The organism is Nostoc sp. ChiQUE02 (assembly GCF_034531305.2).
Classification (GTDB): Bacteria; Cyanobacteriota; Cyanobacteriia; order Cyanobacteriales; family Nostocaceae; genus Nostoc.
This window is the reverse complement of record NZ_JAVRBN020000002.1, coordinates 173,015-230,536: the sequence shown is the minus strand read 5'-3', so window position 1 is coordinate 230,536 and position 57,522 is coordinate 173,015. Positions and strand designations below refer to the sequence as shown.

General features: G+C 41.4%; 55 protein-coding genes and 3 pseudogenes (2 of these 58 only partly in view). 25 read left to right on the top strand and 33 right to left on the bottom strand.

Going from position 1 to position 57,522, the window contains the following annotated elements; genetic code table 11:
- Positions 1 to 71: pseudogene (locus RM347_RS03195) on the bottom strand (Rpn family recombination-promoting nuclease/putative transposase); it reaches 751 nt to the left of the window's first position.
- Positions 72 to 192: 121 nt separating this feature from the next.
- A complete protein-coding gene (locus RM347_RS03190) occupies positions 193 to 1,050 on the bottom strand; it encodes an acyl-CoA desaturase (RefSeq protein WP_322718042.1) in 858 nt (285 codons plus the stop codon).
- Positions 1,051 to 1,222: 172 nt separating this feature from the next.
- Between RM347_RS03190 and RM347_RS03185 the strand changes: the two genes are divergently transcribed.
- Positions 1,223 to 2,452 carry a TetR family transcriptional regulator gene (locus tag RM347_RS03185; RefSeq protein WP_322718041.1) on the top strand — a complete coding sequence of 410 codons (1,230 nt, stop codon included), beginning with the start codon at positions 1,223 to 1,225 and terminating at the stop codon, positions 2,450 to 2,452.
- Positions 2,453 to 2,553: 101 nt separating this feature from the next.
- Here the strand turns inward: RM347_RS03185 and RM347_RS03180 are convergent, their stop codons facing one another.
- From RM347_RS03180 to RM347_RS03145, 8 genes are all read right to left on the bottom strand, one after another.
- Positions 2,554 to 2,919: a hypothetical protein gene (locus RM347_RS03180; RefSeq protein ID WP_322718040.1), complete on the bottom strand. Its 366-nt coding sequence runs from the start codon at positions 2,917 to 2,919 to the stop codon at positions 2,554 to 2,556.
- Between the two features lie 1,004 nt (positions 2,920 to 3,923).
- Positions 3,924 to 4,994 (bottom strand): M48 family metallopeptidase, encoded by a 1,071-nt coding sequence (locus RM347_RS03175; RefSeq protein WP_322718039.1) that lies wholly within the window; start codon positions 4,992 to 4,994, stop codon positions 3,924 to 3,926.
- 245 nt (positions 4,995 to 5,239) lie between these two features.
- The gene (locus tag RM347_RS03170) at positions 5,240 to 6,187 is read right to left on the bottom strand and encodes an SEFIR domain-containing protein (RefSeq protein WP_322718038.1); all 948 of its coding nucleotides are present in this window, start codon (positions 6,185 to 6,187) and stop codon (positions 5,240 to 5,242) included.
- A 37-nt stretch (positions 6,188 to 6,224) separates the two neighbouring features.
- Positions 6,225 to 6,386, bottom strand: coding sequence for a plasmid partition protein ParG (locus RM347_RS03165; protein ID WP_322718037.1), 162 nt, complete (start codon positions 6,384 to 6,386; stop codon positions 6,225 to 6,227).
- A gap of 166 nt (positions 6,387 to 6,552) precedes the next feature.
- The gene (locus RM347_RS03160) at positions 6,553 to 7,017 is read right to left on the bottom strand and encodes a hypothetical protein (RefSeq protein WP_322718036.1); all 465 of its coding nucleotides are present in this window, start codon (positions 7,015 to 7,017) and stop codon (positions 6,553 to 6,555) included.
- Positions 7,018 to 7,406: 389 nt separating this feature from the next.
- On the bottom strand, positions 7,407 to 7,757 hold the full coding sequence (locus RM347_RS03155) for a DUF5615 family PIN-like protein (RefSeq protein ID WP_322718035.1): 351 nt from the start codon (positions 7,755 to 7,757) through the stop codon (positions 7,407 to 7,409).
- Between the two features lie 3 nt (positions 7,758 to 7,760).
- On the bottom strand, positions 7,761 to 8,105 hold the full coding sequence (locus tag RM347_RS03150) for a DUF433 domain-containing protein (protein ID WP_118168782.1): 345 nt from the start codon (positions 8,103 to 8,105) through the stop codon (positions 7,761 to 7,763).
- A 156-nt stretch (positions 8,106 to 8,261) separates the two neighbouring features.
- Positions 8,262 to 10,268, bottom strand: coding sequence for a DUF1565 domain-containing protein (locus RM347_RS03145; protein WP_322718034.1), 2,007 nt, complete (start codon positions 10,266 to 10,268; stop codon positions 8,262 to 8,264).
- 206 nt (positions 10,269 to 10,474) lie between these two features.
- Between RM347_RS03145 and RM347_RS03140 the strand changes: the two are divergent.
- From RM347_RS03140 to thiS, 3 genes and pseudogenes are all read left to right on the top strand, one after another.
- Positions 10,475 to 10,624, top strand: a pseudogene (locus RM347_RS03140) (hypothetical protein); the annotation flags it as partial.
- Positions 10,625 to 11,141: 517 nt separating this feature from the next.
- Positions 11,142 to 12,257, top strand: coding sequence for a thiamine phosphate synthase (locus RM347_RS03135; protein WP_322718033.1), 1,116 nt, complete (start codon positions 11,142 to 11,144; stop codon positions 12,255 to 12,257).
- 85 nt (positions 12,258 to 12,342) lie between these two features.
- Complete coding sequence (thiS, locus tag RM347_RS03130; RefSeq protein ID WP_322718032.1) at positions 12,343 to 12,555, top strand: sulfur carrier protein ThiS; 213 nt, start codon at positions 12,343 to 12,345, stop codon at positions 12,553 to 12,555.
- On the opposite strand, the gene blaOXA is transcribed toward thiS, so the two are convergent.
- Positions 12,552 to 13,415 carry a class D beta-lactamase gene (gene blaOXA / locus RM347_RS03125; protein WP_322718149.1) on the bottom strand — a complete coding sequence of 288 codons (864 nt, stop codon included), beginning with the start codon at positions 13,413 to 13,415 and terminating at the stop codon, positions 12,552 to 12,554. The genes thiS and blaOXA overlap by 4 nt on opposite strands.
- Positions 13,416 to 13,567: 152 nt before the next feature.
- A complete protein-coding gene (locus tag RM347_RS03120) occupies positions 13,568 to 14,800 on the bottom strand; it encodes a glycosyltransferase family 4 protein (RefSeq protein ID WP_322718031.1) in 1,233 nt (410 codons plus the stop codon).
- An 873-nt stretch (positions 14,801 to 15,673) separates the two neighbouring features.
- Here RM347_RS03120 and RM347_RS03115 point away from each other — a divergent pair.
- Complete coding sequence (locus RM347_RS03115; protein ID WP_322718030.1) at positions 15,674 to 16,657, top strand: DUF1517 domain-containing protein; 984 nt, start codon at positions 15,674 to 15,676, stop codon at positions 16,655 to 16,657.
- Positions 16,658 to 16,873: 216 nt separating this feature from the next.
- Positions 16,874 to 17,254 (top strand): calcium-binding protein, encoded by a 381-nt coding sequence (locus RM347_RS03110; protein ID WP_322718029.1) that lies wholly within the window; start codon positions 16,874 to 16,876, stop codon positions 17,252 to 17,254.
- A gap of 3 nt (positions 17,255 to 17,257) precedes the next feature.
- Here RM347_RS03110 and RM347_RS03105 read toward each other — a convergent pair whose 3' ends face one another.
- The 3 genes from RM347_RS03105 to folB form a co-directional block, all read right to left on the bottom strand.
- Complete coding sequence (locus RM347_RS03105; RefSeq protein WP_322718028.1) at positions 17,258 to 17,818, bottom strand: sugar O-acetyltransferase; 561 nt, start codon at positions 17,816 to 17,818, stop codon at positions 17,258 to 17,260.
- 156 nt (positions 17,819 to 17,974) lie between these two features.
- The gene (locus RM347_RS03100) at positions 17,975 to 19,258 is read right to left on the bottom strand and encodes a GGDEF domain-containing response regulator (RefSeq protein ID WP_322718027.1); all 1,284 of its coding nucleotides are present in this window, start codon (positions 19,256 to 19,258) and stop codon (positions 17,975 to 17,977) included.
- A gap of 826 nt (positions 19,259 to 20,084) precedes the next feature.
- Positions 20,085 to 20,453 (bottom strand): dihydroneopterin aldolase, encoded by a 369-nt coding sequence (gene folB / locus RM347_RS03095; protein ID WP_322718026.1) that lies wholly within the window; start codon positions 20,451 to 20,453, stop codon positions 20,085 to 20,087.
- A gap of 182 nt (positions 20,454 to 20,635) precedes the next feature.
- Here folB and menD point away from each other — a divergent pair, with 182 nt between their 5' ends.
- Positions 20,636 to 22,396 carry a 2-succinyl-5-enolpyruvyl-6-hydroxy-3-cyclohexene-1-carboxylic-acid synthase gene (gene menD / locus RM347_RS03090; RefSeq protein WP_322718025.1) on the top strand — a complete coding sequence of 587 codons (1,761 nt, stop codon included), beginning with the start codon at positions 20,636 to 20,638 and terminating at the stop codon, positions 22,394 to 22,396.
- Between the two features lie 242 nt (positions 22,397 to 22,638).
- On the opposite strand, the gene RM347_RS03085 is transcribed toward menD, so the two are convergent.
- The 3 genes and pseudogenes from RM347_RS03085 to RM347_RS03075 form a co-directional block, all read right to left on the bottom strand.
- A complete protein-coding gene (locus RM347_RS03085; protein WP_322718024.1) occupies positions 22,639 to 24,324 on the bottom strand; it encodes an RNA-directed DNA polymerase in 1,686 nt (561 codons plus the stop codon).
- Between the two features lie 145 nt (positions 24,325 to 24,469).
- Positions 24,470 to 24,622 carry a DUF4351 domain-containing protein gene (locus tag RM347_RS03080; RefSeq protein WP_322718023.1) on the bottom strand — a complete coding sequence of 51 codons (153 nt, stop codon included), beginning with the start codon at positions 24,620 to 24,622 and terminating at the stop codon, positions 24,470 to 24,472.
- A 69-nt stretch (positions 24,623 to 24,691) separates the two neighbouring features.
- Positions 24,692 to 25,552 (bottom strand): annotated as a pseudogene (locus RM347_RS03075) (Rpn family recombination-promoting nuclease/putative transposase).
- 141 nt (positions 25,553 to 25,693) lie between these two features.
- Between RM347_RS03075 and menB the strand changes: the two are divergent.
- Positions 25,694 to 26,527, top strand: a complete 834-nt coding sequence (gene menB / locus RM347_RS03070) for a 1,4-dihydroxy-2-naphthoyl-CoA synthase (RefSeq protein ID WP_322718022.1) — start codon at positions 25,694 to 25,696, stop codon at positions 26,525 to 26,527.
- A gap of 127 nt (positions 26,528 to 26,654) precedes the next feature.
- On the opposite strand, the gene RM347_RS03065 is transcribed toward menB, so the two are convergent.
- Both RM347_RS03065 and RM347_RS03060 read right to left on the bottom strand, forming a co-directional pair.
- Positions 26,655 to 26,969 carry a hypothetical protein gene (locus tag RM347_RS03065; RefSeq protein WP_322718021.1) on the bottom strand — a complete coding sequence of 105 codons (315 nt, stop codon included), beginning with the start codon at positions 26,967 to 26,969 and terminating at the stop codon, positions 26,655 to 26,657.
- Between the two features lie 467 nt (positions 26,970 to 27,436).
- On the bottom strand, positions 27,437 to 27,976 hold the full coding sequence (locus RM347_RS03060) for a DUF721 domain-containing protein (protein WP_322718020.1): 540 nt from the start codon (positions 27,974 to 27,976) through the stop codon (positions 27,437 to 27,439).
- 257 nt (positions 27,977 to 28,233) lie between these two features.
- On the opposite strand from RM347_RS03060, the gene RM347_RS03055 reads away from it, so the two are divergent.
- From RM347_RS03055 to RM347_RS03025, 7 genes are all read left to right on the top strand, one after another.
- The gene (locus RM347_RS03055) at positions 28,234 to 29,592 is read left to right on the top strand and encodes a hypothetical protein (RefSeq protein ID WP_322718019.1); all 1,359 of its coding nucleotides are present in this window, start codon (positions 28,234 to 28,236) and stop codon (positions 29,590 to 29,592) included.
- Between the two features lie 249 nt (positions 29,593 to 29,841).
- Complete coding sequence (locus tag RM347_RS03050) at positions 29,842 to 30,597, top strand: PspA/IM30 family protein (protein ID WP_322718148.1); 756 nt, start codon at positions 29,842 to 29,844, stop codon at positions 30,595 to 30,597.
- A 163-nt stretch (positions 30,598 to 30,760) separates the two neighbouring features.
- A complete protein-coding gene (locus RM347_RS03045) occupies positions 30,761 to 31,537 on the top strand; it encodes a PspA/IM30 family protein (protein ID WP_322718018.1) in 777 nt (258 codons plus the stop codon).
- Between the two features lie 174 nt (positions 31,538 to 31,711).
- Positions 31,712 to 32,047 carry a thioredoxin family protein gene (locus RM347_RS03040; RefSeq protein WP_069073954.1) on the top strand — a complete coding sequence of 112 codons (336 nt, stop codon included), beginning with the start codon at positions 31,712 to 31,714 and terminating at the stop codon, positions 32,045 to 32,047.
- A gap of 52 nt (positions 32,048 to 32,099) precedes the next feature.
- Positions 32,100 to 33,332: an LL-diaminopimelate aminotransferase gene (locus RM347_RS03035; protein ID WP_322718017.1), complete on the top strand. Its 1,233-nt coding sequence runs from the start codon at positions 32,100 to 32,102 to the stop codon at positions 33,330 to 33,332.
- Between the two features lie 403 nt (positions 33,333 to 33,735).
- Entirely contained in the window at positions 33,736 to 34,617 is an 882-nt protein-coding gene (locus RM347_RS03030; RefSeq protein WP_322718016.1) for an NF038130 family PEP-CTERM protein, read from the top strand.
- A gap of 522 nt (positions 34,618 to 35,139) precedes the next feature.
- The gene (locus tag RM347_RS03025) at positions 35,140 to 35,562 is read left to right on the top strand and encodes a response regulator (protein ID WP_322718015.1); all 423 of its coding nucleotides are present in this window, start codon (positions 35,140 to 35,142) and stop codon (positions 35,560 to 35,562) included.
- A 20-nt stretch (positions 35,563 to 35,582) separates the two neighbouring features.
- On the opposite strand, the gene RM347_RS03020 is transcribed toward RM347_RS03025, so the two are convergent.
- Positions 35,583 to 35,762 (bottom strand): hypothetical protein, encoded by a 180-nt coding sequence (locus RM347_RS03020; protein ID WP_322718014.1) that lies wholly within the window; start codon positions 35,760 to 35,762, stop codon positions 35,583 to 35,585.
- A gap of 798 nt (positions 35,763 to 36,560) precedes the next feature.
- Here RM347_RS03020 and uvrC point away from each other — a divergent pair.
- Positions 36,561 to 38,468 (top strand): excinuclease ABC subunit UvrC, encoded by a 1,908-nt coding sequence (uvrC, locus tag RM347_RS03015; protein WP_322718013.1) that lies wholly within the window; start codon positions 36,561 to 36,563, stop codon positions 38,466 to 38,468.
- 551 nt (positions 38,469 to 39,019) lie between these two features.
- The gene (locus RM347_RS03010) at positions 39,020 to 39,199 is read left to right on the top strand and encodes a replication restart DNA helicase PriA (protein ID WP_179067652.1); all 180 of its coding nucleotides are present in this window, start codon (positions 39,020 to 39,022) and stop codon (positions 39,197 to 39,199) included.
- 77 nt (positions 39,200 to 39,276) lie between these two features.
- On the opposite strand, the gene RM347_RS03005 is transcribed toward RM347_RS03010, so the two are convergent.
- The 6 genes from RM347_RS03005 to lgt form a co-directional block, all read right to left on the bottom strand.
- Positions 39,277 to 39,747, bottom strand: a complete 471-nt coding sequence (locus tag RM347_RS03005) for a hypothetical protein (protein WP_322718012.1) — start codon at positions 39,745 to 39,747, stop codon at positions 39,277 to 39,279.
- A 115-nt stretch (positions 39,748 to 39,862) separates the two neighbouring features.
- Positions 39,863 to 40,954, bottom strand: coding sequence for a 23S rRNA (adenine(2503)-C(2))-methyltransferase RlmN (gene rlmN / locus RM347_RS03000; RefSeq protein WP_322718011.1), 1,092 nt, complete (start codon positions 40,952 to 40,954; stop codon positions 39,863 to 39,865).
- Between the two features lie 80 nt (positions 40,955 to 41,034).
- Entirely contained in the window at positions 41,035 to 41,388 is a 354-nt protein-coding gene (locus RM347_RS02995; protein WP_322718010.1) for a phenylpyruvate tautomerase MIF-related protein, read from the bottom strand.
- An 85-nt stretch (positions 41,389 to 41,473) separates the two neighbouring features.
- The gene (locus RM347_RS02990; protein ID WP_322718009.1) at positions 41,474 to 41,914 is read right to left on the bottom strand and encodes a hypothetical protein; all 441 of its coding nucleotides are present in this window, start codon (positions 41,912 to 41,914) and stop codon (positions 41,474 to 41,476) included.
- 22 nt (positions 41,915 to 41,936) lie between these two features.
- Positions 41,937 to 42,755, bottom strand: coding sequence for a precorrin-4 C(11)-methyltransferase (gene cobM, locus RM347_RS02985; protein WP_322718008.1), 819 nt, complete (start codon positions 42,753 to 42,755; stop codon positions 41,937 to 41,939).
- 181 nt (positions 42,756 to 42,936) lie between these two features.
- The gene (gene lgt, locus RM347_RS02980) at positions 42,937 to 43,812 is read right to left on the bottom strand and encodes a prolipoprotein diacylglyceryl transferase (RefSeq protein WP_322718007.1); all 876 of its coding nucleotides are present in this window, start codon (positions 43,810 to 43,812) and stop codon (positions 42,937 to 42,939) included.
- A 295-nt stretch (positions 43,813 to 44,107) separates the two neighbouring features.
- On the opposite strand from lgt, the gene coaD reads away from it, so the two are divergent.
- From coaD to RM347_RS02965, 3 genes are all read left to right on the top strand, one after another.
- Positions 44,108 to 44,659, top strand: a complete 552-nt coding sequence (gene coaD / locus RM347_RS02975) for a pantetheine-phosphate adenylyltransferase (protein WP_322718006.1) — start codon at positions 44,108 to 44,110, stop codon at positions 44,657 to 44,659.
- On the top strand, positions 44,569 to 45,237 hold the full coding sequence (locus RM347_RS02970; RefSeq protein ID WP_322718005.1) for a DivIVA domain-containing protein: 669 nt from the start codon (positions 44,569 to 44,571) through the stop codon (positions 45,235 to 45,237). Before coaD ends, RM347_RS02970 begins: the two co-directional genes overlap by 91 nt.
- Before the next feature lie 145 nt (positions 45,238 to 45,382).
- Positions 45,383 to 45,709 carry a Ycf66 family protein gene (locus tag RM347_RS02965; RefSeq protein WP_322718004.1) on the top strand — a complete coding sequence of 109 codons (327 nt, stop codon included), beginning with the start codon at positions 45,383 to 45,385 and terminating at the stop codon, positions 45,707 to 45,709.
- A 119-nt stretch (positions 45,710 to 45,828) separates the two neighbouring features.
- Here the strand turns inward: RM347_RS02965 and RM347_RS02960 are convergent, their stop codons facing one another.
- From RM347_RS02960 to cysS, 3 genes are all read right to left on the bottom strand, one after another.
- Positions 45,829 to 47,175, bottom strand: a complete 1,347-nt coding sequence (locus RM347_RS02960; protein WP_322718003.1) for a TldD/PmbA family protein — start codon at positions 47,173 to 47,175, stop codon at positions 45,829 to 45,831.
- A 252-nt stretch (positions 47,176 to 47,427) separates the two neighbouring features.
- Positions 47,428 to 48,867, bottom strand: coding sequence for a TldD/PmbA family protein (locus RM347_RS02955; RefSeq protein ID WP_322718002.1), 1,440 nt, complete (start codon positions 48,865 to 48,867; stop codon positions 47,428 to 47,430).
- Positions 48,868 to 48,941: 74 nt separating this feature from the next.
- On the bottom strand, positions 48,942 to 50,387 hold the full coding sequence (gene cysS, locus RM347_RS02950; RefSeq protein ID WP_322718001.1) for a cysteine--tRNA ligase: 1,446 nt from the start codon (positions 50,385 to 50,387) through the stop codon (positions 48,942 to 48,944).
- 137 nt (positions 50,388 to 50,524) lie between these two features.
- Between cysS and RM347_RS02945 the strand changes: the two genes are divergently transcribed.
- A complete protein-coding gene (locus tag RM347_RS02945; protein WP_322718000.1) occupies positions 50,525 to 51,637 on the top strand; it encodes a CobW family GTP-binding protein in 1,113 nt (370 codons plus the stop codon).
- Between the two features lie 141 nt (positions 51,638 to 51,778).
- On the opposite strand, the gene RM347_RS02940 is transcribed toward RM347_RS02945, so the two are convergent.
- Positions 51,779 to 52,585 (bottom strand): Rpn family recombination-promoting nuclease/putative transposase, encoded by an 807-nt coding sequence (locus RM347_RS02940; protein ID WP_322717999.1) that lies wholly within the window; start codon positions 52,583 to 52,585, stop codon positions 51,779 to 51,781.
- Between the two features lie 106 nt (positions 52,586 to 52,691).
- Between RM347_RS02940 and dtd the strand changes: the two genes are divergently transcribed.
- The 4 genes from dtd (at position 52,692) to RM347_RS02920 (ending at position 56,074) form a co-directional block, all read left to right on the top strand.
- Positions 52,692 to 53,144 carry a D-aminoacyl-tRNA deacylase gene (gene dtd / locus RM347_RS02935; RefSeq protein WP_322717998.1) on the top strand — a complete coding sequence of 151 codons (453 nt, stop codon included), beginning with the start codon at positions 52,692 to 52,694 and terminating at the stop codon, positions 53,142 to 53,144.
- A gap of 104 nt (positions 53,145 to 53,248) precedes the next feature.
- Entirely contained in the window at positions 53,249 to 53,584 is a 336-nt protein-coding gene (gene psb28 / locus RM347_RS02930; RefSeq protein ID WP_322717997.1) for a photosystem II reaction center protein Psb28, read from the top strand.
- A gap of 88 nt (positions 53,585 to 53,672) precedes the next feature.
- The gene (locus tag RM347_RS02925) at positions 53,673 to 54,185 is read left to right on the top strand and encodes a MogA/MoaB family molybdenum cofactor biosynthesis protein (protein WP_322717996.1); all 513 of its coding nucleotides are present in this window, start codon (positions 53,673 to 53,675) and stop codon (positions 54,183 to 54,185) included.
- A 137-nt stretch (positions 54,186 to 54,322) separates the two neighbouring features.
- Positions 54,323 to 56,074 carry a diguanylate cyclase gene (locus RM347_RS02920; protein WP_322717995.1) on the top strand — a complete coding sequence of 584 codons (1,752 nt, stop codon included), beginning with the start codon at positions 54,323 to 54,325 and terminating at the stop codon, positions 56,072 to 56,074.
- Positions 56,075 to 56,277: 203 nt separating this feature from the next.
- Here RM347_RS02920 and mraY read toward each other — a convergent pair whose 3' ends face one another.
- Positions 56,278 to 57,369 carry a phospho-N-acetylmuramoyl-pentapeptide-transferase gene (gene mraY / locus RM347_RS02915; RefSeq protein ID WP_322717994.1) on the bottom strand — a complete coding sequence of 364 codons (1,092 nt, stop codon included), beginning with the start codon at positions 57,367 to 57,369 and terminating at the stop codon, positions 56,278 to 56,280.
- Positions 57,370 to 57,448: 79 nt separating this feature from the next.
- Positions 57,449 to 57,522 carry the final stretch of a DUF3134 domain-containing protein gene (locus RM347_RS02910; RefSeq protein WP_109011289.1) on the bottom strand. The gene runs 163 nt beyond the window's last position, so only the last 74 of its 237 coding nucleotides appear in the window; the start codon falls outside the window, past its right edge; the stop codon is at positions 57,449 to 57,451.

Sequence of the window (57,522 nt, the reverse complement as noted above, 5' to 3'; positions counted from 1 at the left end):
TTACCAATTAATTCAAAAAAGATGTCAGGAAATTCTTGAAAAAGGCGATAAAAAATGCTGTCAGTCTTCACGCTTGATGTATTGCGGTGATTTAAACCGTTAGATTTTACCGTGAAATACTACTGATAAAAATTAATAAGCCGATTGCGGGAAACAATCGGCATAATAAATTCATGATAATTTAGTTGCAATTTAGCCGTGAGTTGCACCTTGAGGGGGACGTGAGACAACCTTTTTGGCTAAACCCAAAGTCTGCAAAACTAGGATACTCCACCAAGTAACATCAATTTCCCACCAAGACAACCCAGATTTTGCCATGTGGGGATAAGTATGATGGTTGTTGTGCCATCCTTCTCCATAAGTGACGAGGGATACCCACCATAGATTACGAGCGCCATCATTGGCATCAAAGGTGCGATAACCCCACAGGTGTGATGCTGAGTTCACAAACCAGGTTGAGTGCCAAAGCAAGACACACCTGAGAAACACTCCATAGAAGACAAAAGACCATCCTCCTAAAGCATATAGGAGCAGTGCGAAGGGGATTTGCAACAGCAAAAAGTAGCGATCTAGCCAGCAATAAAAGGGTTGTCTTGCTAAATCAGGAGCATATTTTTTATAGGTGTCATAGTCAAAAAATTCTGGACGTGGGTAGAAAATCCACAATATATGACTCCACCAAAATCCTCTTTGGGCAGAGTAGGGGTCTAAATTGATATCTTCTGTGTGGGCGTGATGCTGGCGGTGTCCACCTACCCAAAAAATTGGCCCTCCTTGCAAAGCCAGCGCTCCAATGAGGGCGATCGCATACTCTAACCACTTGGGGACCTGGAAACTCCGATGGCTCAGTAGTCGGTGATATCCCAGGCAAATACCAATGCTCCCGAATAACCAGTGGAGAAACACTAGCAAACCTAATGCTGACCATGAGAAAAACCAAGGAGCCATAAGTGCTAAGGCATGAAATGCAGCAAAAAATACTACATTCGTCCAACTGAGTCGAGGTGAGTTGCCTCTCTCAGGGGCGATCGCCCCAAAATTTGCGGTCATAAAAATTCCTGTTGATGGATGATCGAGCGATTTGCCTTTTCTTGGGCATAATCCCACAGGGATTTACCCGCCCTGTATACTAGTCCGTTACAGTAGAGTAAAGCAAGTACCACTTACATTTGTTATGCTAGCAGAACTCTGATATCGGTGCAAGTGCCACTTGCATTTCTCTATGTCGTCTCAACTCATTTCCACTCGTCAACGCCTGATTCAAGCTGCACTTGAGTTGTTTTCTGCTCACGGAGTCAGCGCCACCACAACCCGCCAAATTGCTGAAAAAGCCGAAGTCAACGAAGTGACTCTATTTCGGAATTTTGGCAATAAGCATGGACTGCTTTTGGCTGTGCTGGAAGAGTCCGCAGCTTTTAAGGATTTAGGTGAGTCGCTGGTACGGCGGGCAACACCTCCTGGCAATGTCTACCAAGCTCTTAAAGATTATGCAAGTGACACTTTACATGCATTAGAACGAGTGCCAGAGTTCGTCCGGTCTGTGGTAGGTGAAGCCGACCAATTTCCGGCAGAAAATCGCCGCGCCCTAGGCAGGGGAGTAACAGAAGCAAACCGCTATGTAGCTCAGTATTTAGCTACTGTAATCCAGCAAGGACACCTAAATACCTATTTACCCGCAGAAAAATTAGCCAGTTTGCTGAATGGGATGATCTTGGGATATGCCGTAATTGAGTTCACCAGCGAATTTCATGAACTTTGGGAAGATCGGGATGATTTTCTGGAAAATTTGGTGGAGTTATTTTTACATGGAGCCATGTCATCTTCAGCAGAATCAGCAACAAACTCCTTACAAGGAGGGTTCATCACCACAGAAGTAGCTGATTTACCAGCTAGTTTAGTTCACGAAATTCTGCAACAAGCCAGGAAATTCGGAATCCGAGATTATGCCTTGGCTTATGTGTTATTTGGAGCTGGATTATCCACCACAGAAATAATTAGCTTAGAGCGATCGCACCAAATCTACGATACTCAAGGGCACTTCTTGCAAATCACAATTCCAGGATTTATTCGTCAAGTGCCTGTGAATCAGTGGATTTTGGGTAAACGCTACGGTTCTTTTACCAATAATCCCTTAATCAAATGGCTGAAAAGTCGTAAAGATACTCAAACAGCCATGTTTCTGAATGATATAGGTACACCCATCTCAGAATCAGAGCTTGAGACACGTTGGCAAGTATGGAGTGAGGGATTATTAACTCCCCAAGCACAAGCACCAGCGATCGCCCAGGCACAACAAACCTGGCGCGTAGAAATGTTGATGCGGGGGGTCACCTTAGAAAACCTGAGTATTTTCACAGCTTGCGATCGCGTCCAATTACAACCCTATGTCCGCCGAGCCAAAGAAAAAGCCGCCCTAGAGCAAGCAACCCGTTTGGATCATAAACCGGGATAAGGAGTGGGGAGATTAGCTGTACTCTCATACCATTTCACTAAATTATTGATACAAATTACTTTCCCTGCCTCCCCTACCTGCCATCTGTATCAGCCTTAAAGTTAAACGGTATCAGATAAAGATTGGGTCTTGCTCGAACGGCGTGATAATTTCTTACGTGACTTGCCTCCCGCCTGGGCATATTGCAAACTGTCTTTGCCATAATGCGTTGCCACACTCATTAACATCTTTTCAGAATAGCCGCCCAATTCTTCTTCAATTAGAGAGAGGCGACCCGTCATTTCATCCAGGGTAGAGAGTAAAGTGTTGTAGGTTAATAGCTGGGTTTGCAAGTTTTGGATGTAGTTGTCGTAGTTTGTCAAATTTAATCCGTTGCCAAATTCTAGCGTCGGGCTAATTGATCGCATTCCTGCAATTCGACGGAGAGCCTTTTCTAGAGCCGGTGAACTGCGTTTTAGTCGTGCCATAAAATGCGCTCCTGAAGGAAGTTATAGGATTACTGCATGTACTCTAGCCAATGCAACAATAAACTTCTCTGAGAGATAATTCGGAAAAATTAAAGCAAATTAAGATCGAGCTAATTATTTTTAGTGGATTGTACTGAAATTTTTATTCAGTTTGTCAAAAAAGTCACCTTAGGTAAGCGACAGATACTTCAAAGTCGTGTTGAGGTACTTTAAAGTCATATTGAGGTATTTTAAAGTCGTGTTGAGGTACTTTGAAGTCATGTTGAGGTACTTCAAAGTCGTGTTGAGGTAGTTTAAAGTCATGTTGAGGTACTTCAAAGTCATGTTGAAGTACTTTAAAATCGTGTTGGAGTACTTCCAAGTCGTGTTGAGGTACTTTGAAATCGTGTTGAAGTATTAGATGATGAGTTTTTTTGCCTTAACCCGATTTACGGCGAAGGCGATCGCGCTGAAAAGTATCATAAATATAATTCAACTATAGGAGTCCTATTTGATTGCGTGAAAAAAACTCAGTAGACCTTAATCTTCTAGAATCCTTTTGCAAGAGTGCCTTTTGCCTCTTGCCTGCCTATTGCGCTTGCGCTGCGCTTCGCGCACCACATAAGTAAGTTCAGTAATAAAACCGGATTTTTATTGTATAGTGACTAATTGATGTCGCTTGAGGCATTAAGCCGAGAACTCTGCATCCAACAGAAATTTAGGCTGGAAAAGCATATCTTATATTATAGGTTTCAGCTTTTTACTTCTCTGTTTTAACCAAACACAAGAAGGCTACAAGCAAACACTATTTTAGTACATATTTACTAATTAATCCAGTCAGAACTCAAATACCAACTTATGACCCTAAGTTGGGAAAATACTCAAAGTTAGCAACGCTGCTCACAACCACGAGAAAATAATACTTTTCGCCCCCCACTACACGTTTTGGCTCTTTTGAGTATTTTAAATTATTGACAAAATGCGCTTCATTTTAACCTCTCACCGATGGTTTACGGGTCAAGTAGTTAAGATTTTCCTTTGCCTAAACCAAACCACCCTTGGGTAGAAACTTTCTTTCCACAGTTTGGGCAAAAAGTATGTGAAGCTAAAAGTTCAAAATTACAATGACGACATCTCTCGGGTGTTAGTAGTTGAGCTTCTTCTAATATAGTTTGCGATAGTTGAGCTTCTTCTGATGTAGTCTGTGGTAATTGGACTTTTATTTTACGGTCTAAAACGTCCTGAAATTCTCCAGACTCAACCCACTTTAGAAGTTCATGGGCACGTGCAATTGTAAAAGCTTGATCTCTTTGTACTGTACTAATTACTTTGAGGACTTTATTGTATAGATTATCTCCAATTCCCTCAAACTCTCTTGCTTGATTTTTAAATTCATTAACATTAAAAGAGCTAAAATATTTTGGTGGTAATCCTGCCATTTTTGCCAATGCAGTCATTGCAACCTCAAAGTCTTGGCACGCGAGCAAGCCAGCTCGATCTGCGGTATAGTCCGCCATCCTAAGCCATTGGTTTAATGCGATATGTAATCCGCCGGTAATAGAACCAGTTAACCCACCTAATCCAAAAGCTACTGTTGAAATTGCACTGCCCAGTACTGGAAGTAAGCGGGCAATATCTTCATAAAGAACCTGCTTGCTCTTGACACGACCAACCTCACAGCCAATCAAAAATAATAACTCTGCATCAGAGAAGTTTTCGATAGCCTCAGCGCTAATAGCAATAATTGGCTTGCTTACGCCTACTGTAAGCCCTTGCATATTATTGGTTGGAAAATCTAATATACGGAAATAGTCGCTCCATCGAAAATAAAATTGTGGTTCTATTTTAGGGTCTAAATCTAAATTATCACAAGCATTTTCAAAAATTGGATAAATTTCAGGAAAAGCGCTATCGGTAACTAAAAGATTACTGCCAGTAAACTCAATTCTCAACAAGGTTTCAAACCCCAATTCGTAAAATTTATTCACTAAAAATCCTAAACCTGGTGTTTTCTCTAGTGCCAGTAGAGCTTTACGATCTTCGGGATGCTGGTATTCAAGAGGATCAAGTCCTTCAATTTTCTTAATGCTTACCATAGAATCGAATCTCCATTTACAACCTGATAAATATCAACTGTTAACCATAATAATACAGGGTAAACGCATCTAATTTTGTATTTTGAATACAGGTTTTTTCTAAAATATGCTTACCCTGAAAAAAATAACAAAATAGTCTAATAAGAAAAACCTATTTTTTCAGAGTAATGTAGAGAATATCTGATAACAATTATCAAAATAACTACTTATAGATAGCAAAATTTGCATGAACAATAATTTACATATCATAAACTTAATCCCGATATTTTAGCTATCTCATTATTAGCAGGAAAAAAAATGCGAACTTCACCAGGTAATCCACCTAAATTATCATTACGAGCAATGAAATATATTATTTCTTTACCTTCTTCCTTGTTTCCTCTCAATCCAACTTTTGTTCGCCCAGGTTTACTATAAATGATTTGCGTGGGACGTTTGTAGCGATTGGCTACTGCAAATGATGAACTAAAGTTATTTTTAATAAATCTTTGTTCTATTTCTCCATTTAAAAACAAAGATTTATGAGCAATCATCTTAAATTTCTGAATTTCTAGCTCAATTTTATGACTATATAAAGCATCAAATAATTTATCGATAAGCTTAGAGACAATTTTATCCTTTTCTGTAACTGATCCTTGAGTAATATAATCTTTCTTTTCTTCTGATGCCTCGACGAAATCTTGCTTGCGTTCACGAAGTGGTAAGGTTCGCAGCTTGCCAAGTTCTGTTTTCGGAGTAGCCTGTTGGCTAGTCAGGTAGCGGTAAAGCTTTTCATATCCTTCTTCAAGGTCAAGGACATAGCGAGAGAAAGAAGAAAGTATAACAGGAATATGACCTGAATCTTGGGGGGAAAAAATAACAGGGATAAACTTGGTGTTGTTTACGTATCCGTTATAAAGTTCTTGGGCGATAATTGCTCCTTCCCATGTCACACCTTTACCTTTACCAGCTTCATTCTGACCCCTAAATCGTTGGCAATAGTGTTTAGTGCAAATTACAAGCACAAATGTAGCCCATTCCAGCTGATTTTCCATCCAGCGAGGCCATCCTTCAGATGGAAAATCTTCATACTGGTCAATTTGGCAGTCAACCCCCTCCGAGCGGAGACGATCCGATAGTTGTAAAACTTGGTTTTGGTGTTCAGGTGAGTCCCAGCTATAGCTGATAAAGACCTTTGGATAAATCTGATTCATGTTATTTAGTACCTATAATCAAAATCGTGATAGTTTCTTACCTCTTCCCCTCACTGTTTGGAGAGGCTTCGTTTATTTGCAGCCACTGTTCGATCAATTCAATGACTACCTGACTCATCTTTTTACCATGCAGCACACAAGTAGCATGGAAGCGCTTCTTTAAATCATCTTCAATGCAGATGTGCATCTCTTTGTTCATCTGTTTATATATGATGAGGCATTTAACTTACTACTAACAAGCTACAAAGCCAAAAATGGAGATTCCGCCAAAATCCCAGAACTAACACATTAATAAATCTTATCGGAACTTCTATAGGCAAGGGACGCTGAATAGCAGGTGTTATGAAGGGAAACATTTCTAACTGCTAGAGAATGAGAAATCTAGCAATAATTACGGTCAGCACCAGAGTCAGATAAAACGGATATATAGAAAAGGAGAGGCTGGAGGAAAATAACAAATTGACAACATTCATGCCTTGAGGCGGCTTTAGAGCAAATAGTTTATCGATTGCAATTTCACCAGAAGAATGCAACTCTTTTACAAAATCATTATAAATCTGACGAAAGCTTCGTTCTTGACCCAAATAGTAAGAATCTAGTAAGAAAAAAAGTATTATTGGTATTAAAGATATCCAAGCATAATTAGGCTTGTTCTTATCTGCAATCACCACAAGAATTGCTGAAACTAAAGAAACGCACCAAGTTTTGCAGTTGGCACTGTTAGAGGCCATTCGCCCAATAACTCCCTGCAAAATGTTCAGGTAACTTTGCACAGCATCGGACTCAAACGTTACTTTAGGTGGTTGTGGCTGCGGACTAGAGTTACTCACTGACTTTTTATTGAATGTTATATGTTTAAAACGTTAGCCAACTTTATTGTAACGGTAAGGCGGAAGTCAAAAGTCAAAAGTCAAAAGTCAAAATAATTGTATTCCAAGCTCTTGCGCCATTTGAAATGGTATGTTTATTTCCGCCGTGTTGTACTAGGAGCATCTCCCCTCGCTTTCAACTACACTCAGCTTTTTGATGACAAGCATTTTGTACGACGACACTAATCTGTCACCGATGACAGATAATTTGTCACTGTACACTTATACAAGTCTTTGCTAACTGTGCGATCGCTCCTTTAATGAAACCGCGATTACCTCCTCCACATTAGAAAAGCGATCGCTCTCTTAAGTCGATTGATTTCATTTTGACCGGCGATCGCCCATTACAATCAAGAAAAGGGAATGAAAAGGATCTGACCTTCATATTCACCAAACTTACTGCAACGAACAAATAAATATAAGTCGTCAATGACCTGTCCGATCGGAGCCGTTGCAATAACTTCAACAACTCCAGGCATAGACAAACCTTTGTTGATTCGCTCATAAGCATGGACAGTAATTGTTGCTATATCATGGGTAAGCAAGATGCGTTCTTCATTGGCTGCCCACTCTAAAATAGTGGAATCATCAGTATGGATTAGACCTACATCTTGGACACGAACAATATCCAATCCAGGTAAACGTCTTATCAAGCCCCGCAATATCGAGCCATTGAAGTTCTCATCAGTCAATAGACGCACTAGCTATAATTCTCCTTGGGGCTGATAGCGATCGCGCAAGCGCTGCCTAAGATTAGCTAAATTATATTGCTGGACAAATTGATTTCGCTGTTGTTGAGCTTTTTTGCGACGCTGCTCTAGGTAATTGTCGATTTCTTGGCGATGGGTGAGATAGTATGCGATCGCTGCGTATATCTCCCCTAAACAGAGAACGGGGTACTGAACAGCAATTTCTTCAGGTGTAGAGCCGTTATGATATGTTGCTAACAAGCTATCGAGAGTAACGCGGCTTTGACCGATGCGAATACCTCCAGCTTCATCCCAACGAAACGGTGGAGCGGTAACCTGAAATTCGATTTGAACGCTCATGGGGGTAATTCTTGGATTTGTGGTATTTCTGCCTTCAGTTTACTTTACCCGTTAAAGAGCGATCGCCCTTACATCAAAATTCAAAATTGAGGAAAAAGACTGGAGGGGATGTAAGTCTTTCCCCTCCACCCCTTTTGCCCTATGTCCAATGCCCAATTAATTCAACGGCTCCATAATGGCTCTTAAACCGTTGGTAGAGAGTGTTTTGAGCATTTCTTTAGCGTTATATTCACTGCTAAATACTCCTGCTTGCATAACTCTTTGACCTTCCCAAACTGTGGGAAACGCACCAGGAGCAAGGAATCGTACTAAATCTTGATCCTTATCAGTTGCTAGTGGCACTACCACGCGATAACGTATACCGAACTGTGTCGGAGAGTTACCGCCATAGGGAATAGTTGTAGAATTTGTTCGTATATTGCGAGTATTACCAATAGGGATATTGTTATTAGGAAGTGGTAAAAGTGCTGAAGCCCTTGGGGCAGCAGCTTCTAGTATTGGTATTGGTAATGGCTGCTGTGTTTGATCCCTCATACTTGGAACTAGTGGCTGTGCAGCTGAATTGGATGGATACTCAGGGGCAGTAAACTCAATCGTATTAGGATCAATCCGCACATAATTCAACTGTCGTGTATCAGGCGGCTCTGCTGCACTAGGAGTTGTAACTTGAGTGTTAGTTGATACTTGTCTACCTGACAAGCTGCTAGGAGTAGGAAATCTAGCAACTCTAGAAGTGGATGGCTGTTGATTAGAAATGGGCGCTGAAAGTGGTATGTTCGCAGGCAACAATGGCAGCAGTTGAGTGTTTAATTGTCCAGGAACACGATTATTTGGTGAAATGCTGTTGCTGGATAATGGCGCTGTTTGCCTATTGGTAGTTTCAGAGATTTCGGGAGCCGAGAAGCTGATTTCCCCAGTTGGTGGTATTTCTCGTAACGCATTGTTAGGGACAGGGGTGGGTTGAGAAATTGCGGCTGCTAGTGCTGTTGTCCCGTTAATATCTACCTTGCCACTGATGCGATCGCTCACAAGATTATTACCACCAGCAGAAATCACCTGTTTAGCAGCGCTGGCGTTAATGTCGTAACGGGCATTATTTTGAAATGTATTACCCCCAGGTTCAGATGCACTACCCAAATCTGGCATTGCTTGAGCGATCGCAACTAAACCATCTTCTTTATTATCTTGAATAGAATTATTCCGTAAAATCGGGCGGGCATTTGCTTGTACCACAATTCCCGATCTATTGTTCTGAATTTGATTGCCGATGACTATAGGAGCGGCATTTTGGGCAATATTAATGCCAAAACCCGTTTGGTGGAAGACATTTTCCTTCACTTGTGGAGTAGAGTTACCAGCAATTGTGATGCCATTGGCTCCATTGCGATCGAAGTAATTCTTACTAATGGTGGGTGCAGCGTTACCACTGACGGAAATCCCATCTTGGGTACTGGCAGTAAATGTATTTTCTGCGACTACCGGATTGCTAGATTCAATCCATAAACCGTAACCACGGCGATTAGGGTTTGTTACCGTCACCCCAGTCAGTACCGCTTGATTTGCTCCAACAATTGTGACGTTTTGACCAGCAAAACTCCGACTCAGGTAATCACCACCTCCCTGAATGATAATGTCCTTACCTTGATTGCTAGGGTTGCCTTGAATTGAAATACCCGGTTTCAGCATTAAGGGAAATTCTTCACCTGTCTCGGCGCTATAAGTGCCCGTGGAGAGCATAATTACAGTATTGGTGTTAGCTAATCGCAACGCTTGGGTAATTGTTTTTACAGGAGCGGATTCGCTGCCATTGCCTGCCTTGTCATCTCCACCACTAGGGTTGACAAACAGCACGTTAACCTGAGAAGTTGTTTTCTCACCCAGAGGTGCTGAATCTGGTGTCAATGGAATTTGAGCGATGCCTTCTCTACGAGAGGCTTCTCTTTCAGAGACGCTAACGCGTAGCTTGCTTCCCCGTAGGGGTACGCCAACGGCAAGCTCCGCTAACGCGCTATCCAGGAACGCCATACTTGTCGCTCCCATGCCTACAGTAAAAGATAATACCGAAAAACTAAAAAATAAAAGCTTTGCTGATTTCAGAAACTTCAGCTTTGCAAGCATAACATCTACTCTACGGTACTTAGCAAACACACGTGGGAGCATCATATTTAACACGTCTCCTTAGAAGTAATAATAAATTCTTATACTCTTAGAGAGTATTATGTCGATAATATTACTCATAATATTGACTGATTGGCGATATTTAATACAGAGTAATAAATGATATTGTGTCTGTTCAACAATACCTTGTCCTAAAGAACACGCTACGCGAAGGCCAAAAGACTCTCACTCTAAAAGAGTAAGGAGACTTACCACTACATTGGTGTGTTGAGCGTGGGGATTACGACATGGCAGCGATGTTGCTACGCTGCGGAGCGATCAAATCTAGACCAAGGGGCATGAGAGCGCTTAGGCTAGCAGCAAACAGCAGGAGCAGATCCAGAAGTACTCAATATCGATAGGTTAATTGTGTATCGATGGCTGCCTCCACGCGGGAGATGCAATCGCTGAATCAAGAGTAGTTTTCTCAATAGGTTCATTGCGTATCGGCAGCTGCCTCCACACGGACAGACTGAAGATGTAGAGCAGAAATGCTACCGATCAGCAAACGCAAGGACGTATAAAACTGTGGTAATCAGATTGCGTTCAATAAATAGGCTCGGATGGTATTTTGGCGAGAAAGCGCTCTATTACAAAGTTAAGATTTACTTTATAAATAAATGCTCTCTAAATAGTATCCATACAGTCTCAAATTTAATTTGCCGATTATAGATTTTCTGGTGTATCCACACTTCCCAGTCCTTTGTAAGCTTGTCGTTTACCGTAAAATACTTGACTAACCTTAGTGCGAAACTGTAGCCTCAAACTACACTTATCACTATCTATAGGAACATGGGATAATTTACTGTAACCCTCACCACTACGTTGTTTTGCGTAGATTCCGCAAAAAAAAGTAAAAAAAAGTAAATTAATTAACTTATGGTTACTAGGACTTATGATAATTCACACTTCGATGAAAGCACTAATGGGGTTGTTGTAATGGTCGAGCCATACAGCCAAAAAGAGCAAATACAGCAAGTTGTTTACCGCATTTTAGATGCCAATTTAGACCGCGCCCGTGAGGGCTTGCGAATTATTGAGGAATGGTGTCGGTTTGGGTTGAATAATGCCCAGTTGGCTCTTGAATGCAAGCGTTTGCGACAAGAGGTAGCCAAGTGGCATACCTCCGAATTGCGAGCGGCGCGAGATACACCAGGCGATCCTGGCACTGAGTTAACTCATCCTCAGGAAGAAGAACGAGCTAGTATAAAATCGGTGTTGCAAGCTAACTTTTGCCGGATAGAAGAAGCATTACGGGTGCTGGAAGAATATAGCAAGCTTTACCAGCCAAATATGGCTAAAGCTTGTAAGCAAATGCGCTATCAGGTTTATACCCTAGAAAGTAGTTTAATGGGTCATCAGCGCCATCAATTGTTATGGCGATCGCGTTTGTATCTTGTTACTTCCCCTAGTGAAACTTTGTTGAACAATGTCGAAGCTGCACTTAAAGGGGGATTAACGCTCCTACAATACCGTGACAAAACTGCTGATGATTCTTTGCGTCTGGAACAAGCGAAAAAATTACGGCAGTTATGCCACATCTACGGTGCTTTGTTTATCGTTAACGATCGCGTGGATGTAGCTTTAGCTGTCGATGCAGATGGGGTGCATCTGGGACAACAAGATATGCCTATTGCCATTGCTCGGCAATTACTGGGTTCGCAGCGTTTAATCGGTCTTTCCACCACAAATAAAGAAGAAATGCAAGCAGCAATTGCTGAAGGTGTAGATTATATTGGCGTGGGGCCAGTTTATGAAACTCCCACGAAAGTAGGTAAAGCAGCAACAGGTTTAGAATATGTCAGCTATGCTGCCAAAAATTGCTCAATTCCCTGGTTTGCGATTGGGGGAATAGATGCCAATAATATCAATGATGTGATCGATGCCGGAGCCGAACGTGTAGCGGTGGTGCGATCGGTCATGCAAGCCGAACAGCCTACCCTGGTGACACAATATTTGCTCTCGCAACTCAATCGCATTAAACCAGAACTTTAAAAGAGTCATTAGTCATTAGTCATTTATCCAAAGTGAATAACCAATACCTAATACCCCATTCCCTAGTCCCCAGTCCCCACATATTATGTCTAACGAGATTACGATTCAGGTAAATGGAGAAAATCATAGCTGCTCATTTCAAACTTCTTTACCCGACTTACTCCAACAATTGGGTTTTAACCCCCGCTTGGTGGCTGTGGAGTATAACGGCGAAATTTTACACCGCCAGTTTTGGCCGGAAATAAAAGTGCAACCAGGCGATCGCTTAGAAGTGGTAACTATTGTCGGGGGTGGTTAGTTGATATGAGCCAGCAAGCCCAAATCCTTAAGGCTGCGTCGTGTAATCTCAATGCGAGCGGGTGCATCCTCTGGTTTATGCATATCAAGGGTTGTGGCGAAAAAGTAAACGTTTTTGTTTTGCTCTAAATAACCCACGAACCAACCAACGTTTGGTTTAGTACTTGTTAACCATCCCGTCTTTCCCCGCAGTGTGTAGTCTGGAGTTTGTTCGCGTACCATAATGTCTTTGACAAGATTTATTGTCCGTTGCGAGAAAGGCAAATCGCCTTGATACAACCGTTGCAAAAACTTAATTTGCTCTTTGGGTGTAATTTGCAATAGCTGCTGTTGTAGCCAAAAACGATCAATGTCTGCGGCGGTGCCAATTTGACGGTTCCCGTAACCTACTTTATTAATAAATTGCTGCATCCGTTCATATCCAGCCCTACGTGCTAGTACTTGATAGAACCAAACAGTTGAATCCTTAAAGGCTTGACGCAAATTCGTATCATGATTCCAGGCGTCAATCTCTCGGTGAATCCCATCCCAAGTGAGAACCGCCACATCATCAGGAATTACACCTGTTTCTAGCGCCACCAGCGCGTTAAAAATTTTGAATGTCGAAGCTGGAGCGATCGCAGTTGCATTACGTTGAGGATTGTGTTCATAGAAGCGGTTATTTTTCGAGTCATAAATCAAGATTGAGCCTTTACGCCCGAATTCTTGAAAGTGTCGCCCTAAATTTGGCGCTTTAACAGTCATAATTGCTGGACGTTCAGATGAGGTTGAAGCAGGTTGAGCCACAACATACATCCCTCCAAAGGTAATCACACTCAATACAGCAAGACATCCAATGACTGTAAACACAAGAGATTGCATTCGGCACTTTGCGTAACGCCGAAGGAATCGCCCCATGTGAAACAAGATATTTTTCATTGCACATTTAATCGCATCACAAGCGAGATCCTACACTGCAACTTGCTCATTTGCGGAGCTGTTTGTTAGAGGTCATCGCTCAATGTGCATTCATCTCACAAAATCGCGTTTCTCCCTTCTGATTTATAAAGCGATCGATGAAGGGTTCTCCGCTTGGCTAATTCTTTACCTTTGCGGCCGAGTTGCTCACGCAATTGCTCGTCTTTGCACAATCGATTGAAAGCTTGAAACACTTCATAACCAGAATTGGGATTAACTAGTATGCCATTTTCTTCATGCTGAACTGTATCTAGAACACCGCCTAGACGAGGGGCAATTACAGGCTTACCGAAGTAACTTGCTTCTAAATAAACGACACCAAAACCCTCCATATTATTAGGTTTAGTATCCAATAAAGTCAGCATGGCAAATATATCGCAGGCTGCATAATAACCTGCTAATTCCCGCTCTGGCACATATCCGGCAAAGTGGACGCGCTTATCTACCCGCAAACGATGCGCCAGAGATTTCAGTTCCGATTCACTTCGCCCTTGACCGCAGACTATATAGTGAACATCAACCCCAAAAGTTAGCAATAGTGGGATGTTATCAATTACTCGGTCGAAACCTTTATGTTTTATTAGTCTACCGATGGAGAGAATAACTATTGCTGATTCAGGAATGTTGTACGTCTGACGCACGCGAACACGTAAATCATCAAGGTTACTGGGACTCGCTACATTATTACCAAATTTTTCTGGTCTGATTACTGGGTTAATGATGTGGGTAGGAGTATCTAATCGCAAAGCATTTCTGAGATAGTCTCTTGTATAAGAACTGTTGCATACAATACCTTCGGCTCTATGAAGTGTTAATTTAAATAGCGATCGCAACACGGGATTGTGTAAAGTACAAAGAAGATCGTTGCCGTGCAAATAGATAAAAAAGCGAATAGGTAACAAATAGCTCAATAGCAACAGTGACGGAAAGTCATAGCCATGACCCCACTCTATATAACGGTAGTGATAGCGAAAATAGAGTTTAATTGCTAGGACAAATGAGCAGACGATATTCAAAAAAGGCTTTAGGATACTTCCCACACAGCCACTACGCCAGTATCTAGGATAAGACCAGCGATATACAGGAAATTGTTGGCTTTCATCAAATACTTTATCTCCTGAGCAACTAGCCGCTAGCACAATAACTCGTTCTGGATCTTGGAGACAGCGATTATAGATATATTCCCCAATTACAGCTTCTTTTGGCAAGAATATCCGGGATATGACTAGAATATCTGGGTATGCAGCTTTGTCTCTAATTTCGGCTGTTAGTTGAGAAATATGTTCCATAATAAAGTTGATAACTATATTTCAAATAATTTTTAATTTATTTACAATTACAATTACTTTCAAAGCCCTAATTATTATTTTATTTCTTTTAAAACGAATGTGTAGACAAATTTAAAGCCTCTTTGAGAAGATTAGCCAGGAAGATTGTTTTTTTATTGTGTTGATCTTATTTTTGCTGCAAATTTCTCACTAATTGAGAATTTCTGTGCATGATGAACAATAAATAAAAGCTAGCACTTGTAGCCAAATTGCTCAGTAAACAACTGTTGCGAAAATTACGAAATTTAGCTACGTTCAATAAAATATCCTAAATATTCTGGATTGTTGTGCCAAAATGCCAAAAAGTTGAATAAGTATTTGATAGCTACCTGGTGTATTGCTGCGCTTACTTATGGGCATCATGGATACTTTGTACTCTACTATGTATAAGTAAATTAGAAGCTTATAGATGTAGTAAATGCTTCTCGTCATTTAAAAATATCCTTGCACCTGAGACAAAACAAGTAAGGTGAAGTATTAAAAATATTAGTCAAGACAATCATTAAAAATTAAAATTATCTGTATAATTCAAGACTGTAAGCTTGAAAGTGCTAATCCAAAACGTAGCAACAATTGCCTGTAGGCGTAGCCCGTCGTAGACATCGCAACTTTCTGTAATTGTGAACATATCTTAAGGTACGGTTCCCCAGTCGAGAAATCCCCCCTGCGATCGCTACCTACCCAAGATAAGACGCGGTAAATTGAATATGTAGCCTTTAAAAGTAAATGCTACAAAGCTTGTTTGTTAAGGGCTGGCGTTAGCGACAGATCGCAACACTCCTAACCAGCGTGGGGAGAAATCATAAATAATTCCGTTTTCCAAGCGATTGTATTATGCGTAAAAAACTACAACAAACCATCAAACCGCTGTTAAAAACCTTCTTAGCCCTAAGCCTGGTGTTAGCTTTGGCTCTTAGTCATGCCGATGGCGCATTAGCGGCCCGCAGCGGGGGTCGGATCGGTGGTGGTTCCTTTAGAGCACCTTCTAGCCGCACATATACACCGCGTACCTATGCACCTCCTGGCGGGGGCGGATACTATCCTGGTGGTGGTTTTGGTGGTGGTTTTGGCTTTCCCTTCCTAATTCCCTTCTGGGGTATTGGAGGAGGATTCGGTGGTCTATTTAGCATCTTAATTTTCTTTGCGATCGCTAATTTCTTATTGCAAACTTTCCGCCGCGTCTCTGGCGGTGAAACTCCAGAAGCAGATTACAGCAGTAACTCTCCGGTTTCGGTAACTCGTTTGCAAGTAGGTTTGTTAGCTCAAGCCCGTGAATTGCAAAATGAACTCAACCACATTGCTGAAACTGCTGATACTAATACCCCAGAGGGAAGAGCAGAAATTCTCCAAGAAGCCAGCCTAGCTTTACTCCGCCATCCCGAATACTTTGTATATGCAGGTGGTGGTACTCAACAAGCGAGTTTAAATTCAGCGGAAAGTCAGTTTAATCGCCTGTCACTGGCAGAACGCAGCAAGTTTAGCGAGGAAACTCTTTCTAACGTCAACAACCAGTTAAGAGCAGCCCTTGCCAAAGATGCTTTACCTCCGGCTGGTGAACTCGACAACCCCACCCGCCTATTTACTGAAGGTCCTGGCGAATACATCATTGTTACCTTGCTGGCGGCGACATTAGGCAAGTTTGACATCCCAACAGCTATTAATAGTGCTGATGATTTACGTCAAGCTTTGCGGCAAATTGGTAGTATCCCCAGTGATAAACTTCTGGCAATTGAAGTTCTTTGGACTCCGCAAGCTGAAAATGATACCTTGACATCTGATGATGTGTTGGCAAATTATCCTGATTTGAGACTTGTTTAATCTCTAAGAAATTTCGTGATGAAGCGCTAAGAAAAAACTTGGCATCTTAGCCCAACAAAAAAGTTCCCCTTTGAGGGCAATCACTAGAAACCGCTTGTCAATGACAAGCGGTTTTTTGTAGAGCTTAGATATACTGAACTATATTTTAGAAAAATTATTCTTAAGTCTTGACTTTGGTAGTATTATCAAAATGCATTATACGCAAAGCGTTATCTTATGCCTAATGTTGAACTCGACGAAAACCGAGAGCATCGCATTAAAACAGAGATCATTGTAGATGCTGAAGATAAAGAAGACCGGGCCATGGGTTGGTACTACTACCTTGAGGAAACTTTGAATTTTCCCTTTGTGGCTAAATGGACTAAAAAGGGACGCAAATCGGCTACTGCCGAGGAGAAACAAGTTGAAGTGCTGGGAATGGCCCCAGATGAAGAGTGCCTAAAAGATATGTATGTAGAAGTGGCTTATATTGATGGTAAGGATGATGATGTATATTCTGCAAAATTATCTGAAATAGCAGCCGTTGATGCCGATAGTGAAACTCAAGAAGCGATCGCAGACTGGCTCTATTGGATTGCTAGAGGATATAAATTTTAAATTCTAAGACAAATACCGAATGACGCGGCAGGGATTGCCAGCAGCGACAACATTCTCAGGTATGTCTTTGACAACTACACTGCCAGCACCAATAGTTGTGTTATCACCAATAGTTACACCTGGACAAATAATTGCACTGCCACCAATCCAGACATTGTTACCAATGTTAATTGGGGCAGCTAATTCTCTACCAGAAAGACGAATTTCCGGCTCTGTCGGGTGATAAGCAGTATAAATTTGCACATAAGGAGCGCACAAGACATTTTCACCAATATGAACTGTATTGCAGTCTAAAATTACACAGCCATAGTTCATATACAATCTGTCGCCAGCGAAAATATTACTGCCATAGTCACAGTGAAAGGGTGGCACAATTGATGCTTTGTCACCGATCTTTCCAAATAATTCTTGCAAAATTTGCTGTCGTTGCTCTTGCTGTTCTTCAGTTGTAGAATTGTACCTTCGCAACAGACGACTAGCCCGCTTATTCTCGGCAGCCAATTCTGGATCTTCCGCCAGATATAATTCGCCTGCAAGCATTTTCTGTTTTTCGGTTTTTTCCATGACAGACTTATGTAGCTCCTCGGTTGTGTAAGATACACCTTAGTAGGGGCTAGAGTAGCATATTTCATCTAGATGAAAACCGCCATGAATCAAAATTCCAGATAGTTGTCAAGAAAATCAAAGCAATTTGAATGAAGTGGTAGCAGAAAGGACTAATTAACTAAATATCGCATAAGTAGCTTTTCCCTGCCGTTTAGCTCGGTACATAGCAATATCAGCATCCCGTAGTAGAGTTGCAGGCTCCTCATAATTACTAAAATTCCAAGTAATACCAATGCTAGCTGTAGCAGATAATTGATATCCATTCAAGTTAACTGGCAATCGTAAGGAGTCTTGAATACGTTTAGCAACATTGGTGGCGTCGGTAATGTCTTTAATATCCTCTAAAAGAACAGTAAACTCGTCACCACCAAATCGTGCTACAGTATCGCCACTACGTAAGCACGACTCTAAACGTCTAGCGATCGCTACTAAAAAATCATCCCCTATTCCATGCCCAAAGCGATCGTTAATCTCCTTAAAGCCATCTAAATCCAAAAATAAAACTGCAAAATAATAATCGCTTCTGCGTTTGCTACGTTCAATAGTTTGTCTGAGCCGATCTAAAAATAAAACACGATTCGGTAATGCTGTCAGCCCATCATAAAACGCATTGCGGATCAGTTGTGCCTCTGTCTGTTTGCGTTTAGTGATGTCTTGAAAAACTAAAACCGCCCCAGTAATATTGCCATTTTGATCGCGGATGGGTGCAACATTATCCCCAATCGCTATTTCTTTGCCATCTTTAGTAATCAGTGTACAGTTTTCTGGAAAACTTAAAATCTCACCTACTTCGATTACATTTGTGGCTAAATTTTCAATTGTTTCTCCTATATCTTTGTCAACTAAGTTAACGACTTCTACTAAATTTTTACCGAACGCTTCACTTTGCTTCCAGCCAGTGATTATTTCTGCTATGGGATTCATCATTTGAATACAACCATTTGTATAGGTTACAATCACTGCACAGCCCATACTGTTAATAATTGCCGCTAGCCTCTGTTTTTCTTCATATAAAATCTTTTTGCTTTGATGTTTGTACAAAACCATTTCAATTGCAAAATGTAAATCACTTTCAATAAATGGTTTAATTATGTAATTAAAAGGCTGACTTGGCTGATTTTTATCTAATGTTTTATATTCGGAACCATCTGTTAGATATATTATAGGTACATGGAAATGATTCTCGATAATATCCGCTACATGTACACCGTCAATCTCCCCAGCTAGGCCAATATCAATTAATACTAAATGCGGATGAGTTTCTGCTACTTTTTTTATCGCCTCTTCACCAGACTTAGTTATTTCTGAAACCGAATAACCTAATTTTTGTAAACTTTTTCTAATATTTGAGGCTAGGATTTTTTCATCCTCAACAACTAGGATTTTGCGGGCGAACATGTTACAGTAACCTGTTTGCTAAGGTTAAGATTTTTGTTGTCAGTATCAACTCGATCTAAAAGTCATTTCCAAAAGTCATTATTTTATCATAAACAATCTCTAAGTAACCTGTCTTCTTGCTTGATATAAATACTGACTAATGATCAAATAGTAATGTTATTAACCTCCCATAATTTCTGTGCTTGTCAAAGCTAATTTTGATTATTACATGCAGTTGATATCATGCCATTAACATCAGATATATAAGCTACCATGTAATTAACAACAATCAAAAAGTGATTTTCAAAAAAATCCAATAATTTTTCTTAAGGAAATTATAAATGCTAAGTATAGTATTTATGTAATAATTAATCAAGAATAAAATTTCATCAAATCGCAAAATACCGACTTTCATATAATTTGAAAAAATTATTTGATGGCTTGTATATAATGTAATAGTATCCATACACTAAATAAGTATTAAAAAATAATCCTTATCTAAAATTAAAGAGTTTAGTACTGCTTTGTCTACAAGTAGTTTTTGTTTCTTTAACTTGGATATAAGTTTCTGTCTGAAACTATCTTAAATTTGGAATGGTGAGTGAAATGGTGTTACTTAGAACTATTGATCGCTTCTGGTTAATACTTAATCACAGATCCTGCGATCTGAAAATATGCAAGTTAAATGCTCATCAGCAGATCGCGGGATTTTTTAGTTTTTTGATAAAAAGCGGGTGCTAAAGGTAATTATAGGAAAGATTCTCTTCGTGAGATCCTTCCACTTTCTACGTAAACCCCCTCTCTTTGCTGGCTTATAGATATTGAGAAGAAAAACGCGTTTTGTGTTTTAGAGATTGGACTTACTTTTAGTCAGTTCAATACTAATTTTGCCACCAAAGTCTGGAATAGGTGCGGCAGGTTTGCTGAGAGTGACTTGGACTTTTGTTACACGATCGCACTCTTGGAGAATAGAATCTGCGATCGTTGCTACCAATTTCTCCACCAAAGCAAACTTAGACGTTTTGACTAGATGTTGTATCAAGCTAATGACGCTGCGATAATCTAAAGTGTCTTCGATCGCGTCAGTCTTGGCCGCTGTGGAGATATCCAACCATAACCTCGCATCCACCTCAAACCATTGTCCTAACACCTGTTCTTCTGGCAGATATCCAGTGTAGCCATAGCAGCGAATTCCCGTTAAATGAATGCAGTCCATAAAAGTTTGAGAGCAAATTGTGCATTTTGTAGAAAGTGGAGCAAGTTTGCTTGGAGATTTTCTTTCCCCCAAACTCGCGTGGCGGTGTTGGGTTCCATCTCCGCATTTGTCAAACTTTCCCAGATGAATTTTAAATTGAATTTCCCTAGACAAAATCTAAAATTTAAGATTGTTTTATAGCTATGTTTGATTTAATGCCGATCGCCTATAGAAATGTTAATCAACTTTGGGGTTATATCTTAACAGAGACACTAAAGCGGTTGGGATTGACTTGTGCCATTATTTGTCCTGGATCACGCTCTACACCCTTAGCAGTAGCCTTTGCTCAACAAGCACCTGAGATTGAAGCGATTTCCATTCTCGATGAACGTTCCGCCGCCTTTTTTGCTTTGGGACAAGCTAAAGCAACCGGACGACCTGTAGTATTAGTTTGCACCTCTGGTACAGCAGGAGCAAATTTTTATTCAGCAGTCATTGAAGCCTCATATAGTCGCGTCCCACTGTTGATATTAACCACCGATAGACCTCCAGAATTGCGAGATTGTCACTCTGGGCAAACTGTAGATCAATTGAGATTATATGGAAACTACCCAAATTGGCAAACAGAGTTAGCCTTACCCTCCGCCGATCTGGGAATGCTAGCTTATCTGCGACAAACGGTAATTCATAGCTGGGAAAGAGCGCAAACTCCTACGAAGGGACCAGTACATTTGAATATTCCCTTTCGCGATCCTTTAGCACCTGTTCCTGATGGAACTGACTTGAGCTATTTGCAATCACAGTTTCAACCAGAAGACTTCTTTGCAGGAATAGGAAACACCACCCAATTCCCCATTCCCCATTCCCCATTCCCCATTCCCCAAGAATGGAAAGAATGCGATCGCGGCATTATTATCGCAGGTGTTGCCCAACCCCAGCAACCACAGGAGTATTGTAGAGCGATCGCGCACCTTTCCCAAACTCTCAAATGGCCCGTTTTAGCAGAGGGACTCTCCCCAGTCAGAAATTATGCCGAACTTAACCCTTATTTAATTTCCACTTATGACCTGATTTTGCGAAATCAGCAACTAGCAAAGCAGTTAGCGCCCGAAATGGTGATTCAGGTGGGTGAAATGCCTACAAGTAAAGAACTGCGTAGCTGGATAGATGCAACCCAACCGCGACGCTGGGTAATTGATCCTAGTGACCAAAACCTCGACCCTTTGCATGGGAGGACGACGCATTTACGGATATCTGTAGAAGAGATGAAAGTAGAGGAGAGAAATTTATCTTTATCCTCAGACTATGGAAAGCAATGGTGTAATGCAGAAGCGAAGGTTAGGTTAGTTGTTGATGAGACGATGGGAAAAATAGATGAAATAATTGAGAGTAAAGCAGCTTGGTTAATTTCTCAGATTTTACCGCCTGGAACGCCTCTGTTTATTGCCAATAGTATGCCTGTGCGGGATGTGGAATATTTCTGGAAACCGAATAATTTAGGAGTGCGATCGCATTTTAACCGGGGTGCAAATGGCATTGATGGCACATTATCCACAGCTTTAGGAATTGCCCATCGCCAGCAAAGTAGTGTGATGTTAACGGGAGATTTAGCTCTGTTGCATGACACCAATGGTTTTTTAATCCGCAATAAGTTTGTCGGACATCTCACAATTGTGTTAATCAATAACAATGGTGGGGGAATTTTTGAAATGTTACCCATTGCCAAATTTGACCCACCCTTTGAAGAATTTTTCGGCACTCCCCAAGATATTGATTTTGCTCATCTGTGCGCCACTTACAATGTGCAGCATGAATTAATTACTTCTTGGCAGCAGTTGCAACAAAGATTAAACCCATTACCAAATACAGGAATTCGGGTTTTGGAATTGCAGACAAATCGAAAGACAGACGCTAAGTGGCGACAGGAGAATTTACGGCAGTTTGCCGCAGATTTTGTAATTTAATTAACCCAATGGATTTTGCTAAAATAGAGGGATAAAATATAGCATTTGGGTAAAAAGTAAGAACCGTTTGTGGTATCAAACTTAAAGATGCTTTACCATAATTTTTTCAAATAATAATGAATTTTTTCAAATAATAATGCTGTTCACCACTATTACTTGATCATGGCTTTAAGCAAAAATCAATAAACAGTGCTGAATAGGGCGCATCAGTTTTAAGTTTTCAAATCATAAATATTGATTATTTAGTAAAGCATCCAACTACTATCATCTGTTATAAGATTAACTTCATCATCAAAATTATAGGGGTTAATGATGTATTGTATTAAGTTTTGAACTTGCTTTGTATTATCGTAGAAAGTAACATTATTATATTTTAAAGCGCAAAAGAAAGCGTCTTCTGCAATATAATTCTGGTCGATTTTGGGAAAATATCCTTTGATATTTGCTTCGTAACATAAAAGCCAGTTTTTAGAATATAAATTCTTGTCAGTTAGATCATGTTTTACTATACTTTCCCATTTTTTAAATTCTACTTTATCTTTAATAACATCATAATTTTGATATAAATCTAAAGCAACAATAGCTACAACAGAATCCTCTAAGTCAGAAATTGCCTGAATTGTTTTTCCTTCAATTGGTATATTTAGTGTCTTACTTAACCATAATGCCCATGAAACCTCATGACTATGATTTAGATTACTATGTTTACAAATTAGCGAATTAATTGTAAAAGATATTTTTTCTTTATTTAATTCATATCCTAAGATCGAATAGCTAAGTAGTATTTCTGTAGCTACAACTAATGCATTGGGTGCAACCATAATTGATTGTAATATGAATGATTCATAGAGATTCCAATTGTCAGGTTGTATATAAGTTTTACTGATTTTGCGAAGAGCATATTTAATTACAAAGTCCTCTGAAAATAACTTTGAATATTCAAACACTTTACTGAAGTAAGTTATGATATCACTATGCTGTTCTACTATATTTCCATCACTAATAGGATATCTTCTCATCTCTGACACCCAAATTGGCTCAATAGATTCGGGAAGTTCAACAATAAAAGTTTTTTCGGAATTATTTTCTAATTCAAACTCTTGAAGGATTTTGTGTATTTGAGAAAGTGCAAACTCTGCATCTGAAAGAGAGTTGAAATATAAATAATAATCATCCATATAACGAAATCCATCAAAAATAAAAGGTATTACTTGTTTAAGTCTTTTATCTATGGCAGAACCAATAATTTCTGCTATGATCAATGATGAATCAGTTCCAATAGGAATACCTAAGGTCTGTTGATCTTGTGTATTACGAACGCAACGATCAATTTTGTTTCCTATTAGAGACTCACTTCTATTTATTTTAGAGATATCTTTCCCATGAATAGCCCACGGAATACTATGAGTATAAATAGTAGAATAAAACCTTGAAATGTCAGCGTGAAGACAATAAGAATAACCTACTGAATGAATAACCCGCCAATCTAGCAAATCTTTGTAATTGGTAGATACAGCCCGTTCAAGAGTTGAATCACTACTAAGAGAAGATTCCATACCTGGGAAAGATTCTGTATCTGAGGAATGTTCACTCCTTTTCTTACAGCAAAATAATAATGGTTTATATAGAAAAGAAGTTTCAATAGATTCCCTCACCTCTTGCCAATTATCAGATAATGTATTACATAAAATAATTTGATGGAGAGGATTTGGAATTGCTAAATTACGGCGGGAGTATTTACTTTTAGGAAATGAATAATAAGAGCATTTACTAGAAGACTTTTTTGGTGTTTCTTGAACAATGCTATTAATTTTATCTAAATTAGTTGCAAGTCCTTCTGTTGTAAATGCTGGCACTAACTCTTTAGGAAAGAAACCGCTTCTGATAAAATCTTCGGTCTGAATAAGAGGAGAATTGGTTTGTATCATTGCACTATGGTTTGAAATCTTAAATTAAAGTATGTTCTAACACATAAATTCCAGCATTATTAACTAGAGATAGGAATAAAAAGCTAAGGCTCTTAGAGGCTGAAACTCTTTCTGTATAGTTACAAAATCTTTACATTGCCAAAGCTCAAGCTTCCAACTGTTCCAGCGATAATGCCTGAATTTTGGCTAAAAGTTCCTCAGCAATTTCACCAAATAGTTGTTTTATTAGTCGGAGGAGGAGCGATCGCACTTCTTCCACCGCTCTGATATACCCGCGTGTCTGCAAATACTTCTTCACTTCGGGAAACTTTATTTGTAGCCATCATTATTTTACGGAGTGCGATCGCCTTTCTTCTCTGGGTGAAACTTACCCGCTTACTTCACCTTGTAACCACCCTTCTAAGTCAGCAAGAGTAGAGAAATCCAACAAAGCATCACCTAAAGCTTCCAACTGTTCCACCGATAACCCTTGAATCTGGGACAGAAGCGCATCAGGAATATTACCCACGCGCCGATTTAATAGTCGTAAAACAATCGTTCTTTCTCCTTCGACCTTTCCTTCGAGCTTTCCTTCAACCTTTCCTTCTTCCTTCGCTTCCAGAATAGCCCGTGGTTCTTCCAAATTCAGTCCCAACATTGCTGCAATCTCCTCTCGACTAAGGTTAGAAAACTTGTAGACGATAATCGTCGTCACCAAATCAATTATCGCTTGCTCCGATTGTTGGCGTGCTTGTTCCAGCAAAAACCGCGCCCCCTCCACTGCTTCGGTTTCAGAAGTAACATTTGTCAGCAACATCAAACCCAATCCCAAAGGTTGTTGTCGTAAATCTCCCAACTCATCCAGATAAACCCGCCTGACTTGACCACTTTCCAGCAAAGCGCGGTGAATCGTTGAGTTGGAGGGTTCCAGGCTGCGAGAACCAAAGATTATTACCCCAAACCAGTCATCGTAACGGATAGAGTGGCGGTAGAGAAACAAAAACAATTCGCTAAAGAAGCGGTGATATAGGTCATCATCCTTCTGAAACTGGACTTCCGCAAAAAAGACGGTTTTGGAAACTGCATTAGCAGGAGGTCAAAATACTCCATCAATTCGAAACGCCGTTTCTTTCACTTCAACAGATTCAAACTGGTAGTTTTTTGCTTCTGGGGGTGGTTCATCTACTAATTCAAATAGCAAACCGGGAAATTGCTTGAACAATTTGTAGAAGATGGTGTCACGTCGCATTTTTATTCCTCAGCACCCAGACAATTACCAGATTGTAAAGGCTTGAGACAACAATTTTAGCGTAGGCGTAGCCCACCGTAGGTATCGCTTGTCCCTAAGACCGCGATAAAATTCTCAAGCACAACAGCGCACTCCATACCAATGCAAATTAACTGGCAAACTGCCAAAACCTACGAAGATATCTTGTATCAAAAAACTGATGGTATTGCGAAAATCACCATCAACCGTCCCCATAAACGCAATGCTTTCCGTCCAGAAACAGTCTTTGAACTGTATGATGCTTTTTGCAATGCTCGTGAAGATACCAGTATTGGTGTTGTCCTATTTACTGGCTATGGCCCACACACTGATGGCAAATATGCCTTTTGTTCTGGAGGCGATCAAAGTGTGCGGGGACATGCGGGTTATGTGGACGAAACTGGCATTCCCCGGTTGAATGTGCTGGACTTACAACGCCTGATTCGTTCCATGCCGAAAGTGGTGATTGCTTTAGTCGCTGGATATGCGATCGGTGGTGGACACGTCCTACACTTGATTTGTGACCTTACCATCGCTGCCGATAACGCCATTTTTGGACAGACTGGCCCGAAAGTCGGCAGTTTCGACGGTGGTTTTGGAGCCAGCTATCTCGCCCGCGTTGTGGGGCAAAAAAAAGCTAGAGAAATCTGGTTTCTGTGCCGCCAATATGATGCACAACAAGCGCTAGAAATGGGCTTAATTAATTGTGTCGTCCCAGTCGAACAACTAGAAGCGGAAGGTATTCAATGGGCGCAGGAAATTTTAGAAAAAAGTCCGATCGCAATTCGGTGTCTCAAAGCTGCGTTCAACGCTGATTGTGACGGACAAGCTGGTTTACAAGAACTCGCTGGCAATGCCACCCTACTCTATTACATGACAGAAGAAGGGTCTGAGGGCAAACAAGCCTTTCTGGAAAAGCGTCCACCAGATTTCCGCTCTTTTCCTTGGTTACCTTAAAATTGCAAAAATCGCACCTCACTAAAGGGTGCGATTTTTGTAGATGTCAACATTTACAGCACTAAAAATCTTAAAAACAAATCTTATCTTAAGCAAACTACAAAATCAATTCAGTAATAATGGATGACTAAATAACCACTGCTTTAGTCTTTACCTGTTCAGATATAGAGGCAGTTATTTCCTCTACAGGGGTAAGAGCAGCATTGTCTAAATCTGAGGCTAAGGAGTGAGAAGATGTTAAAACTGGGGCTGCGTCTGGCAAAATCCAAGCATCTTCCAAGGTTTCCCAAGAAGGTGCAAAAGGTGGAAGCGCCAAAGAGCAAGCCTTCCAAGTTGCTTGAACAGGCGCTCCCAACTGCTGGCACATTCCGCCACGGCGACCCTCTGGCTGGTAATGACGGCAATATCTACAGGCAGATGCTAAAAATTTAATGGGTTTCATTTGGATTCATCTTTAGTGCCGTTTCTGGCTGAATTTCATCTTTATATTCTGCTTCTATATATAAAGACGGATAAGAGCCAAAAAGCCATTATTTTCTATAGGTTTCAGCGATCCCGACGAAAAAATAAACTTTAGGATATTTTTATATTCTTGTTATATTTTTAAATAATGCTAAGAGTAGTTACCTATGGCTTTTGGCTAAAACTTATTAGGGATCAAGACTAAAACCAAAGCTTTTGATTTCTTTAGCCTTTTAACTTCCTCCTTAAGGATAGCTTTAGGCAGATAATTTTAGATAAAGAGTCTGCTTTTGTTACCACATTTGCCATATTTAAGCAGCAAAATACATTTTTTCTTAAGAATCATAACTATTTTATGTGGTAGCAGCAAGTTACTTTAGGATAAATTCTGCTCAACGAATAATCACTAAACTATTTTGCTTTTATTTAGGTCAGGACTGATTCCCTTCAAAACTGTTTAGCCGCACAGACAGAACAGACTTCCCAACGCTGGAGTTCGCCAGGTGGGGTGGGAGATTCACATTGAGGACAAAGAGGTAAGCCATGCGATCGCGATCGCATGATCTTAGCCCAATGCCCAAAAGCAGCATTAACATCCTTAGTGGGTGTAACATCAGGGCGACTAATCTCATCACCAAGGTAACTGGGATGCTCATCGGGCGAAACCGTTTGTTGCTGTTTTCTCTCCACAGATGGATTCTGCCAGCCAGCAGTAGAGAAGCGAATATCAACCAAAGGCGTTGGTAGCTTTTTATTCAACTTTAAAAGCAGAGATGTGCGACTAAAAGTCAGGTTTTGCGCCCAAGCAGCACTAGAAGTTGCCACCCACAAAACATCGCGCTGAATTGACAACGGTCGAGTATTTGCGGCAACTACTAGGCCAACAACTTCTGCCCAACACTTGAGCAGGTGTTGAAATGGTTGCTCTTGCCATTTAGCCTGCTTTTCTAGAATGCCCAAAATATCATTAATTGATTTCAAAGACATCGTTAAAAGTTAAAAGTAGGAAGTGGGGGAGAGGAGGAGCAGGAGAAGAAGCAGGGGGGCAGGGGGCAGGGGGCAGGGGGCAAGAGGGAGAATACAAAATTACCTCTTTCCCCTCTGCTCCCTGCTCCCTACTCCTTTGCCTTTTCCCAATGCCCAATGCCCCATACCCAATCTATATATTTAGATAATTTTCGCTACTATTGTCACAAATATATCTAAAGTTAATTCCAGCAGTCTACGTTTGAGGCACAGAGGCAATGACTCAAAACCCCCTGAACGATTCCGGATCGTCTAAAACACCTGGGTTGAAACCAGCACTAGCAGCAGCACTAGCGAGTTTAGAGGTGCCGCTAGATCAAGAGTTAGCTCGATACCGACGCACACGAACTGGTTTGGTGTCATCGAACCAGCCTCGTGTTGTAAGTTACATGAGCAGTCAACTCCAGCCATTGACTGCCATTCCTACAACATCGGGCACAACTCAGTCATCAGTAACAGAAATCAAAACCAACGTGCCGCCTGCATCTGTACCCGTTAATTATCAGGGAACCCCAGTGCCAGCTACAGCAAAAATCGACGTACCATCAGCATCTTCTGTAGTTGTGAATCCTGAGATGAAACCAGCGCCAGCTAAGGCAAAGACAGAGGAACTAAATAATCTGAATGTGACCTCCACCTCCGATTCTGCTAAAACACAAACTCAACTTCCACCACCCCCGCCCAACTTTAGTAGCAGCATTGTGCCAGCAATCGTTAAAGATAGTAAGAGCGAAAATCTCTTACAGCCAGATGACACCCCTAAGCACCCAGATGACTATTTGGAATCTAGTGAAGCACTGCTGCGAAGTCTGACAGAAGAACAACCAGAAACCAAGAAGCCAAGCAATTCTAGCGACAGTTTGCTATCACCTTTGGGTATCGGTTCCATGTTGCTGCTATTGGTGGCGAGTCTTACCTTGGGTTATGTGCTGTTCAATCCCAAAAGCTTGTCACAATGGAATCTAGGCAAGTTGTTTAACGGTAACTCGTCTCCCGCACCAGAAAATACTGAGGAAGTTGGGAGTAATATCCAACCTCCGATCCAGCCACCAAGCACATCTATACCCAAGTATCCCAATTTAGCTGCCCAAGAGTTTCCTGAAGTGAGAGACCCCAATGATGTAGTTGGCTTACAACCCAAAGTCCAACCAACTCTTGCAGTAGTGCCTAATCCAATCGTTCCTCAAAACCCCGCAAATCCTCAAGCAGCATTGCCTGATACCAACACAGCCCTAAAACCGACAAAGCCGCTCGCTTTAGCACCAGCACCGACGTTACAGCCCTTGCCTCCACTGAATTTGCCTCCCACTTCAACGGCAAAAACCTCGCCCAAACCAATCGCAACCTCACCAAAGCCAGATGCAGAAATCCAACCAGCAACAGATGGGTTCTATCATGTAGTGATAGATAATAAAGGCGCGGCTTTGGCCTCAGCACGGCAAGTAATTCCCGATGCTTATCTATCACCCAATAAAGAATTGATTTATCTGGGTGCTTTTAAGACTAAAGAGCAAGTACAACAACATATGAAATTGTTACAGGCAAAGGGAATCAAGGCACGGGTTCAGCAGCCATGAGTTGCAAAAATCTACGATACCATGAGATAACAGTCCTGAGTCATGAGTGCTGAGTTCTGGATAAACAGGACACGGAGACGTTTTAATTATCCGTGTTGCCACATCTACTACTTTCCGCATCCTCTTGGTAAAGTCAGAAGTCTTAACACTCAGCACTAAGTTAGTTGGGATGTGGCATCCACATTTGCGGTGATGAGTAATTATCAAAACTCATTACTCAGCACTGAATTTCGTGAATGGAGAGCCGACATGGAATTAATCAAGCGTATCCTGCGGGTGATTCGCGCTAATCTTAATAGTTTGATCGGCGGTGCAGAAGATCCAGAAAAGATTCTAGAGCAGACTGTCCTGGAGATGCAGGAAAATCTGGTGCGGTTGCGGCAAGGTGTAGCACAAGCGATCGCTACCCAAAAACGCACTGAACGACAGGCAGCGGCTGCCAACTCTCAAACGGAAGAATGGTATCGTCGCGCTCAATTGGCGCTGCAACAAGGCAGCGAACCTCTAGCACGCGAAGCTTTGACTAAGCGCCAAGCCTATAAAGAAACCACTACAGCCCTGTTTTCCCAGATAGAGCAGCAAAACGATATAGTAGCTAGGCTAAAAAAAGATATGCGATCGCTAGAGTTAAAAATTGCCGAGGCGAAAACAAAAAAAGATATGTATATTGCTCGCGCTCGTTCTGCCGAAGCATCTTATCGACTCCAGGAAATGCTCGGCGGAGTTTCTGCCACTAGCAGTCTGAGTGCCTTTGAGCGCATGGAAGAAAAAGTTTCGCAGATAGAAGCTAAATCAGAAGCAATAGCTCAACTCAGTAGCGACGACTTGGAAACACAATTTACTTCCTTGGAATCTACTAATAATGTGAATGCCGAATTGGCAGCGATGAAGGTGCAGGTTTTAAACGGGGCAGAAAACACACAGCCCAACAGTCTCCTCACCCAGGAGAGCCAAAAGATAGAGCAGCCTCCCCAACAGCAGTTACCTAAAATTCAGGACTCTTGAAGTTCGGCTAATTACCCCACTTTGGAGATATCTTAACAATTAAGAGTTGTTGGGAGGTACTGATTCAAACCGGAAAGATTACATTGAAATAGGTAGCTATTAAAAAAGTAAAAAAGCTAACTGTCCAACAAAAAGCGTAAAGCACACAAGGAAAAACAAAGTTATGGGATTATTCGATCGCATTAAGCGAGTAGTTAGTTCTAACCTCAACGACCTGGTTAACAAAGCCGAAGACCCCGAAAAAATGCTAGAGCAAGCCATCCTGGAAATGCAGGAAGACTTGGTTCAGCTACGTCAGGGAGTAGCCCAGGCGATCGCCGCCCAAAAACGTAGTGAGAAACAGTACAATGATGCCCAAAATGAAATCAATAAGTGGCAACGCAATGCCCAACTGGCGCTGCAAAAAGGTGATGAGAATTTAGCACGACAAGCTCTAGAGCGCAAAAAAACCTATACTGACACCAGCGCCGCCCTCAAAGCTAGTTTAGATACCCAAAGCACTCAAGTTGAAACCCTCAAGCGCAACTTAATCCAGCTCGAAAGCAAAATTTCTGAGGCTAAGACCAAGAAAGAAATGCTCAAAGCTCGGATCACTACTGCCAAAGCCCAAGAGCAACTCCAAGGCATGGTGCGTGGGATGAATACCAGCAGTGCAATGTCTGCCTTCGAGCGGATGGAAGAAAAGGTATTGATGCAAGAAGCCAGGGCCCAGGCACAAGGAGAGTTAGCAGGAGCAGATTTAGAAACCCAATTTGCCCAGTTGGAAGGTAGTAGCGATGTTGATGATGAATTGGCAGCTTTGAAAGCGCAAATGTTACCACCCGCTACTCCCCAAAGTCAAGCTCAACTGCCACCGCAACAAGAAACCACTGCTCCTAAATCTAATGAGGTGGTTGATGCCGAGTTGGATTCCCTACGCAAGCAATTGGATCAACTGTAAAATTGGCAGAAAACTTATTTGAGCCAGTCCCACGCCTGTTGGCTGTGGGATTTTGCGTCGTTAGTCAATAGTTAACAGTCCTAATAACTATAAATTATTGACTATGGACTGTTGACGACTTTGGGATAAAGTATTGTGTGTGCCAACTTTGATCGCCACCTGATGGAGACTGCAATGAGTAAGGCTGTAATCACCATAACTGATGCTGAGTTTGAAACCGAAGTGTTAAAAGCCGAGCAGCCTGTATTAGTTTACTTTTGGGCTTCCTGGTGTGGGCCTTGTCAATTGATGTCGCCCCTGATTAACTCAACCGCTACCAAATATAGCGATCGCCTCAAAGTCGTTAAGATGGAAATTGACCCCAACCCACTCACTGTTAAGCAGTACCAAGTGGAAGGTGTACCCGCCCTCAGACTATTTCAAGGAGATAAACTACTAGAATCCACTGAGGGAGTTATCGGCAAAGATAAATTACTCGCTCTTTTAGATACGCACTTAAGCAGTAATTAGTCAATAGTTCATGGCAAATGACTAATGACTAATGACTAATGATTAATGACTAATGACTAACATACAGTTTGCAAAACGTTTACAACCCCTACAATCTAATGTATTTGCTGATATGGACAGAGCCAAAGCAGTCGCTTTGGCCGCTGGACGGCAGGTAATTGATTTGTCCTTGGGGTCTTCTGATTTACCAGCCGAGGCACACGTCATTGAGGCGATCGCTCAGTCTCTCCACGATCGCAGTACCCACGGCTATCTATTGTTTAACGGTACCCAAGGGTTTCGCGAAGCCGCAGCCAACTGGTACAAACAAAAATTTGGCATCAAAGTCAATCCCCAAACTGAGGTACTACCTCTGATTGGTTCTCAAGAAGGTACAGCCCATTTACCCCTAGCAATACTCAATCCAGGGGATTTTGCCCTATTGCTCGACCCAGGTTATCCCTCCCATGCGGGGGGAGTCTACCTAGCCAGTGGCCAGATCTACCCAATGCCAATACGGGCAGAAAACGGTTTTTTACCAGTGTTTGCTGATATTCCCGCTCCAGTCTTGGCTCAGTCGCGGATGATGGTATTAAGCTATCCTCACAATCCCACAGCTGCGATCGCACCTTTATCTTTCTTCCAAGAAGCCGTCGCCTTCTGTCAACAACACAATCTTGTGCTGGTTCACGATTTCCCCTACGTAGATTTGGTATTTGGGGAAACTGGGGAGTGGCTAGATTATTCTCCCAATCCAAAATCCAAAATCCAAAATCCAAAATCCCTAGTACCCTCGATTCTGCAAGCTGATCCAAAGAAAAGCGTCTCGATTGAATTTTTCACCCTTTCCAAGTCCTACAATATGGGCGGCTTCCGCATTGGCTACGCCATCGGTAATGCCGAGTTAATTAACGCTTTACGCCAGGTAAAAGCCGCTGTTGATTTTAATCAGTATAGGGGAATTTTGAATGGTGCGATCGCAGCCCTAACTGGGCCTCAAGCTGGGGTAAAAACGGCTGTTGCAACCTTCCAACAGCGCCGCGATGCTTTCATCACTGCTTTGCATCGCATTGGCTGGAACGTTCCCACTCCCCAAGCCACAATGTACATCTGGGCAAAGTTGCCTTCGTCTTGGAGTCAAAACTCCGTAGAATTTTGTACCCAGCTAGTCAAACAAACTGGTGTAGCCGCTTCCCCAGGTGCTGGCTTTGGTAAATCCGGAGAAGGATATGTCCGTTTTGCCTTGGTGCATGAGCCACCTTTGTTAGAAACTGCTGTGGAAAGAATTGCTGAATTTCTAAATTAAATTTATTCTCAAACTAAACTCCAAAGGTTTTTTCCAGCAAAGTCTATGGATAGAAAACACGGTAGGGGCGCACAGATGTGCGCCCCTACGAATACCTATATTCTACTAAAAACGACACTATGTATCTAAAGACACTATTGCATTTGACTGAAAATGTAATTATACGTAAAAAACTCGAGAAATATTCGTCATCTTTTCATTGATAATCGTCAGGAACTTTACCCAATCAAGTCTCCCCATTTCTTAAACTGGGTTTGTACGCAAAGCTACCAAAGATGGCTAACAATGTAGGTCGCCTTTTTAAGCAGCCGTATTGTCAAAAAGCCTGTAGTCAAGACAGCCCAAGCCTAGAAACGGCAGTAGTTTAAAACTTAACTTCCAAACTGACAGAGACTTGAAAACAATGAAGATGACTTTTCAGAAACTTGTAATTGGTGCTTCAATGGCTATTGGTGTGAGCGCTCTTGCCACTGTACCAGCACAGGCTGGAACCCTTACCGGCGCTACTATTGGTGGAACAGCAGCCAGTGATTATTTTGTCTATGATTCCAATGCTACAAATACCTTCAAAGTAGCAAATACTAGTGCAAATGTACAAAAAGTCCTAGATGGAAATGCCGCAAATCCTACTGGAAATGTAGAGTTACGAGCTAGCACTGAAGGAGTGGGTTTTGATTTCACCAAAAACACCAGCTTGACAGGGCAAATTGGTGGCAGAAGTATTACTTTGAGCAGTCTAACAGAAGCAGATTGGTTTAGTACTGGATCGGGAATAAGTAAAATCTATGGAGCAAATAATTTTGCAAATACTTGGTTTAAGCAATTTGCTAACGCAGCTGGTATAACAGCAAGTTCTATCCCTACAGCCTATAATGCGTTTTTTGGCATCAATGGTTTCCAACGCTCCAGCGACCCTAATATCTCTTATGTTAATCAAAATGACATCACTGGCGATATTAAAATTGGGTTAGCCGGTCACTTTAATTTAAAAGACTACTATGCTCCTTTATTAGGACCTATGGCTAGTCTTCTCAAAAATGGATTCCAAGCTAGTGAAGTTGTGAAAGTTACCTACAATGACAAGACTGATTTCCTTTACAGCTTTTCTGCTACGGCAACTAACCTAAAAGAAGGTACTGATGGAAAGTCTCACAGTGGCAACTATGAAGTTAGCATAAAAGGTGTGCCTCCCGCAGCAGTGCCAGAACCATCAGTAATACTGGGTCTGCTAGGTGTTGCTGGTGTGTTTGCTACCCAACGCAAATTTAAAAAAGCGTCTATTTAAGATTACGAGTTCAAAACGACAAATAAGTAAGGGAGCTGTTAGCTCCCTTTTTTGATGAATAATTCCTTCCAGCTATAAGATAATTTAATCTTCTAGGTTATACTGTTTCTAAAAATATTTGCAACAAATGGATTGGTTATAAATATCTACATCTGTATGCCTCTACCAACGTATTTGTAACAGATATTTCGTGGAATGGCATGACTTACCATACCCTTAGTTAGAGGATTACTTAAGTAGTTTTACTAATACAACTTAGGCAATTCAATTTTTAAAATCAGCCGTTGGTTTAGTACTCTAAATTAGAAAAATTTCGTAAAAAAAAGCTTAATTTTTAATTAAATTATATTTAAGGATACTATTATTTAAGTATTGTAGTGCAGCTAAATTTAATTTATTCATATCTTTGACTAGATGACATAAGTCAAACTTCTATTTGTTTCACCGTTTAAATGCACTCCCGTTTTAGCTTATGGTAATAATTGTTGGCTTTCACTTAAGATAATCAGATAATAGGTAACAATGAGAGCACAATTACTCAATATAGATCAGCCATTGCGGTCACACAAAGTGAGACGAATTTTGCTAGTTGAAGACCATTATCTCAATCGGATGTTACTGAGTGACTATCTAAGTTACTGTGGGTACGATGTCCAAAGCTTATCAGAAGGCTCTGGTTTTTTCTCAACTATAGAGAAATTCGAGCCAGATTTAATGTTATTAGACTTGAAATTGCCAGATATTGACGGCTATTCGCTCTTAAAACAAGTTCAGCAAAAACCTGATTTGTCAAAAATACCTATCATTGTCGTATCAGCCTTTGCTTTTAAAGCAGATCAAGAAAAAGCTCTAAGTTTGGGTGCGTGTCGCTATTTTGTCAAACCTCTAAAACTCAAGGATCTCATCCTTACAATTGAAGAACAGTTTACTTGTCGCCACAGATAAATTTTCTAGTTGGCGTGCATTTATTCAGATTTTTGGTTAGCGATAAACTCTTCCACGTGCTCACTAAGATTTTGTACAGAACTGCCAATTTTTGAAATTTTCTGTTGTAGTTGTGCTAACAACAAAACTGCTGTTTGCAGATCATTAAGAGTTTCGGCCATAGCTTCACGGTACTGGGCTTCAAAGTCTTGTATATTCATAGTTTAGCTTTTGTATTAAATCATTATAATAGCTATATTCTCAATCATAATCATAAATTTAAATTACTAAATCCGTTAATTCGCTTAATGTTATAATTTCAATTAAAAAACCAAAATACTGGAGATTAACAAATTATTTATCTGATATTTATATAAGCGATATATCAGACTCTTGTTTATTATTAAGCATGAAAATATAAAAATATAAACATCAATAAATAAAATCTTCTCAACTTCAATATAAAGTTTCAGATAACAAAGTTTTCTCGATTTAAAAATGTTAATTATAGATTCAAAAAGCAAAGTTTTTATTCTGACAGCAGCAGCCGATGACTAAGGTCGCAGCTAGACAAACTCTTATCTGCTCCAAAGTTCTGATGCTTGCAACGATTTTTCTCGCAAGCGTGTAGCTTGAAAAACGATCCACCCTGCGGGAAGCTCAAACGCGAATAGCGTATCGCAGACAAGACTCGCTAATGCTGGGCTAACGACGGGAACCGCAATCGCGCAGCGTCTCGCGACCCCCTCACCGCAGAAGCGTCTACAGACTTCTCTTTGTATGGAGTAAATGCCTACCTAACTTGAGAGTGCTAAGTAAAAAATTCGGCGTTGGATATTTGCGGGATGATTTGGCAACTTCTAAAATTCCCCCCTGCTTCCTCTGCCTCCCTTGCCTCCCCTACTTGCCGTGTATACAGTTCATCAGGGCTACTTTATATTTACTTAATAAATAGTCTGTTAAATCGGCACGAAAAAATAATTTTTCTTAAAATAGAGAAAGAGTACTTAATTTTGGTTGTGGCAATACCTACTGAAATACTATCACTGCTTAAAGAGCCAGAACGATTGGAAAACCGTCTAGCCGAAATTCCACCGGAACCGGGGGTTTATTTCATGCGGGACAGGAGCGATCGCATTATATATATAGGTAAATCACGTAAGTTGCGATCGCGTGTCCGTTCCTATTTTCGAGATGGCTACAACAAGAGTGAACGCATCGCCACAATGGTCAAGTTAGTGACCGAAATTGAATTTATCGTCACTGATACTGAAGCCGAAGCGCTAGCGCTAGAAGCCAACTTGATTAAGCAGCACCAGCCATACTTTAACGTGCTGCTCAAAGATGATAAAAAATATCCCTATCTCTGCATCACTTGGTCAGAAGATTATCCGCGAATTTTTATTACCCGTAAACGCCAATTCGGTAAAGAAAAGGATAAATTTTACGGGCCTTATACTGATGCTGGTCTATTGCGAGAAATTGTCCGCATCTGTAAGCGGATCTTTCCACAGCGACAACGACCTCAACCACTTTTCAAAGACCGTCCTTGCTTGAATTTTGATTTAGGGCGCTGTCCAGGTGTGTGTCAACAGATGATTTCACCAGAAGAATATCGCAAAATTGTGCAAAAGATTGCGATGGTTTTTCAAGGTCGAACTCAGGAACTAATTGATATTTTGACCCAACAGATGAACGCAGCAGCTGAGAACTTGAATTTTGAGTCAGCGGCACGGATTCGCGATCAAATTTCTGGGTTAAAGTCGCTGACAGCCGACCAAAAAGTTTCCTTACCAGATGATACAGTCTCGCGGGATGCGATCGCACTGGCAGCTAACGAAGAACACGCCTGTATTCAACTATTCCAGATTCGCGCTGGTCAATTGGTAGGACGTTTGGCCTTTGTGGCAGATGCTCACGCAGAACCAGGAGCTATTTTACAACGAGCTTTAGAAGAACATTACCAAACTGCTGACTCAGTGGAAATACCCACAGAGATTTTGGTACAGCATAATTTACCAGATGTGGAGATATTGACGGATGTCTTAACTCAACGTAAGGGCAAAAAAGTCACGATTTTGACTCCTTTACGGCAAACTAAGGCAGAATTGATTGAGATGGTAGAGCGAAATGCCCAGTATGAATTGCAAAGAATGCAGAAATTAGGCGATCGCAATCACCAAGCAATGCAAGATTTAGCAGCCATTCTCGATTTACCAGATGTACCCCACCGCATCGAAGGTTATGACATTTCTCATATTCAAGGGTCAAATGCTGTCGCTTCGCAAGTTGTGTTTATCGACGGATTACCCGCTAAACAATACTATCGCCACTACAAAATTAAAAATCCTACAGTGACAGCAGGACATTCAGATGATTTTGCCAGTCTTGCTGAAGTCATCCAGCGGCGGTTTCGCAAATATGGCGTTGGGGAATCTGTAGCGTCAGACGGCTCTACAAATCAGCAATTATCACGCTCGGGTAATCCGGACTGGCCTGATTTAATCATGATCGATGGTGGTAAAGGTCAGTTATCATCGGTTGTTGCTGTCTTGCAAGAAATGAATTTATTAGAAGACTTGCGAGTTGTAAGTTTAGCAAAACAGCGAGAAGAGATTTTTTTACCAGGAGAATCTAAACCCTTAATAACTGATGCAGAACAACCAGGGGTACAGTTGTTGCGGCGGCTGCGGGATGAAGCGCATCGGTTTGCCGTGAGTTTCCATCGTCAGCAGCGCAGTGATAAATTGAAGCGATCGCGTTTAGATGAAATTCCTGGCTTAGGACATCATCGACAAAAGCTGCTACTAGGACATTTTCGCTCAGTTGACTATATTCGGCAAGCGACAACCACACAACTCGCTGAAGTAGCAGGAATTGGGCCACGTCTGGCTCAAGAAATTTACGATTATTTTCATCCTACTTGAAGTGACAACTCCCACTCTCACCTTGAAGAAGAGGTGAAAACAAAATTTGAAGATAACTTTGAGTGGCTCCTGAAGTTTTGAGTAAAGGAAGCCGCTCTTTATGAAGTTTGGTTGTTTTGATTAAATTATCTCACCAGAATTTAATCTCATAAATCTTCGCAGCAAATATTAACTAAATCTTAAGATAGAGATTTTGTTACTAAATATACAGTAATTTATGTGGATTAATTTTTGAATACAAGAACGGCTTTTTTTGTATTCGTCTGAAATGACTATAAACAAGGCTCTCTCAAGGCATTAATCATAGGGATCAGTAAATATCTAAGCAGCATTTAATTAAAAAAAAATTTATGTATCTAAAGTAGGAGGGTAAAATCACCTAAATTCTAGAATAATAGATAGAGATATCGAAAAGTTTTCAAACCTGAAATTTTGTTTAAAATAATCCGCAAATATTACAGCAGTTTGTTAAGTTGGGTCGAACCAGAATTTTTTCTGGTTTAACTTGTAGCTTTACCAAATAAAAAATAATTACAACCAGGGGTTTTAAAATGCAAACAGTACAAAAGATTTACTGCCCAAATTGTGGCAGTCACGCGGAGCGTTATTATATTTCTGATAGTCAATTAACTCGAACACAATGCCCAAGTTGTGACTACTTAATGATTAGTTGCACTCGGACTGGCAAAGTCATTGAGGCTTATGCCCCTGGGATTCATGCACACCGCTAGATAATAAAAATTAAAAATTGGAGAATGTTTTCTCTAATTTTTAATAATAAAGTTATTTATCAAAAATTTTAAACACTTCACAGATTGTCTTTCTGTTGTCTAAATAGCTGTTGTTGTCTCAGTTGTTCTAATCTCAATTGTTGTTGTTGTCTAATTTGTTGATCTTGCCTGAGTTGTTGCTGTTGTACTCTCAGTTGTTGCTGTCGTGTAAATTCTTGCCGTTGTCGTGTAAATTCTTCCTGTTGTAGTCTCAGTTGTTGCTGACGTATCAGTTCTTGCCGTTGTTGTGTAAATTGTTGCTGTTGTATTCTCAGCTGTTGTTGTAGTTGTGGTTGTTGAAGGTTTAGCCGTAACCATGTTTCCTTCATTTGCTCTTGTGTTTGCTGAGTTCGCTCCTCTTGTTGTTGTCTCATTCTTTCTTGAAGGGACTCGCATTGCTGAGGATTCGTCTGAATTATTTGCCCATAGGCAGGAGAATTAATCGGCAAAGCTTTTGCAAGAACAATCACCAGTAGCCATAGTTTAAGCATCGATGAGCGATTCAACATACAGTTATTTCGTCAATTGTTATAGGTTGGGTTTCGCGATCGCTTACCCTTAAGATAACAATTTCTAGCGCCGCCTTATTGCTAAAACTAATTAAATTTACTGACTGCAACAGATTTAATTCTTACTTGCTCTCAATTGTCCGCAAGCAGCATCGGCTTCTAAACCACGCGAATAACGGACGCTAACAGCAATATTTTGCTCCTTGAGGACGTTGACAAACGCTTGAATGCGATCGCGGTTGGGGCGTTTGTAATCTACTTCTTGGATGGGATTATAAGGAATCAAATTCACATGACTTTGAAATCCTCGCAGGCGTTTCGCCAGTTCCAATGCATGTTCTGGTAAATCGTTAACACCAGCAAGGAGAACATATTCAAAAGTAACGCGCCGTCCAGTGATTTCTACATATTCTCGACATTCAGCCAGCAAATCTTCTAGAGGATAGGCGCGGGCACTGGGGATGAGTTTTTCTCTTAGTGCTTGGTTGGGTGCGTGAAGACTAACAGCAAGAGTGATTTGCAAATTGTTTTGCGCGAACTGACGGATGCGATCGCGAATACCAACTGTAGAAACTGTAAGCGATCGCTGTCCAATACCAATATCTTGATTTAGAGATTTCAGGGCTGCGAGGACATTTTCAGTATTTAACAACGGTTCGCCTAGTCCCATAAACACGACATTGCTAACCCGTTGCTGAAAATCTTCTTGCACAGTCAACGCCTGATCGACAATTTCGTGCCGTGCTAGGTTGCGTTTGTAGCCTCCCTTACCAGTAGCGCAGAAATCACACGCCATTGGGCAACCCACCTGAGTAGAAACGCAAACTGTCAAACGGGCTTTTGGGCCCTCTCCCCTTTCTGCGAAGGTAGGGATACCAACAGTTTCAATAATTTGACCGTCTGTTAATCGTAAAAGATATTTGACTGTGCCATCGGGAGCCTCAGAGCGGTAATGTAAAATTGAGCGCCCAATCGGGATTTCTGCTAATTCTGCACGCCATTGCTTGGGGAAGACAGAAATATCAGCTAGCGATCGCACGCCCTTGTCATAGATCCATTCATGCAGCTGCTTTCCTCTGTAAGCAGGTTGTCCCTGCTGCTGCACCCAAGTAGTTAACTCTGCCAGAGAAGCACCTAGAAGGGGAGGGATTAATTCTGATTTTTCTGAGTTGAAGTCAACCTGAGATACAAGAGGCGTAGCAGACATAAAAAAAATCACGAGTTGATGTTGGATCTCTATCCTACACCTGCTAGATCGAGTTAGTCTTGACTAAAGATGACGAGAAACTAGCCAAAAGTTGTGCTGTTCCAGCCCCACATTGCACCCTTAGCGTCTGCAAACTCTATGTAAATGCGATTTTTCGGCACACCTAGAGTTTGGTTAATCTGTTGGCAAAAGTCTTGACTCATTGCTGCGGTTTGCTCTGGCTTCATCGTGCCAACACTCTTAATCTCAATGTAGCAAACTGGGTCTGTATTCCCGGCAAAAGTCATGGGGATTCCTGCTTCAAAAGCAGTCATTACATAGGATTCTGGTTTTCCCAAATGTTTCGCTAATTTAGCTGATAGGTTTAAAAGCATTGACTCAATTTCAGCTTTTTGAGGAGTAGATGCAGAAGTTTGCACTTTAATTAAAGGCATAGTACTGAATTGGGATTTTGAATTTTCTTGACATTGTTAAGTTTATCGAAATGCAGAGTACAGTTTAATATTCTAAAAGTTTTTGCTAATAAAAATTTAAGGGTATTTTTTCCCTAGTTACAGCTTTTTTTATACTACTGCCAATAACACTAACTTTAAAGGTTATACCTGACTTTTTAGGCAACCATCCTATTTCCATAGCTTGTTTTATCCATAACGCTACGTCTTTTGGGGTTACTGCGGTTATTTCATACCTTAGCTCAATTCTCCAAGCCCGAACCTCTCCTGATGCATCTTGAAGTTGTATTGGCACGAGTTCGCTATTAATGAGGCTGTACCCCTGTGGATGAAGCCTATCAGTCAGAATCACTAATACTGAGCCAGCCTCAGTAGCGTGTTCTACAGCAACATGGAGATATCCATCAGGATCGTCTGCTTGTATGTTGCTAGCTTGTCTTCGGATTAGCCAGATGAATGGTTCTCCATCAACTATTATTTTTCTGGTACCTTTTTTCGGTATTGACATCTCTGTTGCTATATTTATTGGGCTACTCTGAGCGAAATAGATGACTATGTTCGGGATGATATAAACGCGATCGCCCTTTTGCTGTCGAGAGGGCTGGACTGATTATATAAAGTGTAGTGCGAATTAGTTTTTCTTTATGAGTGCAGTCTGCCATTTCATTCAGGGGAACAACCTTGATTTTTTCATCGGGCCATCCGATGCGAAAGCAAATTGCAATAGGGGTTTCGGCTGGGTAATGTTCGAGTAGTTTGGCTTGGGCATTTTCGACGTGACGCGCACTTAAATATAAGCAGAGGCTAGCCTGATGTGCCGCGAGAGAGGCTAATTCTTCAGTGGCGGGGACTTCTGTACGTCCACTGATCCGGGTCAAAATTATGGTTTGGACTAAACCAGGGACAGTTAATTCTACTTTGAGTTTGGCAGCAGCGGCTTGAAAAGCGCTGATACCTGGGATGACTTCAAAAGGAATATTTGCCTCTGCGAGGAGGTGCATTTGCTCGTGGATGGCGCTGTAGAGACTAGGGTCGCCAGAATGGAGACGGACTAGAGATTTGTGCTGTGATCGCACCCTATCGATCATAATCTGCAAAATTTCTTCTAAAGTCTGATTCGCAGTTCTAATTATCTCCGCATCTTCTCGGCAAAGTTCTAAAATCTGTTCGGGTACTAAAGAATCAGCAAATAAAATCACATCAGCAGCAGCCAGTAATTTCTGCGCCTTCACCGTTAATAAATCAGGATCTCCAGGGCCTGCTCCGACAATGTACACAGATGGTTCTATGGCATATGGTGTTTTTTCATAACTCAGGTTTTCTGTATATTCACTTTTAAAAGAACACATGGCAATCCCTCAAAAAAGTTTTTTGATATTTTCTCAGTATCTTTCCGGATTCACCCTCTTTGCCTAGTAGAGAGTAATGGTAGATGCACCCTGGTTAAGCCCTAGAGAATACTCTGGGGCATTTTTTATTTTTTGGGCATTGAGCATTGGGCATTCAGCAATTCTTTCTCCCCCTGCTCCCTCATCCCCTCATCTCCCCATTTCCCTTAGGAGTAGGAACTACATCGGGTAAAGGGCGTTTGAGTAAGTAAAGCCAAGCTAATCCAACTAATCCAAATAAAATTCCCAGACTACTGACTACTTGTGCCATTTTTAACGGCCCCAGCATCAAGCTATCAGTGCGAAAACCTTCAATCCACAAGCGCCCTAAGCTGTAGGCTGGCCAGTAAACTAGAAATAGCGTGCCTACCTTCAAACGTGGCTTACCGGATAAAGATCGGAAAAACAACGTTATTAGTAGCGTAAACACCATTAAATCCCACAGAGATTCGTAGAGGAAGGTGGGATGAAAGTAATCAAAACTAGCATATTCTAGAGGGCGATGGTCTGGTGGAATATACAGCTTCCAAGGTAAATCAGTAGGATCGCCAAAAGCCTCAGAATTAAAGAAATTGCCCCAACGTCCGATCGCCTGCCCTAAAATCAGCGAAGGCGCTACTAAATCTGCCAGTTGCCAGAAAGAAACCTGCTTGATTTTGGCAAAAATTAACGCAGCCAAAACGCCACCAAGAATCGCTCCATGAATGGCAATACCTCCTTCCCAGATAGCAAAGATTTTTCCTGGAGTTGGGGCATATTTTGACCACTCAAAAAAAACGTAATATAGTCGTGCGCCAGGAATTGCCCCAATCAACAACCAAAAAAACAAATCGCCTAGCAACTCCGGATTAACATTACGGCGCTTTGCCAAATGCTGGGAAAGGATGACGCCAATTAACACTGCTGTGGCAATCAATAAGCCATACCAGCGGATAGCTAATGGCCCTATTTTCACCAGAATCGGTCCTGGAGAAGTAAATTGAAACGCCAAGGGCAAGGTGGAAAAATCCAGTGCCATGAAAAATTACCTAGAAGAGTTCGTTAACTACTCGCGCACTTTGCCAAGTACGGAGTTTCTTGTGTCTCGAATACTGGAACTACACTTAAATTTTCCACAACATTGTGGGAACATAGGTGAAAATCCAGTATCCATATTTAGGAGTCTAGTTCCTAACGCCTAGTTGAGCATAACTTGTGCCACTAAAACAATTGAGTTTAGCATCCTTACTCAGAGCGCAAGATGGTAGATTTGAGTAAGTTACACAAAACGGTTTCGATATAATCACCTAAACAACTTTGATATATCTAAAATTGTGATTGCTATTTATCCTGGTAGCTTCGACCCCATCACTTTGGGACACCTTGACCTCATCCAGCGCAGTAGTCGACTGTTTGAACGGGTGATTGTCGCTGTACTGCGGAACCCCAACAAAATGCCACTTTTTAGTGTGCAGCAACGGCTAGATCAGATTCGTCATTCTACACAACATCTACCTAATGTAGAAGCAGACAGCTTTGATGGTCTTACCGTCAACTATGCCCAAATGCGACAAGCACAAGTTTTGCTACGGGGTTTACGGGCTGTGTCAGATTTTGAAGTGGAACTGCAAATGGCTCACACCAATAAAACTCTTTCTACCGAAATAGAAACAGTTTTTCTCGCAACCTCAAATGAATATAGTTTTTTAAGTAGTAGTGTGGTAAAAGAGATTGCAAGGTTTGGTGGCTCTATCGATCATCTCGTTCCCCCACACATTGCCCTAGATATATACCAATGCTACAATCACAAATCTCCAATGTTGAACCCAATCTCAACGGAAGCAATCCCCTCCCTCAAGAATATCTCAGTGGAGAGGGAAGCATAGATATTCAGCAGGAACTCAACCGCCTAGAGGAAATGGTTCTCTCTAGTCTCAGGATTCCGCTGACGGGACGCACACTCATAGATGAAGAAAAGCTGCTAGATCAGCTTGATTACATCCGGCTTGCCTTACCATCACTTTTTCAAGAAGCAGCAGTGATTCTGGAACAAAAAGATGAAATTCTGCTGGAAGCGGAAGAGTATGGGCAGCAGGTTGTTGAGGCTGCACAAGCAAAAAGAGCACAAATTTTAGCTGAAAGCGATATTATTCAACAGGCAGAACAAGAAGCTGAACAACTGCGGCGACAAGTGCAACGAGAGTGTGAGGTAATAATGCAAGAAACCCTCGCAGAGATTGACCGCAAGCGATATGCTTGTCAGCAAGAGTTAGAGCAAATGCGACAAACTGCGATCGCTCATGCTCAAGAAATTGAAGATGGTGCTGATGCGTATGCCGATGGTGTCCTGGAAAATATTGAGCAGGATCTCAAAGATATGTTGCGAATTATCACCAATGGACGGCAACAATTGCAAATTGATAACCTCACCCAGCGCAGTTCACCTCCTGGCAAAAAAAGATAGAGGTTCTAACGAGAGATGGGGAAAAATTATAGGTTGGGTTTCGCTATTGCTTAACCCAACAATTTTCATTAAAGAAGACTTTTAGGGAATCTACCTGGTAATACATTTAAAATTTTGGCTTGTCATAAAGCAGGATTTTTAATAAATGTTCACTTTCGCTCAAGTTAACTTTGGATTAAATATAGCTGGTTTAATTGGAATTATTTATTTGCTTTGGGCAATTATTTACTTGATTTTAACAGTAGCTTGGTTATCCCAGCGTGGAACCAGACTTAGAGGTTGGGCTTTAGCCCTTTACATTATCCAACTTATATTTACGCCAATTATAATGTTGTTGAGTGGAGCAATTTTGTTCTATCAAGGTTGGCGTTTAGATCCAATTCTTCAATTTGAGCAATTTGTATTGTTGCTGTTAATTCTTTACCTGAGTGTCAAAGATATTGTAATTAATGCAGTTTATAGAGATAGGTGATTTGATAATTTGCTGTAGAGACGTGAACTTGGACTGGGCTTCTCTACGAGACGCTATCGCGAACGTCCCGCTACGCTAACGCGTCTCTAGCAAAAATCGGGTATTTTTACACAAGATGGCTACAAAGTATATGTAAAATCTTCCACCAGCATACCGGGAACTAAACTACCTCCTAATTGGCGACTTTCATAAGTACCTACTTCGGGAATAAACTCCTGAAAAGTAGTCAAATCTATTAAATTTTCTCCCCAGAAGCGATAGAGACTTTCATCAAAACGTAAGTTTTCAATGGGAGCAATAATTTCTCCATTTTCTACCCAAAAACAAGCATAACGGGTCATACCTGTGATTCTACCAGTGTGGCGATCGCTCCAATTCAAGTAATGCAAATTAGATACATATAATCCTGTATCTAAACTCGGAAGAATCTGCTCAAATACTAAATTTCCCGGACTCACTTCTGGCGCTCGTAAAGTCTCTGAACCATTAGCGCCGTTGGCAACTTTTTGATATTCCTTAGCAGTTCGAGAATTCACCAAAGTATTTACCAAATATCCTTTTTCTATTACAGGTAACTCCGGTGCTGCCATTTCTCCCAATTCATTAAATCGCGGCACTAATCCTTGCTGAAAATTCTCTTTCAAACTAAATCTTGGAGAAAGTTGTTTTTCTTGACGCGATAAAGCAGCTAAAGCACTGTTTCCTTGTTGGATATCAGCTTCGCTTACTGCTCCCCAAGAAAGCATTACTAATAAATCTGCAACAGCAGCAGGTGCAAAATAAGTTTTGTATTGTCCCCGTGGCAATTGTTTCGCTGGACGAGAAAGCAATTCGAGTTGCTTTTTGGCTTCGCTAATTTTGGCTATATAAGCAGATTCATCCCAATCACTCCCGGCAAATGTGCCTTTAAATGCTTGTTCAGAGGTAGAAAATAAAGAATAATCTAAGGTAAAAGAATCAGTAGCAAACCAGTGTTTTTGACCGCTAGAATCACCATAAGCTTTAATTACCACTCCCCCTGCATATATACCTGTAAAATCTAATTCTGCAACTAGTTCTAGCACAGTTGGTACTACTGCTTCTGCCGCCAATAAATTCCCAGAATGTACTTCCCGGCTGGTATTAGTTCCTGATGGTAAAACTAGATATGGATCGATGGGTAGTAGTATCAGTTCGTCACGTAGTTCCTGTAAAGCAGAATATGCTAATTGCCAATCTATGTCCCAATTTCCAGTAAAGGGAAACTGCCGAACACTGCTGCGCTGAACTGCCATCAAAGTCAGTTCGATCCAACCATCAATAACACAACCAGTTTGTCGTACTTTTGCATGATTGAAACGAGTAAATTGACTTTTTTCACTACTGAGCCTCACAGTGAATTGTTCATTTTGTGCTTTTTTGATAACTAGAGTTTCAATCAGTCGATTGAAGCTGACTTCTAATGTAGATAATTCTTCAAGTTTCATGGATATTAAATATTAATAGGGAATAATGAGGAAGAGAAAGTTAGGAGTTAGGAGGTATATGTTGAAGATTTTTTTTATTTAAAACTCCTAATTAGCTAGGCGTAAATCAATTAAACTTTGTAGTAAGGACTTTAGTCCTAATAATCCTTGTTTTGAGCGATGAACCGCTCACTACGAACTAGGATTTTATTTTATGTTTAATTATGCCTACTTACTTAACTAACAACTCCTCACTCCTCACTTTTAACTTTTTCAACTTCCTCCACCAAAAACTTCGACATTAGCAAATACACAAACAGGTGAACCGTGCCCTACCCAAATGGCCTGATTTGGTTCTCCTTTACCACAATAAGGAGTACCATACATTTGCCAGTTTGTGGCATCTCCTACTTGGATTAAACTATGCCAAAATTCTGGTGTTGTGGCGCGGTAGTTGGGATTACGGAGGGTTTTGGTGAGTTTACCCTTTTCAATTAATTTAGCGTACTCGCAACCAAATTGAAATTTGTAGCGGCGATCGTCGATTGACCAAGATCGGTTAGATTCCATATAAACGCCATGTTCTATCCCGCCAATAATGTCTTCAAAGGTAGCGTTTAGAGGTTCTAAATTCAAGTTTCCCATGCGATCGATCGCTGGTCGATTCCATGAGGAAGCACGGGCACAGGCAACTCCTGGTACACCTGCTCTTGCTTGACTCTCCAGACTGCCTACACCCCGTTGCAGTACACCTTCTTTAACCAAATACTCCCGCGTTGCTACAGCACCCGTATCATCAAAGCCATAGCTGGCAAATTCTCCAGGGACAGTGGGATCGAAGGTAATGTTCATCAACGGCGAACCATATACTAGGTTGCCAAAATCAGTTTTATTAACGAAACTGCCCCCAGCATAGTTACGCTCATCTCCCAAAATTCGGTCAATTTCTAGGGGATGCCCGACACTTTCATGGATTTGCAGCATCATTTGATCTGGGGCTAAAACCAAATTGGTACGGGTGGTTGGGCATTCTTCTGCTGTCAAGAGTTCTATTGCTTGTTCGCCTATTTGCCGCACCCGATGCCATAAGTTTTCTTGTTTTAATAGTTCGAGTCCGCCTTGATAACAGTTTGCTTGCGAGCCGTTGTTGCTGCGCTGCTGTATGATTGTTCCATCTTGAGCAGTGGCTCCGTAATTAGTGCCTATAGATAGTATTTTTTGATAGACTTCTGAGCCATTGCTGCTGACAAACCAAGATTCTCTTTCGATTGTGCTGGCACTAGCTATGGTTTGCACAATTTTGTCGTCAACTTTGAGCGTTTGGCAAATACGAACCAGTAAATCGTTGATTTCTCCTGGACTTAGAGCATCCAATGGCTCAAGAAATGGAGATTTATATTCACCAACGACTTTAGGGCGCTCACTTTCACGGAAGGGATGTATCCACCATTCACTGGCTGCTAATGCCTGTTTATAGGCTGTTTGAGCGGCGGTTTGCAGGGAAGACAGTTCTAGAGAGTTCGTAGCTGCATAACCCAGACAACCATTAACCAAAACTTCCAGCATGGCTCCAACAGTGAAGGATTTGCCGTTTAGTTGGGGTAAGGCGTCACGAACTGAACGGGTAGTAGAAGTCTCCTTTACGGCTCTAATACCAATCCAATCAGCGGGTATATCGAAACTAGCGATCGCTTTCTTAAGTTCAGACCACATAATTTAAGGAATTGGGAATTGGGCATTGGACATGGGGCATTGGGAAGAATTCGATTCCTAGTTCTCAGTCCTCTCTAATTTCGGTGCCAGCGTGTGCCATCACGGCTATCAATTAGCGTAATACCTTGTGCTTGGAGTTCGTCACGAATGCGATCGCTTTCGGCAAAATTTTTGGCTTTACGTGCTTCTTGCCTTTGCTCAATTTTCGCTTCAATTTCCGCATCGCTTAAACCATTACTCTTGTCAGGTTCCGCTTCTATCTTGGCTTCTAAACCCAAAACTCCAGCCAATGTGACAAGAGTTTGCCATTGACGCTGTAACTCATCTGGTGATGTTTCGGTTTTCCCTTCATGCACAAGAATATTTCCCTCACGGCGCAGCTCTTTGGCTAATTCAAACAGCACTGTTAATCCACCAGGAAAATTAAAGTCGTTATTCACAGTTTCTTGAAAGCGTTCAACAGTTTCAGCTAGCAGTGAAGCAGTTCCCACTCCCCAACCTAGTTGTTTACCGTATTGGTAGCCGAAGAGTAAACCTTCTTTAATGGTGTGCCAACCGTTGGTTGCGGCAGCGATCGCTTCATCGGTAAAATCAATTGGTGTACGATATTGAGCAGTCAGCACAAACAACCGCACCGCCATCGGGTCAACTCCTCGATCCAGCAATTCTCGAATAGTGATGAAATTGCCCAAAGATTTGGACATTTTTTCACCATCTACCTTCACCATACCGTTATGCAACCAGTAACGCGCTAGGGGTTTTGCTGTTACGGCCTCAGATTGGGCAATTTCGTTTTCGTGATGAGGAAAAATTAAGTCAGCACCACCAGCATGAATATCTATGGTATCACCCAAGCGATCGCGCACCATTGCCGAGCATTCAATGTGCCACCCTGGACGACCTGGGCCCCACGGTGATTCCCAAGCAGGTTCTCCTGGTCTTGCTGCTTTCCACAAGGCAAAATCGAAGGGGTCTTTCTTTTTCTGGTACTCTGGATCTTCTACATTGACGCGATCGCTTTTCCCCGCTTGCATATCTTCTAACCTACGTCCAGAAAGCTTGCCATACTCAGCAAACTGCCGCACTGCATAATACACATCGCCGTCAGCAGGGTAGGCAAAACCCTTATTTTCCAATTCGTGAATTAACCGCTGAATGCCATTCATCGTGTGGGTAGCACGGGGATACTCATCAGCTTCTTTGATTCCCAACCGCGTCATATCCTCAAAATATGCTTTGATAAAGCGATCGGCTACAGCTTCCATCGATGAATGTTCAACACAGGCTCGATTGAGAATCTTGTCATCAATATCAGTAAAATTTTGGATATATCGCACTTCATAGCCGATAAACTGGAGGTATCGGCGTACTACGTCCCAAACGATGCAAGCTCTAGCATGACCCAAATGGCAGTAGTCGTACACCGTCACGCCGCAGTAATACATCTTAACCTTGCCTGTTTCGACTGTTTCAAACGGTTCTTGACGACGGGTGAGGGTATTGTGAAGGGTTAGGGTCATAACAGAGTAATGCTGAAATAGAGAGATACGTAATAATAGGGTAAAGCAGCTGGGATGACAGTCCAGCATCCCTATGCTAGTGTTTTCTGGACTATCTGCGCTACATTACTATTTTTTGACTATTTGATAACAGCGCTATGCAATCAGCAGTTACACCCGAATCTTCGGCAATGGATACGCCCAAACAAGGAATGCCAGTAACAATTATTACGGGTTTCCTTGGTAGTGGAAAGACGACTTTACTTAATCATATCCTCAACAACCAACAGGGTTTGAAAACCGCTGTTTTAGTGAATGAATTTGGCGAAATTGGCATCGACAACGAGCTAATTGTTTCCACTGGTGAGAACATGGTGGAGCTAAATAATGGTTGTATATGCTGCACTATTAATAATGATTTAGTAGATGCAGTTTACAAAGTTTTAGAACGCCAAGAAAATCTAGATTATCTAGTAGTGGAAACAACTGGATTAGCAGATCCGCTACCAGTAGCTTTAACATTCTTGGGCACAGAATTGCGGGATTTAACCCGCTTAGATTCGATTATTACCGTGGTAGACGCGGCGAATTATAGCCTAGATTTATTTAACTCTCAGGCAGCGTACAGCCAGATTGCCTATGGCGATGTAATTGTGCTGAACAAGGCTGATTTGGTTGATGAAGCCACTTTGAATGAGTTAGAAACAAAAATTAACGAAGTTAAGGAAGGAGCAAGAATTCTCCGCACAACGCGATCGCAAGTGCCACTTCCTTTAATTCTGAGTGTTGGTCTGTTTGAGTCTGATAAATATTTTGACAAAGTGGAAGATGACCACGATCATCACAACCACGAGCATCACGATCATGACGATCATGATCACTCAACATGCGGTCACGACCATCATGACCATGACCACGATCATCATGGCCACCATCATTCTGACCATTTAGAAAATGATGGTTTTAGTTCGATATCTTTCCAAAGTGACAAGCCTTTTTCTATTAGGAAGTTTCAGTATTTCTTAGATAACCAGCTACCCTCAAATATCTTCCGAGCGAAGGGGATTATGTGGTTTGATGAAAGTCCAAAGCGTCATATTTTCCATCTTTGCGGTAAACGCTTTACCTTAGATGATGATGAGTGGCAAGGTCAATTGAAAAACCAGCTAGTGCTGATTGGTCAAAATTTGGATCGTGAGGCTTTAATTACTCAACTCGAAAACTGTATTTGTCTACCTTCAACCTCTCGCGGTAAAGGCTTTGGCAAATAAAAGTTAGGAGAGACGCAATTAATCGCGTCTGTACGTTCCCAGGTTCCACCTGGGAATGCATTCCCAATGGCTCCGCCATCGATTTTGATCAATGAAAATGAGAAAATAGCGTAGGCGTAGCCCGTCGTAGACATCGCTTCTTCACTCCCCTGCATTACCAGCTTCTTCACTTCCCAACTGCTGTACCTGCTCCACGGATAACCCCGTCACTTTCGCTACTATTTCCACTGAAATTCCCTCTTTTAGCAAATTCATCGCTACACGCCGCACTTCTTCAGCACGACCTTCAGCACGACCTTCAGCACGACCTTCGGCTAAACCTTCAGCAAGGATAGCTTGATAAGTTACTGACTCCTGCATAAGTTCTCTCCGCAGCAATTGTTGAATTATCTCTTTCTCTAATACTAGCCCAGCCAGAATGAAGGCTGAGGCTGCAATATTATTCTGGATACGTTGGTCAGTAATTTCTGAAATTTCCTGAGCAACTTGTTGTAACGTAGCGGTGCGGTTATTTGTCTGACTTAACACCGCAAATGGTAATAATCCTGGATGCTCCAAAAATACACTTGTTGGTTGCTCCCAAAGACGAATTACCTCGAACCTATGAAAGGTTTCTTCCAAAGTGAATGTGGTTTGCTGCACAAATTCTGAATTTGTTTGTTGCAGATAAATCACCACTTGGCGCATTCGCTTAGTTTTAAAACGGCGATACACTCGCAACCGATAGTCAATCATCCGAAAAGGAATATCAGCTTTGGGTTGGGTTTGGAATTCCAAATGCAGCACAACTTCATCGGATTGGAGCAATATCAACGCATCGGCGCGGATTGGTTCAAGAGAAAGCTCAGAAGGACTTAATTCTGTGAGGGTAATAGATTCTCCTAATAACCAAGTGGCAAAGTCACTGGAGAAAGTTTCAGCAAGGAACTTACAAACGTTATCAAACATTAAGAGATTTTATCAGGTGGTCGGCGCTCATTGTTTCTATATTTAGTTTGCAGTTTAAGAATGCAATCGCTCTAAAATTGAAACGTTGATGAACGTTTAGATTAAAATGCGCGTTGTTATCCAGCGAGTCAAATCATCTCAAGTTACAGTTAATGGTGAAATTGTCGGTAAAGTTGGGCGGGGGCTAAATTTGCTCGTGGGTATTGCTAACACCGATACTGATGCTGAAATCGACTGGATGGTGCGTAAGTGCTTAGAATTGCGGCTGTTTCCTGACAAAGAAGGAGACGACCGTTGGCAAAAATCTGTACAAGAAATTGGTGGCGATTTATTAGTAGTCAGTCAGTTTACGCTTTACGGTGATTGTCACAAAGGTCGCCGTCCTTCTTTTGACCGTTCAGCGGCTCCTCAGTCAGCAGAAGATTTATATAATCGTTTTGTTATCAAGTTAAAAGCTAGCGGTTTGCAGGTGGAAACAGGTCAATTTGGTGCAATGATGCAAGTTACAATTGAAAACGATGGCCCCGTAACTTTGTTACTTGAAAAAGAAGCAATTTAAGTATATACACTAAAAAAATGAATAACAGTAGCCTATAGACCGTGGTGTTCTAATTGGTGAGAGAATATTAAATTAACCATCACAAAAGTTTAAATTCATTCATCATGGCGAAAATCCAGTTTTCTAGAGGTCTTGACGAAGAAGTAACTCCAGATGTGCGTCTGACGCGATCGCGCACTGGCGACAGTGGTACAGCAACGTTTATTTTTACGAATCCGAAGATTTTAGATCAAGGTACTACCGAAGATATTACGGGGATGTACTTGATTGATGAAGAAGGCGAAATAATTACCCGTGAAGTTAAGGCTAAATTTGTCAATGGGAAACCGGAAGAATTAGAAGCACTTTACGTAATGAAATCTGCTCAAGAATGGGATCGCTTTATGCGCTTCATGGAGCGGTATGCTGAAGAAAACGATCTGGGACTGAGCAAAGCTTAAGCTGTAATTAGTCCTTAGTCATTAGTTATTTCCTAAAAACCAAAAACTAAGGACTAATAACTTTATATAGCGGTTTAAGAAGTTCATCATGACATCACAACCCCACCCAGACTCGTCTAGAATTACGGTAAATTGTGCTGTGGTTACTGTCAGCGATACACGCACTTTGGAAACAGACAAAAGTGGCCAGCTAATTCAGCAGCTACTCATTGGTGCTAACCATGCTGTAGGAGCCTACACGATTATCAAAGATGAACCAACACAAATTCAAGGGCAGATAAAAAATCTGGGTAAAAGCTCAAATTTGGATGCTGTCATTTTCAATGGTGGTACAGGTATTGCACCAAGAGATACCACTTACGATGCCATTGAGAAGTTACTGGAGAAAACTTTGCCGGGATTTGGTGAGTTATTTCGTTTTTTAAGTTATCAAGAAATTGGTTCGCGTGCGATCGCTTCTCGTGCTGTTGCTGGTGTTTATCAAGATAAATTAATCTTCTCGCTTCCTGGTTCCAGTAATGCTGTGCGACTGGCAATGGAAAAACTGATTTTGCCCGAACTCACTCACTTGGTAAGTCAGGTTTGTAAGGGGATGAAATGATCAGCCTTTCAAAAAGTTACCATGATAACTTTTGTAAAACTAAGGCATGAGGCACTAAAATCATCCCTTCTATTCTTACATATTGAGCCTATCCAGAATTATAGTGAATCGGATGAAATGTTAATATCAGGTCAGCAATGGAGTCTATTTACTGGAATTGCATAATTGCTCACGGCATCACTGCATTTTCATACTTTGGCATTCCTACAGTAATAGGGGTTTTCTTTGCCAAAACTAAGGCAACTATCCCTTCTAAATTTTGGTTAGCCTTTTTCTTATCAGGTGGATTCGTACTATTTTGCGGATTTCATCACTTTTTGGCGATCTTTGAGCCACATATGACAGTGTCGCTGCTGCACTTAGGTGTGCTTGACTTAATGGCGTTTGTTTCCTTGTCTGCCTTATTCTACCTGACGCCAACCGCTTATCAAATTGTAGAGGCGATCGCCAGATATCAAGAAGATACCCGCGAACTTCAACGCAGCCAGCAGATGCAACGGCTATTTCTAGATCAGGGCCCGTTTGGAGCTTATATCAAAGATGAGCAATCTAGGATACTCTACTACAACCAGGAGCTACAGTCTAGATTTTCGGTAGATCCACAAGAATGGGTGGGGAAAACGGATAGTGAATTCTTGCCAGATCCAGAAGAGGGGCGGCGGGTAATGGAAAACGATCGAGTCGTTTTGAAGACCCTACGCCCCTTGAAGCTGATTGAAGAGGTAAAGATACCTGGTAACGATCAGCCGTGTTACTGGCTATCCTTTAAGTTTCCGTTTAGCGATTATGCAACAGGCGCTTGCCGCATCGGTGGCATTAGTATCGATATTACAGAATCCATAGAAGCACAGCGATCGCTCACTGACTTAAATCGGCAGCTAGAAGAAAAAGCACTGGAATTAGAGGCAAAAAAACGAGAACTTATATATCTCTCAGATATGGCGGATATGCTTTATTCCTGCGAGTCGGAAGATGAGGTGTATCAAGTAGTCGCTTTAACCTGTTCCAAGCTGTTTCCTAATATGAGTGGTTCTATCTATATAATTTCTAATTCCAAGAATTATGTTCAGATGAATAGTATTTGGGGAGATGAAAGAACTAGTAAAGAAATATTTTCACAATCTGAGTGTTGGGCATTGCGGAGAGGTAAATTAAACCTTTTATCGCCTCGTAATTTCGGACTAATGTGCAGCCACTTAATACAGCCTGTTATCGGTACACATTTGTGTGTTCCATTTTTTGGACAAGGCGAAATAGTTGGGGTTTTACACATCTATACCCTTGAAGAAATATGTCCAGAAGATCAACAAATTACTGAGATTATTGCTAGAACCTTAGGTATCGCACTGAATAATCTATCGATAAAACAACGTTTAACTTATGATAACTTGCGGGATGGGATGACCCAACTATTCAATCAAAATTATATGCAAAGCATAACTGAACAGAGGCTAGCGGAAGCTGAAAGGTTGGGACAACCTCTTAGTGTTATTTTCCTTGATATTGATAACTTCAAATCTTACAACACGCGCTATGGGCATGTAACTGCCAACATTGTTCTCCAGGGATTAGCAAAACTGCTGTTAAAATCTATTCGCTCTTTTGATATTCCTTGCAGATGGGGTGGTGAAGAATTTGTGATTGTGATGCCTAATATGACGCTGGAAACTCTCAGAAAGCGAGTAGAACAACTCAGGATAGATATTGAACAAATGCAATTGAAGGACGGCGATCGTATTCTGGAAAACATTACTGCTTCTTTTGGAATAGCTGTATCAGAACCAGGGATTACGGTTAAGGATTTTCTGGATCGGGCAAATCAAGCGATGCTTGAGGCAAAGCGAACAGGGAAGAATCGAGTTATGGAGTATGTAAATACCTATAATTAATTGATAATTCATAATTCAAAAAACCCCAAGCGGTGAAATGGTATCAGTCGGCATCAAGCGTCAGACTTTCCAGCATAGAAATCAGAAACTCATAAATTTTCTATATAAAAAAACAACTCCCTGAAGATGTGGAAGTTGTCATTTTGTATTCGAGCAGTTTTTCAAACGATTCAGAATGGAGCGATGCCTGCGGCGGGCTGCGCCTACGCCAAGCAGATGGCAGCCAATATAGCAGCGATGACATAAAATACTCCAACCACTTGCAATTCTGACCAACCAGTCAGTTCTAAATGATGGTGTAAGGGTGCCATTTTGAAGAGGCGCTTGCCTTTGCCATCAGGACCTTTGGTGGCTTTGTAATAACTTACCTGTGCCATCACCGAAAGAGTTTCTACGAAAAAGATACCACTAAGAATGAACAGAGCTACTAAAGTGTTTGTCAATAGCGCTACAGCAGCTAAAGCTCCTCCCAGTGCAAGTGAACCGGTATCTCCCATGAAGACGCGGGCTGGGTTACGGTTATGGGCTAAGAAACCTAAGCACCCACCACTTAAAGCAGCACAGAAAACCATCAACCCAGGTGCTGTAGGCGCGACTAGGGCACCTAATGCCAAAAGTGCGATCGCTACTGTTCCTGCTGCCAAGCCATCAATACCATCTGTTAAATTAGTCGCATTACTTTCTGCAACTAGCACAAAACCTGCTAAAGGCCAAAATAAGAATCCTAAGGGTAGTGTAAAGCTCACCCAAGGCAAAGCAATATTTGTAATATTAGAAGGTTGATTAAACATCAGCCATAGACAAAACATAGCCGCAAAAGTTACCTGCAAAGCTAGTTTTGTGCGGGGAGATATACCTTTATTTGATTTACGGCGCAGAATTTGCCAATCGTCGAGCCAGCCAATCAATCCATAGCTGATTGTCAATGCCGAAACTGCAAGCACGTCAGTAGCAAAGTTAGACAATATGCAGGCAATTATCACACCTACAGGTATAAAAAATATACCTCCCATTGTTGGGGTGCCTGCTTTTTTTAGATGGGCTTGGGGTCCATCTTCGCGAATTATTTGTCCAGTTTTGAGTGCTTGAAGTAGGGGTATTACCCAATAACCCACAATACCTGAACCCAGCGCACATAAAAGTAATGGCAGGGTTAACGACATACTTTGCCACGGTAGCCTATTGGCCATCGAATCCAAGAAAAATGCTGTCGTACCTAGCCCTACGGCTAATAAAGAGGCTAGAGCGATTCCAGAAATATTTAAACCTTGCTCAGGAGATAATTTAGCGTCCACAGAAGTTTCCCTTCACTCCACACTTATAAAACTGAATACCAGGCACTAGGGATACTACCAAGTCCCTAGCCTGAAAAGGCTAATCCTCGGCGATTCCTATATCGTCATCATCATCAAGGTCGTAGCCAATTCCATCTTCTACACCCATTAGGG

What these genes read in the sequence shown, in the direction of transcription:
- RM347_RS03190 (WP_322718042.1), bottom strand. Translation starts at nt 1,050, where the DNA reads ATGACCGCAAATTTTGGGGCGATCGCCCCTGAGAGAGGCAACTCACCT.
- RM347_RS03185 (WP_322718041.1), top strand. Translation starts at nt 1,223, where the DNA reads ATGTCGTCTCAACTCATTTCCACTCGTCAACGCCTGATTCAAGCTGCA.
- RM347_RS03180 (WP_322718040.1), bottom strand. Translation starts at nt 2,919, where the DNA reads ATGGCACGACTAAAACGCAGTTCACCGGCTCTAGAAAAGGCTCTCCGT.
- RM347_RS03175 (WP_322718039.1), bottom strand. Translation starts at nt 4,994, where the DNA reads ATGGTAAGCATTAAGAAAATTGAAGGACTTGATCCTCTTGAATACCAG.
- RM347_RS03170 (WP_322718038.1), bottom strand. Translation starts at nt 6,187, where the DNA reads ATGAATCAGATTTATCCAAAGGTCTTTATCAGCTATAGCTGGGACTCA.
- RM347_RS03165 (WP_322718037.1), bottom strand. Translation starts at nt 6,386, where the DNA reads ATGAACAAAGAGATGCACATCTGCATTGAAGATGATTTAAAGAAGCGC.
- RM347_RS03150 (WP_118168782.1), bottom strand. Translation starts at nt 8,105, where the DNA reads ATGAGCGTTCAAATCGAATTTCAGGTTACCGCTCCACCGTTTCGTTGG.
- RM347_RS03145 (WP_322718034.1), bottom strand. Translation starts at nt 10,268, where the DNA reads ATGATGCTCCCACGTGTGTTTGCTAAGTACCGTAGAGTAGATGTTATG.
- RM347_RS03135 (WP_322718033.1), top strand. Translation starts at nt 11,142, where the DNA reads ATGGTTACTAGGACTTATGATAATTCACACTTCGATGAAAGCACTAAT.
- thiS (WP_322718032.1), top strand. Translation starts at nt 12,343, where the DNA reads ATGTCTAACGAGATTACGATTCAGGTAAATGGAGAAAATCATAGCTGC.
- blaOXA (WP_322718149.1), bottom strand. Translation starts at nt 13,415, where the DNA reads ATGCAATCTCTTGTGTTTACAGTCATTGGATGTCTTGCTGTATTGAGT.
- RM347_RS03120 (WP_322718031.1), bottom strand. Translation starts at nt 14,800, where the DNA reads ATGGAACATATTTCTCAACTAACAGCCGAAATTAGAGACAAAGCTGCA.
- RM347_RS03115 (WP_322718030.1), top strand. Translation starts at nt 15,674, where the DNA reads ATGCGTAAAAAACTACAACAAACCATCAAACCGCTGTTAAAAACCTTC.
- RM347_RS03110 (WP_322718029.1), top strand. Translation starts at nt 16,874, where the DNA reads ATGCCTAATGTTGAACTCGACGAAAACCGAGAGCATCGCATTAAAACA.
- RM347_RS03105 (WP_322718028.1), bottom strand. Translation starts at nt 17,818, where the DNA reads ATGGAAAAAACCGAAAAACAGAAAATGCTTGCAGGCGAATTATATCTG.
- RM347_RS03100 (WP_322718027.1), bottom strand. Translation starts at nt 19,258, where the DNA reads ATGTTCGCCCGCAAAATCCTAGTTGTTGAGGATGAAAAAATCCTAGCC.
- folB (WP_322718026.1), bottom strand. Translation starts at nt 20,453, where the DNA reads ATGGACTGCATTCATTTAACGGGAATTCGCTGCTATGGCTACACTGGA.
- menD (WP_322718025.1), top strand. Translation starts at nt 20,636, where the DNA reads ATGTTTGATTTAATGCCGATCGCCTATAGAAATGTTAATCAACTTTGG.
- RM347_RS03085 (WP_322718024.1), bottom strand. Translation starts at nt 24,324, where the DNA reads ATGATACAAACCAATTCTCCTCTTATTCAGACCGAAGATTTTATCAGA.
- menB (WP_322718022.1), top strand. Translation starts at nt 25,694, where the DNA reads ATGCAAATTAACTGGCAAACTGCCAAAACCTACGAAGATATCTTGTAT.
- RM347_RS03065 (WP_322718021.1), bottom strand. Translation starts at nt 26,969, where the DNA reads ATGAAACCCATTAAATTTTTAGCATCTGCCTGTAGATATTGCCGTCAT.
- RM347_RS03060 (WP_322718020.1), bottom strand. Translation starts at nt 27,976, where the DNA reads ATGTCTTTGAAATCAATTAATGATATTTTGGGCATTCTAGAAAAGCAG.
- RM347_RS03055 (WP_322718019.1), top strand. Translation starts at nt 28,234, where the DNA reads ATGACTCAAAACCCCCTGAACGATTCCGGATCGTCTAAAACACCTGGG.
- RM347_RS03050 (WP_322718148.1), top strand. Translation starts at nt 29,842, where the DNA reads ATGGAATTAATCAAGCGTATCCTGCGGGTGATTCGCGCTAATCTTAAT.
- RM347_RS03045 (WP_322718018.1), top strand. Translation starts at nt 30,761, where the DNA reads ATGGGATTATTCGATCGCATTAAGCGAGTAGTTAGTTCTAACCTCAAC.
- RM347_RS03040 (WP_069073954.1), top strand. Translation starts at nt 31,712, where the DNA reads ATGAGTAAGGCTGTAATCACCATAACTGATGCTGAGTTTGAAACCGAA.
- RM347_RS03035 (WP_322718017.1), top strand. Translation starts at nt 32,100, where the DNA reads ATGACTAACATACAGTTTGCAAAACGTTTACAACCCCTACAATCTAAT.
- RM347_RS03030 (WP_322718016.1), top strand. Translation starts at nt 33,736, where the DNA reads ATGAAGATGACTTTTCAGAAACTTGTAATTGGTGCTTCAATGGCTATT.
- RM347_RS03025 (WP_322718015.1), top strand. Translation starts at nt 35,140, where the DNA reads ATGAGAGCACAATTACTCAATATAGATCAGCCATTGCGGTCACACAAA.
- RM347_RS03020 (WP_322718014.1), bottom strand. Translation starts at nt 35,762, where the DNA reads ATGAATATACAAGACTTTGAAGCCCAGTACCGTGAAGCTATGGCCGAA.
- RM347_RS03010 (WP_179067652.1), top strand. Translation starts at nt 39,020, where the DNA reads ATGCAAACAGTACAAAAGATTTACTGCCCAAATTGTGGCAGTCACGCG.
- RM347_RS03005 (WP_322718012.1), bottom strand. Translation starts at nt 39,747, where the DNA reads ATGTTGAATCGCTCATCGATGCTTAAACTATGGCTACTGGTGATTGTT.
- rlmN (WP_322718011.1), bottom strand. Translation starts at nt 40,954, where the DNA reads ATGTCTGCTACGCCTCTTGTATCTCAGGTTGACTTCAACTCAGAAAAA.
- RM347_RS02995 (WP_322718010.1), bottom strand. Translation starts at nt 41,388, where the DNA reads ATGCCTTTAATTAAAGTGCAAACTTCTGCATCTACTCCTCAAAAAGCT.
- RM347_RS02990 (WP_322718009.1), bottom strand. Translation starts at nt 41,914, where the DNA reads ATGTCAATACCGAAAAAAGGTACCAGAAAAATAATAGTTGATGGAGAA.
- cobM (WP_322718008.1), bottom strand. Translation starts at nt 42,755, where the DNA reads ATGTGTTCTTTTAAAAGTGAATATACAGAAAACCTGAGTTATGAAAAA.
- lgt (WP_322718007.1), bottom strand. Translation starts at nt 43,812, where the DNA reads ATGGCACTGGATTTTTCCACCTTGCCCTTGGCGTTTCAATTTACTTCT.
- RM347_RS02970 (WP_322718005.1), top strand. Translation starts at nt 44,569, where the DNA reads ATGCTACAATCACAAATCTCCAATGTTGAACCCAATCTCAACGGAAGC.
- RM347_RS02965 (WP_322718004.1), top strand. Translation starts at nt 45,383, where the DNA reads ATGTTCACTTTCGCTCAAGTTAACTTTGGATTAAATATAGCTGGTTTA.
- RM347_RS02960 (WP_322718003.1), bottom strand. Translation starts at nt 47,175, where the DNA reads ATGAAACTTGAAGAATTATCTACATTAGAAGTCAGCTTCAATCGACTG.
- RM347_RS02955 (WP_322718002.1), bottom strand. Translation starts at nt 48,867, where the DNA reads ATGTGGTCTGAACTTAAGAAAGCGATCGCTAGTTTCGATATACCCGCT.
- cysS (WP_322718001.1), bottom strand. Translation starts at nt 50,387, where the DNA reads ATGACCCTAACCCTTCACAATACCCTCACCCGTCGTCAAGAACCGTTT.
- RM347_RS02945 (WP_322718000.1), top strand. Translation starts at nt 50,525, where the DNA reads ATGCAATCAGCAGTTACACCCGAATCTTCGGCAATGGATACGCCCAAA.
- RM347_RS02940 (WP_322717999.1), bottom strand. Translation starts at nt 52,585, where the DNA reads ATGTTTGATAACGTTTGTAAGTTCCTTGCTGAAACTTTCTCCAGTGAC.
- dtd (WP_322717998.1), top strand. Translation starts at nt 52,692, where the DNA reads ATGCGCGTTGTTATCCAGCGAGTCAAATCATCTCAAGTTACAGTTAAT.
- psb28 (WP_322717997.1), top strand. Translation starts at nt 53,249, where the DNA reads ATGGCGAAAATCCAGTTTTCTAGAGGTCTTGACGAAGAAGTAACTCCA.
- RM347_RS02925 (WP_322717996.1), top strand. Translation starts at nt 53,673, where the DNA reads ATGACATCACAACCCCACCCAGACTCGTCTAGAATTACGGTAAATTGT.
- RM347_RS02920 (WP_322717995.1), top strand. Translation starts at nt 54,323, where the DNA reads ATGGAGTCTATTTACTGGAATTGCATAATTGCTCACGGCATCACTGCA.